This is a genomic window from Pseudoclavibacter chungangensis, from assembly GCF_013410545.1.
Taxonomy (GTDB): Bacteria; Actinomycetota; Actinomycetes; order Actinomycetales; family Microbacteriaceae; genus Pseudoclavibacter; species Pseudoclavibacter chungangensis.
In genome coordinates, this window is record NZ_JACCFV010000001.1 from 2,122,038 (window position 1) to 2,178,695 (window position 56,658).

The window sequence follows — 56,658 nt, forward strand, 5'->3', positions numbered from 1 at the left end:
GCGTGCCGACGCCGAGTTCGCTCGCGATCGTCGGGAGCGCGGTCGTCACGATCGTCACATCGAGGTTCTCCATGAAGAAGCACGCGGCGACGAGGAACGCGAGTCGGCGGGGCACGGGTTTCACGAAGAGGATCCTGGCACCTCGGGACCGGCTCGCGCTCGTCGGCACGCCATCCGACGTCCCGTGCGCTTTCGGCGTGGGGCATGAGCTGTCGTCGGTGGAGCCCAGGACCGTGCTGTCCGTCCCGATCCGGAGTCCGGCCGAGCTCCGGCACGATCCCGCTGACGGGCCGAGGGCTCAGCCGCGAGGGTCCGGGCACCTGGCACCATGAATCCCCGCGGTGGCACAGTGCTCCAGATCGAGGGTGTGGTGCCCGCGCCCCGGTTCGTGTCGGGGCGGTCCGGCGCCGCGTCGGAGACGACGAACGGTCTTCCGGGCAACGACTTCGAGGCCGGACGCTCCCCCGCGGGGGATTCCGTGTCCGTCGTGGCTAGCTCGCCCCCGCCACCTCCCGACGGCGGCGTGCCGCCAGGCGCTTCCCGAGGAGTCCGTGCCGCGGAGCGAACAGGTACACGAGCGCGAATACGGCCCCCTGGACCATGACGACGAGCCCGCCGGGTGAGGCGTCGAGCCAGTAGCTCAGGTAGATGCCCGCGACCGACGCGAGCGCCGAGATCGTGGGGGCGATGACGAGCATCCGGCCGAAGCGGTCCGTGAGCAGGTACGCCGTGGCGCCCGGGATGATGAGCATCGCGACCACGAGGATGACGCCGACGACCTGGAGCGCGACGACCGAGGTGAGCGCGAGCAGACCGAGCAGCAGGGCCCCGAGGAACCGGGGCGACAGCCCGATCGCGAACGCGTGCGTCGGGTCGAACGCGTAGAGCGTGAGGTCGCGTCGCTTGACGACGAGCGCGGTGAACGCGATCGCCGCGAGCACCGCGATCTGCACGAGATCCGCGACCGAGACGCCGAGGATGTTGCCGAAGATGATGTGGTTCAGATCGGTCTGGCTGGGCGTGACCGAGATGAGCACGAGACCGAGCGCGAAGAGGGTCGTGAAGACGATGCCGATCGCCGCGTCCTCTTTCACCCGACTCGTGCCACGGATCGCACCGATCAGCGCGACGGCGAGGAAGCCGAACACGAGGGCACCGATCGCGAAGGGTGCACCGAGGACGTAGGCGATGACGACGCCGGGGAGGACGGCGTGCGACACCGCGTCACCCATGAGCGACCACCCGACGAGGACGAGCCAGCACGACAGCAGTGCGCACACGATCGCGGCGACGACCGTCGTGATGATGGCGCGCACCATGAAGTCGTATTGCAGTGGCTCGAGGAGCAGTTCGAGGAGGCTCATGCGTCGTCTCCCCCGCCGAGGACGTCGAGGCCGAACGCGAGCGCGAGCCGCTCGGGGGTGAGCGCCTCCGCCACGCTGCCGTGGAACAGGACACGGTGGAGCAGGAGCACCGCCTCGTCGGCGAGCTGCGGAAGCGCGTGCAGGTCGTGCGTCGAGACGAGGATCGTCCGGCCGTCGTCCGCGAGTTCGCGCAGCAATCGGACGATCGTCGCCTCACTTCGCTTGTCGACGCCCGCGAACGGTTCGTCGAGGAGCATGATCCCGGCGCCCTGCGCGATGCCGCGCGCGACGAACGCGCGCTTGCGCTGACCGCCGGAGAGCTGACCGATCTGACGGTCCGCGAATCCGGTGAGTTCGACGCGTTCGAGTGCCTCGGCCACGGCCTCCCGGTCCGCGGCCCTCGGGCGACGTGTGATGCCCTGGTGGGCGTATCGCCCCATCATGACGACGTCGTGGACCGAGACGGGGAACGACCAGTCCACGTCCTCGCTCTGCGGGACGTAGCCGATGAGGCCGTGCTTCCGGGCGAGCGCGGGGCTCCCGCCGTCGAGCAGGACGCGGCCGTGATCGGGCCGCACCATCCCCATGATCGACTTGAAGAGCGTCGACTTGCCGGAGCCGTTCATGCCGATGAGTCCCGTCACGCGGCCCGAGGGGACCTGCAGGTCGACACCGTCGAGGGCGACGACCTCGCCGTATCGGACGGCGAGGTCGTCGACGCTGATCGCGACGGTCATCGGGCCCGACCGGTCAGTCCGGCGATGATCGTGTCGGCGTCGTAGCGGATGAGGTCGAGATACGTGGGGACCGGGCCGTCGGCCTCGGAGAGGGAGTCGACGTACAGCACACCGCCGAACGTCGCGCCCGCCGCATCGACGACCTGCTGCATGGGCTTGTCGGTGACGGTCGACTCGCAGAAGACCGCGGGCACGTCGTTCGACTCGACGAACTCGATCGCGGACGTGATCTGCTGTGGCGTCGCCTGCTGCTCCGCGTTGACGGGCCAGATGTACTGCTCCGTGAGTCCCGCGTCGCGGGCGAGGTAGGAGAACGCGCCCTCGCACGTGACGAGTGCGCGCTGGTTCTCAGGAAGTGTCGCGAGCTCGGTGACGAGGTCGTCCTGCACGGTCTGCAGCTCGGACGTGTAGCTCGTCCCGTTCCGTTCGTAGTCCGCCGCGTGCGCGGGGTCGAGCTCGCTGAACGCGTGCACCATGTTCTCGACGTAGATCTGCACGTTGAGCGGGCTCATCCAGGCGTGCGGATTGGGCTTGCCGGCGTAGGCGTCCTCGGTGATGTCGATGACTTCGACGCCCTCGGACACGACGACGTGGGGCACGTCGATCTTGTCGACGAACTGCTGGAACCACACCTCGAGGTTCAGACCGTTGTCGAGGACGAGAGCGGCCTTCGATGCCCTCGCGATGTCCTGTGGCGTGGGCTCGTAGCCGTGGATCTCCGCGCCGGGCTTGGTGATCGATTCGACGGTGAGGTGGTCGCCGGCGACGTTGCGCGCGATGTCGGCGAGCACGGTGAACGTCGTCAGGACGACGGGCTTCTCACCGTCGCCCGCCCCCTCACCGGCCGCCGTTCCACCGGCGCACCCCGTGAACGCCATGGCGGCCGCGAGCAGCACCGCCGTTCCCGTCAGCACGCGAGTAGGCAACCGCATGTCCCCGCCTTCCGTTCGATCACGTCGCTACGATGACGTGCTGCTCAAAACAATAATGTTCGGTATGCCGAACTTCAAGTTTCATACGTTCACATCGTCACGCGGAGACCCTGACGGGTCACCGGTCGCCATCGAACACGACGACAATTTATTGAGAACGCCTCTCAGTTTATGGGTCCGGCGGCTGAGGCCGCGAACCGGCCGCCGTCACCGAACACGGCGCCGGCGCCCGGGTCCACACCGAACCCACGGACGAGAGCATCCGTCATGCCGGTCGCCCGGCCACGAACGCGCATCGCGGTGCTCGCCGCCGTGCCCGGCCACGTGATCCCGCCGTCGCGAGCCCCGGAGGCGATCGAGGCCGGGGACGTGGACGCCGTCGTGCATCTCGGTGATCACCCGTCGGGTGCCGTGACCCCCGCGCGCACCGCGACGTCGCGGCCGGGTCGGACGCACGACCGAGCCACGACGAGGACGGTCGTCGGCCTCCGCGGAACGACGTCCACGCCACGACAGCCGCGCGTCGACGGGGCCGACCGGCGCCCGTGGCCGCTCGAGCGCAGGGGCGGAACCACCGGGGGCGAGCGGGCACGACCGCGGCGCAAGCTGCGAGGCGTTCCGGTCGCCAGACGTCACACGCCAGCCGCAAGAGGCCGCCCCGTCGTTTGGACTCGCTAGCATCGCACCGGACGCCACAGTCGTGGCAGCCATCGGACCCACCTTGGGGGAAGCAACATGGGAATCTTCGACGACATCAAGCAGGGCATCGACCAGATCTCGAAGGACACGGCCGCGAAGCGCGAGGCCGGCGAGGCGCAGAAGGCGGCGAAGGAGGCCGAGGAGCTCAAGAAGAAGGCCGCCGAGGCCGAAGCGAAGGCCGCGGAGCAGGCGAAGAAGTCGGAGGCCGCCTCGGAGGCCGCCCTCTCGGCCGAGGAGCGTGCGAAGCGCGACGCCGACGCGAAGGCGACGGCCGACGCCGCAGCGAAGGTCCAGGAGGACGCCGCGAAGGCCAAGGCCGAGGCCGAGGAGCGGATCGCCGCGGCGAAGAAGGAGAAGGAGGACGCGGAGGCGCAGGCCGGGCGCGACGCAGCGGCGAAGGCCGAGGCCGAGCGGGCCGCCGCGGCCGAGCAGACCTACACGGTCGTCGAGGGCGACAACCTCAGCTCCATCGGTGAGCGCTACGGCGTCAGCTACCAGGCGATCGCCGACCACAACGGTATCGCGAACCCGGACCTGATCTTCCCCGGCCAGGTCCTCCGCATCCCCAAGGCGTAGTGCGTGAGGGCGCGACGGCGCACGATCCACGGATCGACCCGTCGCGCCCTGAACCGCCCCAGGCTTCTTGCCGCATCTTTCTGAGTTGGAAGGATGCACGTCATGCCGAAGAAGATCGATTCGAAGGTCAAGGAGCGCTGTGTGCGCATGGTGCTTGAGCACCTGCCGGAGTACCCGAGCCTGACCGCGGCCGCCGAGGCGGTAGCCAGGCGCGAGGGTGTTGGGAAGGAGTCGGTGCGCCGCTGGGTGATCCAGGCCCAGATCGACGGCGGGCAACGCCCGGGCGCCACTAGCGAGGAGCTTGCCGAGATCAAGGAGCTGAAGGCCAAGGTCCGCCGGTTGGAGGAGGACAACGAGATCCTCCGACGGGCTTCGATTTTCTTCGCGGGGGAACTCGACCCCCGCAGCCGATGATCGTCGCGTTCGTGGACGAGATGCGGGCTGAGGGCCATGCGGTCGAGTCGACCTGCCGGGTCCTGCGCGAGCAGGGCTGCCAGGTCGCCGCGCGGACCTACCGACTCTGGGCGCAGCCAGATCGGCCGATCGCCACTCGGGTCCGGCGCGACGCCGTCGTCGAGGGCACGGTCCGCGAGCTGGCCTGGACCGTCGATGAGCACGGTTGTCGCAGGCTCACCCCGGAGGGTCTGTATGGACGACGGAAGATGACCGCGCTGGTGCGGCGCCGGCTGCCCGATGCGTCTGCGGGGTCGGTGGATCGGGCGATGAGATCCCTTGGCCTGCAAGGGATTCGTCGGTCCAAGGGAGTCCGGACCACGATCCCGGCCAAGGACGGCACGCGGGCCGGTGATCTGCTCAACCGGGACTTCACCGCGACCGCCCCGAACCGGACCTGGGTCATGGACTTCACGTACTGCCGGACCTGGGCCGGCTGGGTCTACGTTGCGTTCGTCGTCGACGTGTTCGCCCAAAAGATCGTTGCCTGGCACGCCGCGAGGGTGCGCGATGCCGATCTGGTGCTGGTCCCTTTGAAGATGGCGATCTGGCAGCGTGGTCGAGAAGGTCACCCGATCGAGCCGGGCGAGTTGATCGGCCACTCCGATGCCGGTCGGCAATACACCGCCATCCGGTTCACCGAGCACCTCGAGCTCGAGGGCGGCCGCCCCTCGATCGGATCGGTCGGCGATGCCTTCGATAATGCGTTGATGGAATGCGTCATCGGCCTGTTCAAGACCGAGTGCATCCGCACCACCGTCTTCCACCCCGGCCCCTACCGGACCATCGCCGACATCGAATTCGCCACCGCCGGCTGGGTCGACTGGTACAACCAGCGACGACTACACAGTAGCCTCGACTACATGACCCCGGCCGAGTTCGAGGCCGCCCACTACGCGACCCTCACCCGAGAGCCGCAACCCGTATAGAAGCGGCAGAGAACCTGGGGCGCTTCAACCTGAAGCCGAGCGATCCCAGCGACCGCCCCGGTCAGATCAAGCGAACCCCGACTCCAGAGCCAATGGTTATGTTGACAGGCTCAACCGTTCACCCCTGCCCCGCCTGGGCGCTCACCGAGCCGGTCAACATAACCCCGAGGTCGACATACCATCGCCCGATCCCTGCTCGAGGCCGGCGGATTCAGACCCCAACTACACTCCAGATTGTGAAGAGCCGGTTCTTCTCCCGGAGCTCCGGCGCATCCACGCCGAGAACTACAGCGTCTACGGGGTGCGGAAGATGCACCATGCGATGCGGCGCGCTGGCTGGGATGTGGGCCAGGTCGCCCGGCTCATGCGAGGAGCTGGCCTTCACGGGGTACGGCGTGGCCGGAAGCCGGTCACCACATACCCCACTCACGTGCCCGATGCCCTCCCGGATCTGGCCGAGCGGCGCTTTACTGCAGAGCAGCCGAACCGCCTGTGGGTCGCTGACATCACCTACGTGCGGATCCTCACCGGATTCTGCTACGTCGCCTTCATCACCGACGTATGCACCCGCAAGATCGTCGGATGGGCCGTCTCTGCGACCCTCCACACCGACGGCCTGCCCCTGCTGGCGCTGGAGCACGCACTGCTGACCAGTGGCGCCGTGCGCAGCCAGAGCGGACTGATCCATCACAGCGACCGAGGAGCCCAATACGTTTCCCTGGCGTACTCTGACGCGCTGATCACTGCCAGGGTCACCGCATCGGTCGGCTCCGCCGGAGACTCCTACGACAACGCCCTGGCCGAGACCGTCAACGGCTTGTTCAAGGCCGAGCTGATCCACTCCCAGCGAATCTGGGAGTCCACCCAGGCGGTCGAGATCGCCACCATGGGCTGGGTCCACTGGTGGAACACCGAGCGTCTGCACGAAGCGCTCGGCTACCGCACCCCGGTGGAAGTCGAAGCGTCCTACACTCACCCCACGACGACCGCGCCCGCGCCCGTCCAACCACGGAACGAAACCCAGGGCGCTTCACCCGGTTGGTGGTGACAGGCACGCCGACGTCCCTGCTTCCCGGCGAGATCCGCTCCTGAATCCGTTCCAGCGGTGAGTGTCGGGGGAGCGCAGAGGGCCACGGCCCTCAGCACTTACTCGGGCGTGGGCCAGCACCCGGTCCGGGCCCGGGCCTTTGGCGGTCAAGTCGTGGGACGGCTGGCGTCGAGCTTGGCCGTGGCCGCCTCGAAGTACTCGGCCTCCACAAGAATCTCGTAGGAGGACGCCTCCAGGCCCTGGACGCTACTGAAGTCCCGGCGCCCGCCGGTGGCCGCGTGGCCCAGCAACCCGAAGATCAGCCCCCACACCGCGCCCAGGAGTACCGCCCACAGGATTACCGACAGCCACCCCACGACCGTGAAAAGACCCAACAGCAAGCCAATGAGCAATCCCAGCCAGGCCCCGGAGGCGGCCCCGTACAGGGCGGCCTTGCCGTAGGTCATCCGCCCGGTGACCTGCTCAACCAGGCGCAGATCGGTGCCGACCAAGCGCACGTGCTCAACCGGGAACCCGGCGTCGGAGAGTCGGTCGACAAGGCGCTGAGCCTCGTCATAGGAGGGCACTGTGCGCAGGACCTGGTAATGAGCCGAAGCAGTGGGTGAAAGAGGGGAGGGATGGGACATGCTTATCGTTTCCTGTTCGTGGTGACGATCCGACCCGGACGGTGACCTGCACCCGGGGTTGCCGGGCACCTGGGTCGGGAGTGGACGGAAAGTTAGGAAGAGAAATTGCGGAACAGTCCGGGCGCATCAGCAGCCCTGGCCTCCCTTCCTCCCCCTCGGTATCGGCCGTTCAGCCGCGGTGCCTGCGATCTTCGTGGACTTCTGCCACTGGCTCCGACTCGGCATCGGAGCCCGAAATCACCAGCACCCCGTCGGTGCAGGTGGCGGTAGAAAGACCCGAACGCATCAAGGTCCTTGCGCATCAGCTCGGCCACGGCCGTGGCTCCTCTCCGGGTCCTCAGCCCCGTCCCCGAGCCCGTCGGTCCGTGGTGGACCAGCGACGGGCCCGCTCTCAGGGCCTTACAAAATGTCGCGGACCTTTCCAGGATAAGCATATTTATCTCTGCAGTAAACGCCCGGCCCGTCTTCGGCGCCTCGTGCCACACATGCCTTCCCGCTCGGGTTGCGGCGGGCTATAATTCGCCTTTCACGTGCCCGGCTTGCCGTCTTCGGAGCTGGGCCTTGACACCCCTGCACCGGGTATCCCCGCATCAGTACCGCACCTGCCGCTGGGCAGTCGATGCATCACCTGTCCGAACGGAATCGACCGGCCCCACGCTGATCGCTGCTCCCACACCGCCGAAGCACTTCAACCGATCCGTCACTGCAGCATCATCGAGAAGGCGTCCTCGACACCGGCAGGTCCCGGGCCCGCTGGCTGTGATGTCTTCGCGCTGGCGGCGTCGGCGGGGAGAGGATTTCGCAGTGAGCAGCACCGCTCTTTCCGGGATCGAGGCGACCACCGAATCCGGCCCGTGGTTACCTTACCATGGAGCGGTGACTGCTGAGCGTTGCGGATCCACCGCCGATCCTGCCGAACCCCTTTCCGATGCCGAGCTGCTCATCGGCCTGGTGGTCTCACCATCCCTGAGTGCGGTGCTCGGCCCCGAGGTCACCACCTCGGTGCGCAAGATTTTGGTGCAGCGGTATCCGGGAGTGCGCTGGCAACTGAAGATGGCCGAAGACCGGCTGGTCGATCCACCCACCGAGACCTTGGACCTGCTGGAGGCGGCCCGAAACCGCGTGCTGGAGGAGAACTGGGATTTGGCCGTGGTGCTCACCGAGATCCCCCTGAAGACCGGCCGACGTCCGGTGCTCGCCCAGCTCAGCCCCGTGCACGGGGTAGGACTGGTCTCCGTCCCAACCCTGGGACCCGTGCACGTGCGGCAGAAGGTGCAAGAGACCACCGTGCACGTGGTCGGGCAGCTCCTGGGCTACGACGCCGAAGACCTCAACGCCCAGCGGGATCTTGCTCGAAGAGCCCACCAGCTGTCCACCGATCTCGACGAACGCCCGGACGACAACGTCGTGCAGTTCACGGCCCGAGTGCTGAGCGGCAACGTGCGGCTGCTGCTGGGCATGATCCGCGCCAACCAGCCTTGGGCCTTCGTGGCCCGGCTCTCCCGGGCGATGGTCGTGGCAGCGGCCACCGGCATGCTGACATTGGTGGCCTCGGACCTATGGGTATTGGCCATGGCCTACGGGCCGGTGCGCCTGGTCCTGCTGGCGGTGATGGCGATCGGGGCGGTGAGTGCCACCCTGATCCTGGGAGCCGACTTGTGGGAGCGCCCACGGCGGCGAGCCCAACGTGAGCAGGTGATCCTGTTCAATTTGGCCACCACCGCGACCGTGGCCATCGGGGTTGTGGTGTTCTACCTCGGCTTATTCATCCTGTCCTGGGTCGGCGCGCTGCTGCTCATCGACGAGCAGGTACTGGCCGGTATCGCCGGTCACCCAGTGAACGCTTTGGACTACGCGAAGATCAGCTGGCTCACCGCCAGCCTGGCCACCGTGGGCGGAGCACTAGGAGCTGGACTGGAGGACGACGATGTGGTGCGCGCCGCTGCCTACACCCGGTCCAGCACCTGACACAGCCCCAGACAGAAGAAACTGAAACATCTACGCGTTGATGCCACGTCTATGCAGGTGTCATTGCCGGTCGCGATGACTTGGCGGGCTCAGCGCAGTGCGCTGCCTCGTACTCGGCGGGTGGGGCGTTGCCGAGGCGGGTGTGCGGGCGGGCGCTGTTGTACCTGTCGATCCGGGATCCGCACCGCCCTGCCGGACGCGCGGATCGCAGTCGACAAGTGGCATCTCGTCGCCCTCGCCAACCTCATGGTCACCCAGGTCCGTCAACGGATCACCCGGCAACTGCACGGCCGCCGCGGCACCGCCACCGACAAAGTCTGGGCCAGCCGGCAACTGCTGCTCACCGGCTACGAGCACCTCACCGTCAAGCAAAAGGCCCGGTTCAACGCCGCCCTCGCCGCCGAGGATCCGGGTGAAGCGCCCTGGGTTTCGTTCCGTGGTTGGACGGGCGCGGGCGCGGTCGTCGTGGGGTGAGTGTAGGACGCTTCGACTTCCACCGGGGTGCGGTAGCCGAGCGCTTCGTGCAGACGCTCGGTGTTCCACCAGTGGACCCAGCCCATGGTGGCGATCTCGACCGCCTGGGTGGACTCCCAGATTCGCTGGGAGTGGATCAGCTCGGCCTTGAACAAGCCGTTGACGGTCTCGGCCAGGGCGTTGTCGTAGGAGTCTCCGGCGGAGCCGACCGATGCGGTGACCCTGGCAGTGATCAGCGCGTCAGAGTACGCCAGGGAAACGTATTGGGCTCCTCGGTCGCTGTGATGGATCAGTCCGCTCTGGCTGCGCACGGCGCCACTGGTCAGCAGTGCGTGCTCCAGCGCCAGCAGGGGCAGGCCGTCGGTGTGGAGGGTCGCAGAGACGGCCCATCCGACGATCTTGCGGGTGCATACGTCGGTGATGAAGGCGACGTAGCAGAATCCGGTGAGGATCCGCACGTAGGTGATGTCAGCGACCCACAGGCGGTTCGGCTGCTCTGCAGTAAAGCGCCGCTCGGCCAGATCCGGGAGGGCATCGGGCACGTGAGTGGGGTATGTGGTGACCGGCTTCCGGCCACGCCGTACCCCGTGAAGGCCAGCTCCTCGCATGAGCCGGGCGACCTGGCCCACATCCCAGCCAGCGCGCCGCATCGCATGGTGCATCTTCCGCACCCCGTAGACGCTGTAGTTCTCGGCGTGGATGCGCCGGAGCTCCGGGAGAAGAACCGGCTCTTCACAATTGACTCGCCCCGGTGTGTCCGGAGACAGGATTCCTTGGAAGGATCTGTCTTATGGGACGTCCCAGTAAGTATCCGCGCGAGCTTCGTGAGCGCGCTGTCCGTATGGTCGTCGAGGTGCGGGCCGATTATCCGAGCGAGTATCAGGCGATGACCGCGGTCGCGCAGATGCTCGGCATCGGGTCGCCGGAAACGATTCGCACCTGGATCCGTCGGGAGCAGGTCGACGCGGGAGACCGGCCCGGTGTGACGACTGACGCGGCGGTGGAGATCAAGCGCCTGAAGCGGGAGAACGCCGAGCTGCGGCGGGCGAACGAGATCTTGAAGGCGGCTTCAGCTTTCTTCGCGGCCGAACTCGACCGGCCACACAAGCGATAGTCGCCTTCATCGACGAACACAAGGACCGCACCGAGGGCGGGCTCCGATGGGGTGTCGAGTCGATCTGCGCTGTGCTCACCCAGCACGGCGTGAAGATCGCCCCATCGACCTACTACGACGCCCGCGGGCGCGGACCGTCATCCCAGGCCGTTTCGGATGAGCGGTGGAAGCCGATCATCCTGGCGGCGTGGCAGGCGCACCGCAAGGTGCTCGGGGCCCGAAAGCTCTGGTTGCGGCTCCGCCGTGACGGTCACGACATCGCGCGCTGCACGCTCGAGCGCCTCATGCGTGAGCTTGGGATCGCCGGCGTGCTCCGCGGGAAGCGGAAGCGTCCCGTCGACACGGATCCGCGCGAGACCCGCCCCGCGGACCTCGTCGACCGACACTTCGCCCGGTTCCGCACGAACCAGCTCTGGGTCGCGGACTTCACATACGTGTGGACGTGGTCTGGATGGGTCTACGTCGCGTTCGTCTTCGACGCGCACTCCCGCCGCATCATCGGCTGGCGCGCCGCGACGAGCATGACCACACCGCTCGTGCTCGACTGCCTCGACATGGCTCTCTTCACCCGCCGCCGCGAAGGCATCACCGGGTTCGAGGGGCTCACGCATCACACCGACGCGGGCAGCGTCTACACGTCAATCGCCTTCACCGATCGGCTCGTCGACGAAGGCATCGACCCGTCCGTCGGATCCGTCGGCGACGCCTACGACAACTCTCTCGCGGAATCGCAGATCGGGCTCTACAAGTCCGAACTCATCCACCACGAAGGTCCCTGGCGTGACGTCGATCAGGTCGAGGCGGCGACCGCATCCTGGGTGCTCTGGTTCAACACCGAACGCACCCACGGCTCCATCGACGACCTCACACCCCTCGAGGTCGAGCAACTCGACTACGCTCGCAACGAACCGGTTGAAAGAGCCGGCTGACACCAGCAAACAGCTCTCCGGACATGCCGGGGCGAGTCAGTGACCCGCTCGCTTGACCCGACCGGCCGGGGCAGGGCACGCTGGGCGACGAGGTGGAAGCCGGCGCTGAACGCGTTCGCCATCGCCTTCGAAGGCCGAATCAACTAATGACCGCCGGCCCAGAAACACCGTTCATCGGACAGACCCTCTGGTGGTCGGCGGGGGTTTCCTCGGGATGGAGGTGGCCTCCACCGCGAGCGGCCTCGGCCTCGACGTGACCGTCGTGGACCCCGTGCCGCCGCTGGACCGCCGGCTCGGGCCGGTCGTCGCGGGCACCGTGCGCAAGGCGGCCCACGCGCGGGACGTGCGGATGGTCGTCGCCGCGGGCGGTCTCCGCCTTGAGGGGGACGCGGGCGGGCCGGTGACCGGCGCGGTGACGAGCGCCGGGGAGGTGCTCCGCGCCGACGTCGTCGTCACGGCCGCCGGCGACGAGCCGAACACCGCCCGGCTGGCCGGATCCGGCCTCGACGTGCGCGACGGCGCGGTCGTGGTGGACTCCCGCGGGCGCTCAGCTCCCGGCGTCGTCGCGGCGGGTGATGTCGCCGCAGTCCTCCGCGAGAACGGTTCGCACGCGCGCACCCCGACCTGGACGAATGCCGTGGAGCAGGCGCGGGCCGCCGCCGTCGTGCTGCTGCACGGCGAGGATGCCCGGCCGTGCCGGACAGCCGACTACTTCTGGACCCGTCAGTCGGGCGGCACGTCGCGCTCGTGGGCGCTCCGCAGCTGGGTCGGGCTGTTAGGACACCGCCGACACGCGCGAAGCCTGCCACGGCGGCACCGTTCCACTCGGGCCACGCACGACGTTACGCTGCGCACCGAGGCCCGTGATACTCGCCTCCATCACATCGCCGTCGCGCAGGAACCTCTTCCAGTGCGAGCCATTCCCGGGCGGCGATCCGGTGATGAGCAGGTCTCCCGGTCGGAGGATCGCGATGGAGGACGCGTACGCGATCAGGCTCGGGATGTCGAACAGCAGGTCGTCCGTCGTGGCATCCTGCTTGATCTCCCCGTTGAGCCGCAGCTGGATCCGCAGCGCCGTCGGGTCGGGCACGAACCGCGCCGGCACCAGGTACGGCCCGGTGGGGAAGAAGGTGGGCTGGTTCTTGGCCCGGAACCAGTCCGTTCCGATCAGCGCCATGTCCGTGCGCGGCACGAGCGTGCGCGACGTGATGTCGTTCACGATCGTGTAGCCGGCGACGACGTCGTATGCGTCTTCGGCTGCGACGCGATGCGCCGTCCGGCCGATCACCACGCCGAGCTCCACCTCCCAGTCGATGTCGTCCCCGACATCGGGAAGCTGCACGTCGTCGAACGCGCCGCTCACGGCCGAGGGGATGCCTGTCCAGATGTACGGGTCGCCGGATCGTCGGCGCTCATCATTCTCGGCTGCCGCCTCCGCCCACAGCTCCTCGTCCGTCGCATCCGATCGCCCGAGCTTGTGGACGACGCTCATCTGAAGGATGTGCTCGCGATAGTTCGCTCCCGCCGCCAGGATCGGCCCGATCGGCTGCACGGGAGGCAGCACTCCGACACCCTCCACGGGGACGCCGCCCAGGCGCGCACGCTCGTCCGGATCGGCGACAACGGCCTGCAGCGCATCCAGGTTCGACTCCCATTCCGCGAAGAGGTCACCGGTGGTGCGTATCTCCGGGAGCACCTCCCGGATGTCACGCACCTGCCCGTCGACCACGAAACCGGGGAACGCGCCGGCTTCAGAGGTGAAGGTGCCGATCGCGAAAGCGGTGGTGTCGGGCGCGGCACCGTCCTCGTGGCTCATCGGGTCAGGTCCGCGGGCTCGTGCGAGTGTCGAGCGGCGGCGATGATCGCGTCCTCGCTGCCGGGGACGAGCCCCTGTTCCGTCGCCGTCGGCTTGGCGGCGAACGGGAAGGCCTCGAGCATGCTCGGCGGCAGCGAGACGTTGCGGTAGAAGTCGTCGGCCCCCAACTCGGGCGTCCACCGGTTCGGCTCCCAATCGGGAACGTAGTTGCGGTATCCGCCGGTGTTGACCTCGATGCGCAGACCGCTCGGCTCGCGGAAGTAGAGGTAGACCTGCTCACCGATGCCGTGCACACCGGGACCGTACTCGATGGGCGTGCCGTTCTCGATGAGCAGATCGGCGGCCCGCACCAGGTCCTCGCGTGTCTCGACCCACCAGGCGTAGTGATGGATGCGCCCGGGGGTGTCGGAGCTGTCCAGAAGGACTCCGAGGTCGTGGGACTTCTCGTTGGTGGTGAGCACGCCGAAGAAGGTCACAGGCGCTCCCGCGACGTCGAATCCGGCGAAAGCCATGCGGCGGAAGCCGAGGGTGTCGCTGTACCAGTTGGCGAACCCTTCGACGTCGGCCGCCGCGATCGTCACGTGATCAAGGTGGCGTGGGGCCAGTCCATGGCCGATGCGGCGTTCCGGGCGATCGGGGTACTGGGATGCGAACTCTGCCGGCGCCGCATACTTCTCGGCCTCCCAGAACAGCTGCATCGTGTGGCCGTAGGGTCCGGTGAAGACATAGGAACGCCCGATGTTCGCCGCGGGCTCGTGCCACTGTCCGGCGTGACCGGCCGCCTCGACGCGCGAGACGGCCTCTTCGAGGGCCTCTGCGCTGACGGTGCGCCATGCCATCGAGACCATGCCCGGAGCATCCCCGCGAGAGAGCACGAGGCTGTAGGTGTAGTAGTCGCCCCATGCCCGCAGGTAGATCTTCTCGTCCGTGCGGTTCACGACGCGGAGCCCGATCTGCTCCTCGTAGTAGCGGGCGGTCCCCTCGAGATCGATCGCGTGGATCTCGATGTGGGTGAGCTGTGACAGCAGGGTGACCATCGTTGGTCCTTCCGTTCGGCGGCAGGGACGTCCCTGTCCGTCCCACCACGATCCCTTAGGGGTGGACTATCACGGAAGACGAATCTCACTATGGTCATCATCGGCATTCGCAATGAACTCCTCACGGATCCGAGCCAGCACTCGACGCAGCCAGACGTGAGCCGTGCCGTGCTCGCGCTCCGGATGCCACCAGAATGCGTCGCGGACCGGGTCCAGCGCGAAGGGCGCCGGCACGACACGCACCTCGCGGTAGCCCTCGGCGACCCGGCGCGCGAGCGTGGCCGGCAAGAGCGCCACCCGCTCGGTCCCGCGCACGAGCGCGGGCACGGCGTGGAAATAGGGTGTGACGGCTGCGACGCTGACCTCGATGCCCTGGATCTGCAGTTGGCGGCGCGCCGGCGTCATCCCGTCCCGCGCCGCGAGGGTGTGCACCCACGGCCGTGAGAGCAGTTCGGCCGCAGAGGGCGTCTCCCCCAGATCGGAGTCGACATCGACGACGCATGCCCAGTCGTCGGTGATGAGATCGATGTGCGGCTGACCGGCGAGGTAGCCGTGCGGGAGGATGAGCCCGTCGATGGTGCGCAATGACTCGGGTGCCCCGTTCACGAGTCGCGAGTCGGCTGTCATGAACTCGAGCTGGACGCGAGGAGCCTCCGCCAGCAGCTTCTGCGTCAGGGCAGGGCCGAGCCGGGTGACGGCGTGATCGACCGCGGCGATCACATACGATCGGGTGCTCGTCGACGGGTCGAACTGCGCCTGCGACTGGAACACCCGTTCGGTCTCGGCCAGAGCCGCGGGCAGCATCGCGACCAAGCGCGTCGCGAGCGGCGTGAGCTCGTGCGATGCGCCTTTGCGCACCAGCAACGGATCGTCGAAGTGCGCGCGCAACCGTGACAGCGCCGTCGACATGGTCGGCTGCGACACCTGCAGCCGCTCGGCCGCCCGCGTGACGCTGCGTTCCTCGAGCAGCGCGCGCAAGGGTCGCAGGAGGTTGTAGTCGATCGTCCGCCCGAGCATGGGCTTCAGCGCGCGGCGATTCCCTCGAGGGCGAGCCCGAAGCCGTCGCGCATCGTGTCGGCGTCGAGCGCCCCCTCCTGAAAGAGCAGTCGGAAGTAGATCGGTGCGTAGATCCGCTCGGCGATCTCGTCCGCACGCCGGTCGGTGCGGATCGACCCCTCCTCGATGGCGCGCTCGATCAGCTCGCTTACGACTTTTCGACGTGGGCGCCAGAAGTGCTTCTTGAACTCCTCGAGCGTGGCCGGGTCGTACTGGCATTCGGCGAGGAGCTGCGCCATGAGACGCCCTTCGAACCCGGCGTAGACCGTGGCGAGCGAGAGGAAGTGCTCGCGGAGGGCATCGATCGCCGGAAGGTCCTCCCGGACCGGCGTCGCCAGGATATGATTCTCCAGGAAGGTGTCGATGATCACCGCAGCCTTGTTCGGCCACCACCGGTAGATCGTGGTCTTGCTCACGCCCGCTTCGCGTGCGATCCGTTCGATCGAGAGCTGCTGGATGGACACCGACTCCGGCTGGCGCTCGTCCAGCAGTTTCATCGTCGACTGCAGGATCGCCCGCCGGCTCTGCTCACTTCGGATCGCCATGGGGCGCCCCCTCTGCACATGTTCTATCCGATACGATACGTCCACTTGCGAGGGGATGCGGTCAACGGCGTGCGGGCTCGCCCCCTCGCAACTGCACCGCCGCCGCGTACTCCTCCAGCAGAGCAGGGTCATCGACAGCACCGGGATCCACGACATCCGCCAGCGACGCGCCCTGGATGAGCCGCTTCACCGGCACCTCCAGCTTCTTGCCGGTGCGCGTGTGCGGGATGGCCCGCATCACGATGAGATCGTCCGGGAGATACCGTGCCGAGAGGTTCTTGCGGATCGCCGCGGCGACGGCAGAGCGGGCCGCTTCCTCCGCGGTCCCCTCGGTGAGCTTCACGAAGAGGGGCATGTAGTAGCCCTCGGCGCCGATCTCGGCGCCGACGACGAGAGCCTCCGCGATCTCGGGAAGGGCCTCCACGACCGAGTAGATGTCGGCGGAGCCCAGGCGGATGCCGTTTCGGTTCAGCGTCGAGTCGGATCTCCCCAGCACCTGGATGCCCTTGTCGGAGATCTCGATGAAGTCGCCGTGGCGCCATACGCCGGGATACGTCTCGAAGTAGCTCGAGCGGTAGCGCGCCCCGTCATCGTCGCCCCAGAAGTACAACGGCATCGACGGCATCGGCTCCGTGACGACCAGCTCGCCCTTCCCCGCGGCCGGCCGGCCGTTCTCATCCCATGCCTCCACCTTCACGCCGAGCGCCGGCGCCTGGATGTAGCCGACGCGCACCGGGTCGGTGGGCGCACCGCCGACGAAGCAGCCGACGATGTCCGTGCCGCCGCTCATCGACACGAGCCAGACGTCGCCGACGTTGCGGTAGACCCAGCGGAACCCGTCGGCGGACAGCGGCGATCCGGTGACTTGGATCTCCCGCAACGCAGACAGATCGTGGTCGCGCCCGGGCACCGAGTCGGTCTTCGCGCACGCGTGGATGAATCCTGCTCCGACGCCGATCACCGCAGCATGGGTCTGGGCGGTCACCTCCCAGACGCGGTCGACGGAGGGGAACGTGGGGTTGCCGTCGACGAGCACCGCGACGGCTCCGACGCCGATCGCACTCGCGAGCGTGTTCCAGACCACCCAGCTCGTGGAGGCGACTCCGAGGTACCGATCCCCCTCGCGCACATCGCCTCCGAACAGCAGGAGCTGCAGCTCCTCCAGCAACGCGCCACCGTGGCCATGCACGATGCCCTTGGGTATGCCCGTGGTCCCCGACGAGAACAACACCCACAGCGGGTGGCTGAAGTCGACGTCGAGATACACCGGATCCTTCGGGCGATGCACCACCTCGTCCCATGCGATCGCCGGCACGTGCGTCCCGGGTGCGGGGACCCCCGGTGCATGACCGGTCACCCAGATGACCTGCTCGATCGTGGGCAGCTCGTCGATCACCTCCGATATCTCGGATCGCCGATCACGGTCGGACCCGGCCAGGCGGTAGCCCGGTGCAGCGATCAGCACCTTCGGCTCGAGCTGCTGGAACCGCGACACCATCGCGCCGGGCCCGAACTCCGGCGAGCACACCGACCACACCGCGCCGATCGCCGCGGTGGCCAGCAGCGCGACCACTGCCGCGGGGACGTTCGGGAGCACCGCCACCACACGGTCGCCGGGGGCGACGCCGAGCGCTCGCAGCTGCGCGGCAAGGGCTCCCACCTGCCCGCGCAGCTCGTCGAACGTGACCTCTGCGGTGACACCGTCCTCGGCGACGGCGATCAACGCGGTGCCCGAACGACCGTCCAGCAGGTGCCGTGCGAAGTTGAGCGTGCGCCCGGGGAACCAGCGGGTCTCCGGCATGGGCTCGCCGTTGCGCACGGGGCCGGGCTCGCCTCCGAGCTGCACGCCGGCGAACTCGACGAGCGCCGCCCAGAATGCGTCGGGGGTCTCGACGCTCCATTCCCACAGTGCCTGGTAGCCCTCCGCGAGCGCCACGCCGCTCTCCCGGACGAACGCGGCGAAGCGCTCGGTCTGTGTCTGGGAGGCCGAATCCGGGTCCGGACGCCAGATCACCTCGCCCTCGGCAGCGGAGACGTCGACGATCACGCCGACTCCACCGCCTTCGCCCCGGTGCGGCGCTCGGCGATCTCCGCCGGACTGATCGGATCCGTGCCGACGAGCACGAACAGCACTCGTGCCACCTTGTCCGTCCGGTTCGACCAGGCGTGCGCCGTCGCACGTTGCACCGCGATGTCCCCCGCCCTCAGAGTGGCCTCCCCCTCGTCGACCAGGAGCGTGATCTCGCCCTCGAGCACGACCGCGTAGTCGATCGACTCCGTCCGATGGAACCAGAAGTGCTTGGCGGCGCTGTGCCCGCCCCCGGCCTGACGCTCCTCGTGCGCTCCGATCTCGTCGAACACCGCGTCGCCGGCATTCTGCGGATACACGTCGTCCGGAGGAAAATCGGCGATGCGCACGACGGTCTCGCCGACGGCCGGGAAGTCGATCTCGGCGCCGGCGGGCGCCGGGTCCTCATCCGTCACGTGGTCGACCGCACCGGCCGGCGCGAACCACGCGACCGTCGCGCCGAACCCGGGGATGGTGGGGGAACTGAACGTGTTCGGGGCATCGGCGTCATCGAACAGGATGACGGCGCGCCCGTGGTCATCGTGACCGGTGACGACGCGCCGGACGGGCTTGCGCGTGATCACCGTCAGTTCTCCTCGAACGGGAATGGCTGCGGGGTCGGCCACCAGGCGGGCGACTCCTTCTCGGTGGCGATACGGTTTCGCAGTGTCCCGACGCCCTCGAGCTGGAGCTCGAGCACGTCTCCCGGCTGCAGGAACCTCCCGAGCTCGACGCCGGCGCCGAACGCCATCGTGCCCGAGCCGATCAGGTCGCCCGGCTGAATGCCGTTGAGCTCCGACACGTATGCGATGGTCTCCTCGGGCGTCCAGATGAAGTCCTCGACCTTGGTGTCGGACCACACCTCGCCGTTCACGCGAACCTGACCCGTGAGGCCGAGGACCGTCGGGATCTCGTCGACGGTCGTGATCCACGGTCCGATGCCGTACGCGAAGTCCTTCGAGTGCTGCGCCCCCATCCCGATCGGCGATTCGAGCTTCTGCACGTCGCGCAGGCTCCAGTCGTTGAAGATCGTGATGCCGAACACATGGCTCCATGCGTTCTCCGGCGTCAGGTTGCGACCCGGCTTGCCCACGATGTAGCCGATCTCGAGCTCGTAGTCGAGCTGCTCCGTGATGCTCGGGTACGGGATGATCTCGTCGTGACCGTAGATCGTCGAGGTGGTGCCCTTGAAGTAGCCGGGACGCTCGTAGACGGCCCGCGTGGGCGTGGTCTTCATGACGTTGCCGAAGAAGTTCTTGATGTGACCGTTGAAAGTGAGGGAGTCGCGGATCACGGGCGGCTTGATCGCCGCCGTCCAGGTGACCTCGCCGATCGGCAGCGCGGCGTCGTCGGCCGACTCCAGCGCCTTGTGAGCGGCCTCGAGGAAGAAGTCGCCGGCCGATATGCCTTGCGTGAGATCTCGGAAAGTCGCGTGCGCCAGGTGGCGTGCACCCTCGACGCTCGCCCCGCCCTTCTGCAGCGCGAGCGCGTAGGCCTTCTTCAGATCGATGACCCGCTCGTTTCCAGGCTCGGCGGCGACGACGCGGGTCTCGCGTCCATCGGGGCCGTCTACGACGATGCGTCCGAGTTTCATGGTGGATCTCCTTTGGTTCCCAAGCTCGCTCAAGCGTACGGTACGGACAGTATCGAATGTCAACCCCATGACAGGAAACGCCGCGCACGCACGACGACGATCCGGCGGGGTCGAACCCCGCCGGGTGTCGCGAAGCAGGCTCGGTCCCTACATCGTGTTGCTCGCGCCTCCGTCGACCGAGATGTTGATCCCGGTCACCCAGGCCGCCTCGTCGGAGGCGAGGTACAGGCCCGCATAGGCGACGCCGAGCGGATCTCCCGGCTTGCCGTCGATCGTGCGCGCGACGATCGGCGCGACGGGGGCCTTGTCGCCGAGCTGCTCGTACATCGCCTGGATGGGCGGCGTGCCGATCACTCCCGGACTGACCGAGTTGACGCGGATGCCGACCGCGATGCCCTCCGCAGCAAGCTGCCGAGTGAGCGCGACCACTGCCCCCTTGGCCGCAGCGTGGGCCGCCTGCGGGAGATCACGCGCCCCCTGCAAGGCCGCGCCGGAGCCGATGTTGACGATGTTGCCGCCCGCGCGCACCAGGTGGGGCCAGGCGAGCTGGCTGGCATGCCAGACGACGTCCAGCTCATTGCGGATCGTGAACCGGTAGTCCTCGACGGGCTGCCCCTCGAACGGTCCGAACCTCGGGGCACTCGCGTTGTTGTACAGCACGTCGATGCGTCCGTGACGCTCGGCCGCGCCGTCGATCCAGCCCTTCACGGCCTCGCGGTCGCTCAGGTCCAGTGGGGCCGTCGAGTCGATGGTGCCGCCCTCGGCCCCGATCAAGCCCATGGTCTCCGCCGCGCTCTCCGGCGTGAGCGTGCAACCCACGACCGTCGCCCCCTCACGCACGAAGAGCTGGGCGGTGACCCTGCCCATCCCACTGCCGATGCCGGTGATCAGCACCACCTTGCCTGCCAGGCGACCAGTCGTCATCGCCGTTCCCTTCTCCGTCGTTGTCGATCGTCCCGCCTCCTCGCGGAACCCCTCGGAGCGAAGCACACTCCCGCGCCACACGGCACTGATGGTGCAGGCACTGCACGTCTCTGTGCGGCACGTGCACTGTGCGCCCACCGCGGCCCTCTCCGGCGATAAGGGTTAACCGTCGACATCCGATCGACCCCATGTCCGCTCAAAGGAGAGATGAGAGCCATGACCGACGAGCTCACCACAGCCCGCCCACTTCCGCCGGGGGTGACGGAGACCGAGCTGAACGAGGCGCTCGCCGCGTTCGCCCAGGCCATCGGCGCCGACAAGGTCGCGACCGACGAGGATGCCCTCGCCCCGTTCCAGGACCCCTACCAGGTGCCCGGCGAGTCCGCCCTCCGACCGTCCGCCGTCATCGCCCCCACCTCGGTCGAGGACGTGCAGGCCGTCGTCAGGCTTGCGAACCGGTACAAGGTGCCGCTCTGGCCGATCAGCCGCGGCAAGAACAACGGCTACGGGGGCGCCGCACCCTGGGTGCGCGGTGCGGTGATGATCGACTTCCGCGGCATGCAGAAGATCGAGATCAACGAGGAGCTGGGCTACGCCGTCGTCGAGCCCGGCGTGAGCTGGATGGACCTGCACGACGCCATCGAGGCCGGCGGCCACGACCTCGTCGCCTCGATCGTCGACATCGGCTGGGGTGGCGTCGTCTCGAACACCCTCGAGCACGGCCTGACATACATGCCGTACTCGATCGACCAAGCATCGCACTGCGGCTTCGAGGTCGTCCTGCCCGACGGCGAACTGTACCGCACAGGCAACGGCGGCATGGACGACAACCCGACCTGGCCGCTCTACAAGCGCGGTTTCGGGCCAACGGCGACAGAGCTGTTCATGCAGTCCAACTACGGCATCGTCACCAAGATGAGCTACTGGCTGATGCCGAAGCCCGAGATCTACCTGCCGCTGTGGCTGCAGGTGTGGGACGACGAGCAGATGCCCGCGGTGGTCGATGCCCTGCGCGAGCTCATGCTCGCCGGCACCATCGACATGCGTCCGCAGCTCTCCAACACCCTGTGCATGGCCTCGATGCTGTCCGCCCGCTCCGACTGGTACGACGGTGACGGCCCCATCCCCGAGGAGGTCATCGACCGGATCGCCAAGGAGCTGGGCCTGGGCCGCTGGATGATGCGCTTCGCCCTGTACGGTGATGAGGCCGTCGTCGATCACAACTTCGCGAAGCTCAAGACGCGCTTCGAATCGATCCCCTCCGTCACGATCCTCCCGTCCGAGAAGCACACCGCCGACAAGTGGGAGACCCTGCCGAACCCGCACGAGCGCGTGCAGATCGGCGTTCCCAGTCTCGACCTGTACAAGATGGTCGGCTGGTCAGGCGGTGACGAGGGCGGGCACGTCGACTTCTCGCCCGTCATCCCGTTGACGGCGAAGGCTGCGGCCGAGGCCCAGGAGCTGTTCACACGACTGACCGCCGAGGCGGGGATGGACTACCTCGGCGGCATGCTTCCCATCAACGCCCGCTCGACGACCTTCATCCTGGTCATTCCCTTCGACACCAAGAATCCCGAGCAGGTGCACCGCGCCTACGAGCTCGCCAAGAAGATGGTGTCCGAGGCCGGCCGCCTCGGATACGGCGAGTACCGGGCCCACTGGTCGCTGAGCGAGACCGTGGTCGAGCAGTACGGATTCAACGACCACATCCAGAACCGCTTCAACGAGAAGATCAAGGACACGCTCGACCCGAACGGCATCATCGCGCCGGGCAAGTCGGGGATCTGGGGAACGCGACTGCGCGAGGCGGGGTACCCGCTGGCGTGAGCGGGCTCGACGGGATGGCCTCGCCGTTGCGGCGGGGCCGCCCCGCGTCCCGGGCCGGTGCTCAGTCCGCCAGGAGCGATCGCGAGCGCTCCCTCGTCTCCGACGGCCTCTCGCCGAACTGCTCCCGGTAGCTGCCCGCGAACCGGCCCAGGTGGTGGAATCCCCACCGGGCTGCGACCTCCGACACGGCCAACGCATCATCGAGCAGGTCTCGGTGCGCTCCCTCCAGCCGCAGCCGCTGCAGGTGCGCCATCGGCGAGATGCCCAGCTGCTCGTGGAATGCCTGCTGGATGCGTCGCACCCCGGCCCCGGCCGCGTCGGCGATGTCCCCGATCGTCCAGGCGTACTCCGGCGATCGCTCGAACGCCTCCACGACGCGCTGCACGCTCGCCCAGCGCGGCGGGGCGCGATCCGCCCGCATCGCGCTCGTGTAGTCGTTCTCCGATGCACGCAGCAGCGACGCCACGACGAGCCGCTCGAGCTCCTGCCGATGGCGGGCAGAGGTGCGCCCGAGGCTGCCGGGCTCGCTCAGCTCCGCGACCAGCAGCCCCACCGTCCTCAGCCAGCTCTGCGCGCGCGGGCTGCCGAGGTCGAACGCGCTGTCGAACCGCGGGGGCCCTTCGACGGAGTGGCCCGCGAGATTCGCGACCTCGCGGGCGATCGCGCCCGGCCGGATCCGGATCATAAGCAGCGTGGTCTCGGCCTTCCAATGGGGAAGCACAGCGCCCTCGCCTGCGCCGTTGATCGACGCCGTGACCGGCCCCACGTCCACGATGCGCGACGGGAAGTGGCCGACGATCCCGCCCTCGAGCGCGACGACCACCTGATACCCGGGCATCGGGCCGATCCTCGCTTGCACGTCGACTCCCATCCTCACCACGCCGACGGTGAGGTCGGTCAGCCGGGCCGAATGGAGGGTCGAGACCAGGGCGGGCGCTTGCGGTCTCTCCCGCATCAGGGAGGTCGCCGGAGTGGGAAACGCTGACTGGAGGCCGTCGACCATCGAGCCGAAGTCGCGCGTACGGCGCGTTTCGAACGCAGACAGGTAGTGCTCGATCGGCCGGTCGAGCCCCAGCGCGTTGTCGCCCATGGGGATCTCCTAGAAGCGCGTCCCGCCGTCAGACGGCCTGCAACGAGACCTCGATACTGCGCGGGGCACGGAACACCCATCCGGTGACAGGGATGTCCGCACCGTCCTTGAGTGTGATGTCCTTCGTCGCGGCGAGCAGCTCCTCGAACATGATCCGCTCGACCTGACGGCCGAAGAAGTGTCCCGCGCAGAAGTGCTGGCCACCGCCGAACGCCTGATGCGCCTTCTCGTTGCGCTCGATGTCGAAGACGTCGGGGCGCTCGAAATGCGACTCGTCGCGGTTGGCCGATGCGAGCACGGTCTCCACGAGGTGATCCTTCGGGATGCTCACGCCGCGGAACTCGATGTCGCGGGCGGGCTGACGACCCGTGGTGCCGATCGGGGCGATCCAGCGCAGGCCCTCGAGAACCGCCTGGGGGATCCACTTGGACTGGTCCTCGCGCAGGAGTCCCCACTGATCGGATTCGAAAAGGCCCAGAGCACTCGAGGATGCCGCGTGCCCGGGTTCCTGCATGCCCCCGAGCAGGAGGATCTTCACGGTCGACAGGATGTGGTTCCTGTCGCGGGGCTCGCCGCCTTCGCGATTGGCCCAGAGCATGTGGGACAGCATCGAGTCGTCGGGCTTCTTGGCGAGCTCGTCGAGCACCGGGAGGAGAACCTCCTCGATCTCGCGCGCGGCCTGATCCGAGATCTCGTAGATCGCGGGGTCGTTCATGACGTTGGCACCGCCCTGCGCGAGCATCTTGAACCAGCGCACCAGGGTCGCGGAGTCCACGTACGGGTCCAGGCCCATCACATGGCGAAGCGCCTCGACGCTGACCGGCTCGAAGTACTCGCCGACGAGGTCGGCCTCGCCGCGCGCTGCGAGCTCGATGGCGTGCCCCCGGGCGATCGGGCGCACGGACGCCTCGATGAGCTTCGAGATCGGGCGCGGCTGCAGCTTCTTGTCGACCCCGGCACGCAGGTCGTCGTGCATCTCGCCGCCCACCAGGGTGATGACGGGGTCGCCGAGGGTGCGCCGCAGCGGCTTCTGCGACGAGGCGGACGCCCAGGGGTCCTTGCCTGCCGCGACCTCGGCCACGTCGTCGAAGCGAGTGACCCAGTAGATGTGCAGCTGGGGCAGGTAGGCGACGGGAGCGTCCTTGCGGAGTCACTCGTAGATCGGATACGGATCGTCGAACAACTGCTGAGGACTGATCGACTCGAGGAAGGTGTCGGTGGCGGACATGTCATTTCTCCTTTGAATGTGACGGGATTCGGGTTGTGGGCGATCAGCGGCCCGCGTACGCGGGTCGCGCGGAGCGCAGCAGTTCGCGCAGCGGGAGGGTGGGGTCCGCCAGCTCGGCGGCCTCGACCGGGATGCGCTGGTCGATGAGCCGCCGTGCGGCGCGCACGGCGTGGGGGTCGTTCACGGACACCGCGCCCACGAGCAGCCGGCCTTCCAGATGGAAAGCGACGTCCTCTCCGCGGAACACGGCGGTGCCGTCGCCGGTCATGCGTCCGACGCCTTCGACGTGCACGTCGTAGCGATCCGACCACCACCAGCCTGCGCCGCGCGGCGCGGGCGCCTGCCCCACCAGCACGGCGGCGAGCTCGAGCGCGTCGAGTCGTGCTGCCTCCCAGTGCTCCTCGCGGCGGTGCAAGGTGCCGTCGGTAGAACGCGTGCGTGCGACGTCGCCGATCGCGTGCACCCGGGGGTGGGAGGTGCGGTGGTCCCGGTCGACGAGGATTCCGTTGTCGACGTCGAGGCCGGCGGCTTCGGCCAGCTCGACGTTCGGGACGATCCCCGTCCCGACGACGACCGCGTCGATACGCAGTGCCGTCCCGTCGCTCAGCTCCGCCGACCATCCATGGCGTGCGGCCTCGAGCGACGAGATCGTGGCGACGCGCACATCGACCCCGTGTGCCGCGTGCATGGCGTGCAGCCGTTCGGCGAGCGGTTGCCCGACGGCCGGAACGAGCGGCACTTCCACATTGTCGATCAGGGTGACCTCGACACCGCGAGAGCGCAATGACGCCGTCAGCTCCGCACCGATGAGGCCGGCCCCCGCCACGAGGATGCGGGCGCCGGGCACCGCGGCGGCACGGATCGCGAGCGCGTCCGCGAACGTGCGCAGGACGTGGACCACCGGCAGGTCCGAGCCGGGGAGCGCCAGCCGCCGCGCGCTGCCGCCCGTGGCGAGCACCACGGCATCGCCCTCGACGACGGTGCCGTCGTCGAGGGTCACGGCCCCGGCATCCGGGTCGATGCCCACGACCGTCCGCCCGCTGAGCAGCCGCAATCCGAGTGCGTCCAGCTTCCCGCCGCTGGCGAAGGCGAGACCGTCCAGCGCGATGTCGCCGGCGAACGCGGCTTTGGACAGCGGCGGCCTGTCGTACATCGCAGGCTCCTTCTCGATGACGACCACCTCACCGCGGTGTCCGAGCGAGCGCAGCGCGTCTCCCAAGGTGTATGCGGCCAATCCGCCGCCGACGACGACGATCCGCTCCGGCGTGTCCATGCTCAGGCCAGCCGCTCGGGATTCGGGACGATGAGGATGTCATCGCCATCGACCTCGACCGTGTGCGCCGCGACATCCGTATCGGCCGGTGCCGAGAGCACCTTCCCGTCGCGCAGGCAGAACCTCCCGGTGTGCAGCGGGCACTCCACGACACCGTCCTCGATCCACCCTTCGGACAGCGAGGCCAGCTCGTGGCTGCACGTGTTGTCGAGGGCGAAGTACTCGCCGCCGTCTTGGAACAGCGCGATGTCGTCGATGGTTCCGGTGAGAGACCGCGGAACGAGGATCGCCTCGCCGTCCGGGATGTCGCCGAGCTTCGCTGCGGGAATGCGTTCGACCATGGTGGTGTGGCCCCCTTCGTCGTCGAATGGGTAAAACGTGGTTCGAAACGTATCGTATGACTTTTTGAGGGATCGGCATACCGGGATTCATCCGTCCACGCGCCGGGATCGTCCAGATTGCGAAACCGATCGCTCCCGGCGGCGAGCTCGGCATCAGCCGGCGATGCGCAGCTCCCGTGGCGATCGGCCGTGCGCCCTGCGGAACGCCCGAGCGAAACTGGCGGCGTTGCCATAGCCCCACGAGAAGGCGACCTGAGACACGGAATGATCGGTCTCGCGCAGTTCGCGCGCGGCCTCCTCGAGCCGTTGGTCGCGGATCCACGCCGACACCCCGCCGGACGCCGCGAACAGCTTGTGGACGTACCGCGTGGAGACGTGGTGGGCTCGGGCGATCCGCTCCGGTCCGAGGTCGGGATCTCGCAGGTGGGCGAGCGCGTACTGCCGCATGCGGGCCTGCAGCGGGCTCGATCGGTCGGCGACCCGTTCGACGTACAGCCCCCGCATGATCGACGACAGCAGCTCTGCTGCGATCTCACCGTCGCCGCCCGACACCCCGCCGCCGTCGGCGGCTCGCGCGATGCTCGCGAACAGCGGCGCGACCATACGGACCAGCGGCGTCTCCGCCCCCACGACGCGGGTCGCCGCGCGCGCGCCGATCGCGGCGGCATGGCCGCCGAGGAACCACTTCGGGAACGTCACGACCTGCACGTCGATGCCGAGGGTCGCCTCGAACGAGGACGGCCGGGAGGTGTCCTGGATGGCGACGTCCCCGGCACGCAGCTCACACCCGCGGTCGTCCTGCTCGACGCGGCACGCGCCGCGTCGCACCAGATAGAGCAGGAAGCACTCGGGATCGGCGCTCGCGACCATCCGCTGGGTGCGCTCGACGCGATGCGGCGGCCCGGTGATCGACCGGATCAGCAGCGGGCCGACTCCGCCGCCGCCGAGCTGCGCGTCGAACGACGGCGCTCCGAACGATTTCACTCGCATGGGGAAGAAGTGCTCGGCGATCCCCGCCGACCAATACTCCGGACGGTCCGCGACCGACACCATCCGGGTGTCGAGCATCATCGACATCGATCATGCTCCTTCCATCACGGTGATGCGCTCCAGCGACGCATCAGCGCAGGCCGACGACGATGGCCGGCCTGCGCTGATGCTACGCTCACTTCGCCGACTGCGGACCCAACTCGGGATTCGCGAAGAACTCGGCGACCTGCTCGTCGCTGAAGTACGCACCCTTGGGCGCCAGGTCGGTGCCGTCCTCGGGCACCCATGACGGATCCACGATCTCCGACAGGTTCGACTGGTCGATGACGAACGGTCGATTCACGATGTGGTTGAGCTTGATTCCCGCACCGGAGAGCACCTTGATGCCGATCTGGGCAGCGGCCTTCGCCATGTCGATGGGCGGGGTGGCCGTACCGACGTACGGGTAGTCGGGGTTCGCGGCCGCGAAGGCCGCCATTCCCTGGGAGGCGCCGACATCCTGGATCGGGGGCACGGGCTGTCCGGCCTGGGTGAAGGCGTCGCGGATCGCCGAGCCCATGGTACCGGCCTGGATCACGGCGTCGACTCCCGCGGGGTTGGTCGCGAGGTACTGTACGACGGCCTGTTGCGCGAGCGGCGGCTGGAAGAGCCCCTGGACGCTGCCGACCACCTTGATATCGGGGCACTGCTCGAGCGCCTTGTCACGGCCGGCGTCCCAGAACAGCTGATTCGGGATGCCGGGAACCCCGGTCACCTCGAGTACATCGCCCGAGCCGCCGATCGACCCGAAGACGGTCGACGCGGTCTCCATCGACTGGAGCACTCCGTTGTAGGTGATCGAGATGGCGTAGGGGCTGTCGATCGGCACGACCACGGAGACCACGGGGATCCCGGCCGCGTGCGCCTCTTTCACGAGGTCGAGAGCCGGTTCCGGCGCCACGGGGTTGAAGAAGATGATGTCGGGCTTGAGCGAGATCGCCTGGCTGAACTGCTGCAGCTGGCCGGGCACATCGCTCGGGTCGTTCGGCGCGACGTTGAGCACCACATCCACGCCCGCGTCCGTGAGAGCGCTGGCGAGCGTGTCCTGGTACACCGAGATGAACGGTGCAGCCGGAGATGTGCCGACGATGGCAGCGGTGTAGCCCCCGGTCTTCTCCGACTTCCAGTCGGCCCAGGCCGACTCCTGCAGCTCGTACGGATAGCCGTTGTAGCCGGCCTGGATCTCCGGCGAGAGGCCTGCGAGCAGACCGGCGGGGTCGTTCGCACCGACCTCGGGCACGGATCCGCATTGCCCGGCGGCGACACTCGCGCCGGGGGTCGGGGCCGCCTGCGACCCTCCGTCAGGGGCGGCGCCGGCGCAGCCGGCGAGGGCGAGGGCACCGAGCGCGGTCAAGGCCGCGGCGGTCCCCAGGCGACGGAAACGATAGTGCTTCACCATGGTTGCTTTCTCCTCATCGAGACGAGCGCATAGTTGCGCAACGCCAGAGTAGACACATTCGATACGGTTCGTCTAGTTTTGGATTGGGCGACGCAACGAGGCGTGTCCGCGACGAGGAGGCGATATGTCCGACCCGGACGACGGTCTGCGACTGACCGACGTGAGCAAGCGATTCGGCGCGACCCGCGCACTCGTCGCGGCCGACCTGCATCTGGCGCCCGGCGAGATCCACACACTGCTCGGGGAGAACGGCTCGGGGAAATCGACGCTGGTGAAGATCATCGGCGGCGTGCACCGCCCCGATGGGGGCACGTTCACTCTCGGCGCGCAGCGACTGGACTTGCGCACCCCCCGCGCCGCGAGCGGCAACCGCATCGCGGTGGTGTTTCAGGAGGTGCTCACCGCGGCGAGCCAGAGTGTGCTCGAGAACATCTGGCTCGGCTCCGACGGCGTCTTCGCGCGCAGGACGTCGCGCCGCGACCAGCGTCGTATCGCTGCGGAGACGCTCGGACGACTCGTCGATGGGATCGACCTGGACGAGCCCGCCGGGCAGCTCTCCCTGTCCGATCGACAGGCGGTGTGCATCGTTCGCGCGCTCGTGCGAGCTCCCCGGGTGCTGGTCCTGGACGAGTCGACCGCGGCGCTGGACGTACTCACCCGAGATCGCCTGTTCACCGAGATGCGCCGACTCGCGGCCGAGGGCGTGAGCGTCCTGTTCATCTCCCACCGGATGGACGAGGTGCAGGAGATCTCCGACCGCGTCACCGTGCTGCGCTCGGGGCGCAGCGTGTCGACCCTCGTCCGCCCCGAGCTCACGATCGAACGCCTCGTCGCCGACATGACCGGCACCTCCGGCCAGTTCGAGCGCGGCGAGCGCTCGCGGGCGCTGGGCAACGTCATGCTGCGCGCAACGGGTGTGCGCCTCGCTGATTCGGGCGCCCCCATCGATTTCGAAGTGCGGGCGGGCGAGCTGGTGGGCGTCGCCGGTCTCGAGGGCCACGGGCAGGACGCGTTCCTGCGACGGCTGTCGGGCCTGACCTCGGGCGTCGGCACGGTCACCCGGGTCCTCAGCCCCGACATCGACGTCCGCTCCGGCAACGGCGCCAAGCTCGGAGTCGCCTACCTGCCCCGTGAACGCCGCGGCGAGTCGCTGTTCGAGCCGATGTCGATCCGTGAGAACTTCGCGCTGCCCACGCTGCGGCAAGACCTTCGGGGCCCGCTGCTGAGCAGGAAGCGGATGTCGCAGCGGTTCGACGAGGTCGTCAAGGCGATGAGCATCCGGCTCGGCACCGCGGACGACCCGATCTCGAGCCTGTCCGGGGGCAGCCAGCAGAAGGTCATGCTCGCCCGGTGGCTCGCGACCGATCCGAAGGTGCTGCTGCTCAACGACCCCACGCGCGGCGTCGACATCATGACCAAGCGCGAGATCTACGCGACGCTCGAGAAGCTGTGCGCCGACGGGATGAGCGTCGTGATGCTCTCGAGCGAGGTCGACGAACTGGTCGAGCTCGTCGACCGCGTGCTCGTGTTCCGCGATCAAGCGGTCTTCGCCGAGATCCCGCGTAAGAGCCTCACGACCGAGGCCGTGGTCGCAGCCTACTTCGGCCAGGAGACGGGGGCCGCCGCGTGAACGCCATCGCCATCCTTCGCAGGCACGCGTGGGCATTCGCCTGCGGGCTCGCCATCCTCCTTCTGATCATCAACATCGCCATCAGCCCCTCGTTTCTCGCGCCGGATAGGCTGCCCGCCACCCTTGCGACACTCGCCCCCTTCGTGCTGGTGGGGTTCGCCTCGACTCCCGCGATCCTGTCGGGGGGCATCGACGTGTCCGTCGGTCCCCTCGCGACGTTCATCAACTGCTTCTTCGTCGCCGTGCTGCTGCCGAGCGGCCTCGGTGACTGGTACACGGCGATCCCGCTGTTGCTGCTCGTGTCGGCCGCCATCGGCACGGCCACCGGGCTGCTCGTGACGGTGCTGCGACTGCACCCCGTCGTCGCCTCGACCGGCGTGCTGTTCGTGCTGATCGGACTGTCGATCACGATCTCCAAGAGCCCGGTGTCCGCACCGCCGAACTGGTCCGACGGCCTCGCGAAGTCCTACGGCTGGCTGCCCGGCGCAGTCATCACGATCGGCATCGTCGCCCTCGCATGGTTCCTGCTGCGGCGCACTGCCTTCGTGAGCAATCTGCTCGCGACGGGCGAGAGCGACGTGTCGGCATACGGGTCCGGTGTGAACGTCACCGTCGTGCGCACGCTCGCCTACACCCTCGGCGGCCTGTTCGCCGGGGTCGGCGGTGTGGCCCTGTCGGCGCTTCTCCAGTCGTCGCAGGCGTCGCTCGCCACCACCTACGCCCTGCTCGGCCTCGCGGCGGCCGTGCTCGGCGGCACAGCCCTCGGCGGCGGCAAGGGCGGGCTGCTGGGCACGTTCTTCGGCGCCCTCGTGCTGTACCTGCTGCAACAGCTGTTCACCGCCGTCGGCGTGCAGTCGAGCCTTGTGCAGTTCAGCTACGGGCTCGTGCTCGTCCTCAGCGTGCTGATCGGCGCCACCCTCCTCAGCCCGCGCACGAGAAAGATCCGCGCATGACCGAGACACTCACCGATGTCACCCGCTCCCTGACGACACCACCGCCGCCGCCTTCCCTGTGGGCACGCACGCGCCGCTGGGCCGTCGAGACGCCGCTCATCCAGGTCGCCATCCTCATCGTGCTGTCGGTGGCGCTCGTCCTGCTGGTACCCGCCTTCGTCCAACGGCCGCTGGCGGCCGTGTCGTTGATCACGCTGGCGGCGCTGCTGGCCATGGCCGCGATGGGTCAGACCCTGGTCGTCATCCTCGGCGGGCTGGACCTGGCGATCGCCGGCTACATCACCTTCGGGGCGATGATCGCAGGCAACGCGACGAGCCGCCTCGGCTGGCCGGTCCCCCTGGCGTTCGCCGTGGTCTTCGTCGTGTGCGGCGGCATCGGCGCCCTCGTCGGCTGGCTCTGCCACCGGTTCCGCGTCGAGCCGCTCGTGATGACCCTCGGTGTCGGTGCCGTGCTCACCGGCGGATCGATGTTCATCGCGAACGGCGACTACAACGGTCAACCGCCCCAGGAGCTGAAGTCGCTCGCGCAGCTGACGGGCACCACCTTCGGCCTGCCGATCCCCCCGATCATCGTGATCGTCGTCCTGCTGGGCGTGCTCCTCTGGCTCTTCCTCGCGAAGACGCCGGCCGGACGACGGCTGTACGCGACCGGCGTGAATCCCAGAGCCGCCGGCTTGACGCGCATCCGCACATCGGTGGTCTGGACGCTGGTGTTCGCGGCCTCGGGCGTCTTCGCAGGAGTCGCGGGCATGTTCCTGGCCGCGTTCGGATCGGGATGGTCGATGTCGATCGGAGATCCTTATCTGTTCTCCGGCCTCGCCGCCGTGCTCGTCGGCGGCACGACCTTCGGCTCCGTCCGCGGCGGTTTCACACGCACCGCGCTCGGCGCCCTCATCCTGACCGTGCTCTCGACCATCATCGTGAGCCAGGGGCTCACGGAGGGGCAGACGCGCATCGTGTACGGCGTGATCATCCTCGTGATGGTCGCCCTCTACGGTCGCGAGCGCCGGGTGCGCGACCGCTTCTGACTCGCAAGGTCTGACACGCAAAGGAGGACGGGAGGCGATCGCCTCCCGTCCTCCCCCGCGTTCCGCGTCAGGTCAGATCGATGGGGCTCCCGACGAACGCACACGAGACAGCGGCGTCGGTGAAGCGGATCTCATCCGGAGCGACGTCGTCGCGGTAGTGGTCACTGCCGAACTCGGCGGCCAACGCCTCGTACGACGCGAAGGTGATGGCCCCCACCCCGTCGTACCGCGTCCGCAGGAAACGCGACGGCGGGGGCGTCGGCGCGGGCGTGTCCTCGAGGCGCACGAGACGATCCTCGGTCTCGGGGCCTCCCAGCGCGAGCTGCGCGTGCGCGCCGGTCCAGTGATCGACGAATTCGTCGAAGCGCAGGCTGCGGCGCGCGACCGGCAGCACGATCACCGTCACGGGTGACATGTCCTCCGTGACCTCGCGCTCCCAGACCAGGGTCGGCGCTCCGGCGACCGCAGCGGGGCGCTCGGCGAGCAGCTCACTCCGAGGCGCCAGCCACCCGTCCTCGAATGCGTGCGACACGACCCAGTCGGCCGCATCGCTCTTGCGAGTCCACCATGTCTCGATCACCGCGTCGTACGGAGCCGCGGCGGCGCCGGCGATCGGCGACACGCCCGGAAGCGCACGATCGAACACATAGCGCACAAGCCCGGTGGTGATCAGCGGATGCCGCCGGTCCAGGTCCAGCCAGGCATCCGCGAACGCATCGGGAGAAGAGTCCGGACGCCGCTTCAGCAGCAGGGTGAGCTTGTAGGCGATGTCCTGCGTCATCTCAGTGCGCCTTCTTCGGAAGCGCCCGTGCCGCCTTGTCCGCGATCTTCATGAGCAATGCGTTGCCTGCCGCCCAGATGAAGGCGTCCTGCGCGAGATTCGAGCGTCTGCTCGTCGCATCCTCACGACCCATCTCAGGGTTCTTGTGGCATTGCACCGGCACTTGGAGGATGAGCCGCCGCATGCACGAGTTCGCGTGATCGCACCAGACGATCTCCGACTCGCGTCCTTCGATGGCCTTGTTCGGGTAGTCCGGGTCGGCCAGCAGCTGGCGGGCCAGCATCGTCGCGTCGACGGTGCCCGCCGCGATCGCGGCGGCGGCCTGTGCGGGATCGGGTGTGCTGCTGACGAGGAGGGCGACACCGGGTCCGAGTGCCTTCCGGAACCCCTGCGGCTCGCCCTCGCGCAGCATCTTGCCGGACTCGCTGGTCACGTTGTCCTTCATCGACTCGTAGTTGCCGTCGGTGAGAGCCACGAAGTCGAGCCCCGCCTTGGCGATCTCGGCGGTGACGGCGGCGAACCCCTCCGGGCCCTGGCCGCCGGGGAGGTGGTCGTTCACGCTGAGACGCAGCCCGAGCGCGACATCCGGACCGATCTCCCGTCGCACCGCGGCGACGACGTCCGTGAGCGCGCGGGCCCGGTTCCGCACCGACCCCCCGTACTCATCGGTGCGGAAGTTCGACAACGGGGAGAGGAAGGACGAGTAGAAGTAGCACATGTGCGCGGCGATCTCGATCCCGTCGAACCCCGCCTCCTTCGCGCGGCGCGCCGCGTCGACGACGGCCTGCTCGAGCTCCTTGATCTCCTCGACGGTGGCCTCTCCCGGCACCGGTGTGACCCTCCCACCGGGGATGTACACGTGGTCGGGCAGACCGTACCCGCCCATGTCGACAGGCTTCGGCGATGCCGAAGTGATCCCGTGGCCGTCGCGCGGCACGCCCATGCGGCCGAAGGCCGGGAACAACTGGGCGAAGACCGCCACACCCGTGCCCGTGCCGTGCAGCTCGTCGACGAGCCGGGTGAGGTCGGGGACGAAGGCGTCGTCGTCGTAGCGGATGTTCGGCGAGAACGGCGACTCACGGAATGCGCGTGCGGTGGCGACCGAGCCGCCCACGAACACCGCGCCGGCGCCGCCCTGCGCCCGGCGCTTGAGGAATGCGATCGACTGGTTGCTCGGGCGCCCGTCCTGCGTGGGCTGGAGCACCGCCATGGGGCCGAGGATGATCCGGTTCTTGAGTGTGAGCTTGTTGATCGTCAGCGGGGTGCCGAGGATCTCGGCGGTGGTATTCGACATGGGACTCCTCGTCGAGTTCTGGGGTGAAGGTTGTCAGGGGTGAAGGGCCAGAGAGCGCAGCTCGGCCCCCGGAGGGAGGAGACCCAGATCCGCACGGATGCGAGTGAGCAGGTCGAGTCCCGCCGGATCGACGGGCAGGAGACCGCTCGCACCGAGTGCGGCGAGGAAGCGGTCGAGCTCGGACGAGCCGATCAGTGACGACCGTACGACGAGCCCTTGCCCGGGGAATGCAGGGAACTCCTGCTGCACTCGGGCGAGCTCGCCGCATCCTGCAGACGATGCCTGCGCGTCGAACGGCGGACCCAGCAGCGTGGCCGCCACCTCTCCGGCGAGCAGCGCGTCCAGGCGCTCCGTGACCCCGCCGACTTCGACCCACTCGACATCCACGTCCGCCCGCTGGAGCAGGTGCCGGGCGACCAGGGCGAAGCCGTTCGCGTAGGCGTCGACCGCGAAACGACGCCCGGCCAGCTCGCCGATCGTCGAGATGCCCGGAGCGCCGAGGATCGTCAGCGGCGTGGTCTTCTCCACCTGAGCGACCAGCCGGACATCGGCACCGGCGCGGACCCACTCGAAGAGGTTGTCGATGGCGGTGACCACGATGTCGAGCTCACCGGCGAGCAGTCCCTCGAGCTGGGCGGGGCTCCCGGTCGTCCGGGTCTCCTCGAGCTCGATCCCGCCGAGAAGTCCGCGCTCGCGCGCCTCGACGAGCGGCGCAGGAGGCACGAAGTACGAAACGCGCAACATCACGCCGCGCTCACACCGGGGGCGCGACGAAGAGGTGATCGTTGTCGGAGTCGTTGAACATCTCCTTGGTGATGAACTCGTCCATGTCGCCACCCGTGCCCCACTGGTCCGAGGTCTCCGGCTCCTGCACGTCGTAGATGTGCGGGTGCCAGGAGTCCTCGTCGATCATCTCGAGCTCGGTCGTCATCTCCATCGTGTTGCCGTTCGGGTCGATGAAGTAGGTGAACGTGTTGTCGCCCGCGGCGTGGCGGCCCGGTCCCCAGATCTTTCGGTATCCGGCGCGGATGATGCGACCGCTGCCGCGCATGTACTCATCGAGGCCGCGCAGCTCGAACGACGCGTGCTGGAGCGATGCGTGCGGGCCGCGCGCGATCGCCATCGAGTGGTGCTGGGTGCTGCACCGCATGAAGTAGAACAGGTCACCCGCGTGCGGATGGTTCAGGGTGTCGGACAGCCGGAATCCGAGGTGCTTCTCGTACCACGAGCGCATCGCCTCGGGCTGATTCGAGTTGAGCACGACGTGCGACAGCCGCACGGGGATCGCCTCGCGCTCCTCGATCTTGCGGTGCTTGCGCACCTCGACCTCGGTCGACACCTCGATGGTGCGCCCCTCGAGGTCGAAGAATCGGAAGCCGTAGCCGCCGCCCAGCGTCTGCAGCGCGTCGGGTTCGCTCACGATCTTGACCCCTGCCGCGCCGAGGTCTTGCGCGAGCGTGTCGACGGACTCTCGGTCGGCGGCGCCGAACGCCACGAGATCGAGACGCTTGTCCGTCGACCGCCGCACGCGCGTGACGTACTGCTCCGGCGAGCCCTCGGCCGCGAAGTAGACGACGTCGCCGTCGTCGTGCTGCACGGTCAGGCCCCAGTGGTTCCGGTAGAACTCGACCTGCTTGTCGAAGTCGGGCACCGCGATGTCGAAGTGTCGGATGTGGGTGATCGGGCTGAATGCCATGGCGTGCTCCTAATGCGTGTCGACGGTGAGGGTCGCGGCGTGCGCGATGGAGGGGATCTGACGAACGAGACGCTCGAGATCGGCCGCGGTGTCGCCGGCCCCGAGGATGTAGTGATCGGGTCGCACGACGACGGCCTTGGCCTTCGTCGCGTCCAGGATCTGATCGATCTTGAGCGGATCGAGGAGCGTGACCGTGTCGCCGTCCTCGACCAGCGCGGCCTTGATGCCTGCCGGCAGCTCGGAGTAGATCGACCGGTCGGCGACGACGAGGAAGTGGTGTCCGACCATGTCGTCCAGTCGCGTGCCGTCCGCGAGGATCGGCTGGATGCTGAGCCTGCCCGCTCGCTCGTCGCCCTCGTGGAATCCGGGGCCGAGCGGCGGCGAGGTGGGCACGGCCGATGCCTCGGGGTGGGCGCGCATGAACGCGTCGCGACCTTCGGCGACTCGTGGATCGAGGGTCTGGATGCCGACGGCCTGGTTCGCGGCGGTCTCGACCCAGAACGTGGCGTGCGGTTTGCGCTCGCTCTCGTAGGTGTCCAGCAGCGAGTCGTCGGCGATGCCGCGGGCCACGAGATCCATCTTCCAGGCGAGGTTCTCGACGTCGCGGATGCCTGCGCACAGGCCTTGACCGAACAGCGGCGGCGCCTGGTGGGCCGCGTCGCCGGCGAGGAAGACGTTGCCCTTGCGCCACTGGCGAGCGATGCGGCCGCGGAACGTGTACATCGCCTGACGGTCGGGCGTGAACTTGTCAGCGGGCAGGATGCCGCGGCTGATCCGCTCGACGGCAGCAGGGGTGACGATCTCGTCGGGGTCGTCGCCGGGCACGAGCATGAACTCCATCCGGACGCGAGAGCCCGGGAGGCGCAGCCACAGCGCCGGCCGGCTGTAGCGTGCGAACTGGATCATGTCGGTCTCGTAGCCGGGGGCGTCGACGAGCTGGCCATCGACGACGAGCCACTGCGCATCCTCGCCGTACTTGTCGGTCTCGATGCCGAGGGCGCGTCGCACCTCGGATCGCGCACCGTCGGCCGCGATCGCCCAGCGTGCACGGAGCGTGCGCTCGGTTCCGTCCTCGTCGAGCGTCGTGACCTCGACCCCGGTGTCCGTGGACTCGACGCGCGTGGCGGTCACACCGCAGCGCAGTTCCACGCCAGGGGACGTCTCGACGATCTCGCGCACCAGCCCTTCGATGTCGGGCTGGTGAAAACTGATGTGATCGTTCCAGGCCTGGTCGCCGAGCCGGTCCGTCGGTGCATGCACCAGCACCTCGTCCGCCTCGTTGACGATATCGACGTGCTTCATCGGGATGGTCACGCCGATGAACCTGTCGGCGACGGCAAGGCCCTGCAGGGTGCGCATGGTCTCGCCGTCGAAGTGCACCGCCCGAGCGGTCGGCCACATCTCCCTGTCCTTCTCCAGCCCGATCGCCGTGTGGCCGGCGCGGCCGAGAAGGGCGAGCGCGGTGGTGCCGACCGGCCCTCCGCCGATGACGATGACGTCCACATCAGTGCTCACAAACACTCCTTCGTGTTCAGTACGTTGCGTATCGAAAGACGCATAGCCCTATGCCCTCACGAGTCTGACGGCCCCGTGCCGATCAGGGAAGGCGGTCCGGCGTATCCCCGTCATTCGGGTTTCGGATGACGGTGCGGCCCACCCGCTCGATCACGCTGCGCAGCCAGACGTGCTCGGCATCCTGCTCGCGGTCCAGATGCCACCAGAAGGCATCCTTCACGGGATCCAGGTCGAGAGGTGGCACGACCAGGCGGAGGCGCGGCTCGCGATCGACCGCCATGCGCGCGAAGGCCTCGGGGACCATCGCGACGCGATCGGTGCCGAGCAGGAGCGAGGGCACCACGAAGAAGTGCGGTGTCGCTGCGACCACCGTCGGCTCGATGCCTCGGAAACGCAGCTGCTGCCTCGCGGGGCTCGCGCCTTCGCGTGCGGGCAGCGTCTGCACCCAGGGTCGCGTGAGCAGTTCATCGGCGGACGGCCGCTCCGGCACGCCCGACGCGGCATCGACCAGGCACACCCACTCCTCCGGCGCGAAGTCGATATGCGGATGGTTCGACACGTATCCATGCGGCAGGATCGCGCCGTCGATCGTACGCAGCACATCAGGCATCCCCTCGACCAGCCGACCGTCCGCCGCGGGGAACTCGAAGCGGACGTTCGGCGCTTCCCGGAGCACTATCTGCGTGAGGGCGGGCGCGATCCGGGCGGTCATGTAGTCGACGGCGGCGATCGTGAAGGTCCTCGTGCTGATCGCCGGATCGAAGCGCGATTGGATCCGGAACACCTGCTCGGTCTCCGCGATCGCGTGCGGCACAGCGGTCAGCAGACGTTCCGCCAGCGGCGTGAGCACGTGCTGGTTGCCGCGACGCACCAGCAGCACGTCGTCGTAGTGCGCGCGGAGCCTGCCGAGGGCGGTCGACATCGCCGGCTGCGACATGTGCAGCCGCTCGGCGGCGCGGGTCACGCTGCGTTCCTCGAGGAGGGCGCGCAGCGGCCGCAGCAGGTTGTAGTCGATCGCCACCCTGAGCCCCCTCGCCCGACGCCGGTCTGCGCCCATGCGCAGACCGGCGCGCGACTAAGCCTTCCAGACCGTCTTGAGGTTGCAGAACTCCCGCTGGCCCACGGCCGCGAGCTCCCGGCCGAACCCGGAACGCTTGACGCCGCCGAAGGGCAGCTCCTGGTACGAGACGGTCATGCCGTTCACGAACACGGCGCCGGCATCGAGGCCGGCGACGAAGAACGCCTCCTCTTCGGGATCGCTCGTCCAGACCGCGCTCGACAGACCGAAGGTCGTCTGGTTCGCGATCCGCAGCGCATCCTCGTGGTCCTTCGCCAGATACAGGGACGCCACCGGGCCGAACGCCTCCTCCTGGATCAATCGGGCGTCCTCCGGGAGGTCTGCGATCACGGTCGGGGCATAGAACCAGCCGGGCAGGTCCGGGACGGTGCCGCCGGTGAGGATGCTCGCCCCCTTCTCGCGGGCATCCTCGACGAGATCGATGAGATCCTGCCGCCCCGACTCTGTGGCGAGCGGGCCCACCTGGGTCTCGGGAAGGAGCGGGTTGCCGATCACAAGCCCTGACATCTGCGTCGCGAACTCCGCGGCGAACTCGTCGTACACGTCGGCATGGACGATGAAGCGCTTGCCTGCGATGCACGACTGGCCGTTGTTGTTGATGCGCGCCCGCACCGCGGTCGCCGCCGCCGCCTTCACGTCGGCGGAGGGCAGGACGATGAAGGGGTCCGAACCACCGAGCTCCAGCACGGCCTTCTTGACGTGGTCGCCCGCGATCTGCGCGACCGAGCGCCCGGCCGGCTCGGAGCCCGTGAGCGTCACGGCCTTCACGCGAGGATCGGCGATGACCGCACCGACCTCCCGGCCGCCGATGAGCAGGGTGCGGAACGACCCTTCCGGGAATCCTGCGCGCTCGAACAGCGTGTCGAGGAACAGCGCCGCCTGCGGCACGTTCGAGGCGTGCTTGAGCAGGCCCGCGTTGCCGGCCATCAGCGCGGGGGCAGCGAAACGGATCACCTGCCACAGGGGGTAGTTCCACGGCATCACCGCCAGGACGACCCCCAACGGCTCGTAGCGGGTCCACGCCGCCGACGCGTTCACGGTCGATGGATCCTCGAGCGCGACATCGGCGAGGAACTCCTCGGAGTGCTCTGCGTAGAAGCGCATCGCCTTGGCCGACTTCTCGACCTCGGCGACCGACTGCGCGATGGGCTTGCCCATCTCGATCGTGATGAGCTCCCCGAGGCCTGCCGCCTGATCGTCCAGGATCGCTGCGGCCGCACGCATCCACTCGGCACGCTGGGCGAACGTGGTCGCCTTGAGCGCCTCGACCGCTGCCGCCGCCTGCGCGATGCGCTCGTCGACCTCAGCGGCACTGTGCGGCTCGATGAGGATCTCGGTCTTGCCGCTGGTCGGGTTCATGGTGGCGATGGGCATCGGGGCTCTCTTCCTCGAGGGAACGTCTTGCAGGAGTATAAGCGAAACAGATACGGTACGTATCGTGTTCGAAGAGTACTCTCGGACGCACGACCACTAAGGAGTGACGTGTGAGCAACGAAGCAACGGCGCCCGCCCGCCCGATCCTCTTCCTCACCGACGCGGACGTCCGGGCCCTGTCCGACCTCCCGGCCGCGATCCAGGCCGTCCGTGCCGCCTACTCCACGGCGGTCGACGAGAAGCGCAACCCGGGTCGCATCTTCGCAGACAGCGGCCGGGAATGGATGCGGGTGATGCCGTCGGTGCCCTCCAGCGGCCGACTGTTCGGAGCCAAGTCGATCAACGGCTCCTTCGCCGACGGACTGCGAGTGAGCTATCTGATCTCCCTGTTCGACAAGGAGACCGCGGACCTGGTGGCCCTGGTCGACGGCAACAGCGTCACCGGACTGCGCACCGCGGCCACCAGCGCCGTGGGCGCCGCCACGATCGCTCCTGATCGACCGTTGATGGTCGGCGTCATCGGCTCAGGGTTCGAGGCGCAGTCCCACACCACGGCGCTCTCCCTCGTCACGCGATTCGCCTCGGTGCGCGTGTTCAGCCCCACGCCGGGGAATCGCGAGGCCTTCGCCGAGCGTTTCACGGCTGAGCTCGGTGTGCCAGTGACCGCCGTCGACTCTGCGCAGGCCGCCACCGAGGGCGCCGACCTCATCCTGTGCGCAGCCCGCTCGCGCGACGAGTCGCCCACGGTGAAATCCGAGTGGGTCTCCGCCCACGCGACGATCGTGTCCATCGGATCGACCACGCCTGCTCAGCGGGAGCTGCCCGCCGACCTCATCGCCCGCGCGTCGCTGATCGTCGCCGACGGGTTCGACGAGGTCGTGCACGGCAGTGGCGACATGCTCGCCGCCCGGGCCGCTGGCGTGGACGTCGAGGCGAACACCGCCTCCCTCAATGACGTGCTGCGCGGCACCCGCGCGGTGCAGCGCGATCGCGGCATCCGCATCTACAAGTCCACGGGCTCGGGCCTGCAGGACATCGTCGTCGCCGAGGCGCTCGTCGATCTCGCGCGTGAGCGCGGAATCGGCATCGAGCTGCCCGTCGGAATCGTCACCACCAGGAAGTAGAGGAAGAACATGGTCGACTACACCAAGGACCAGGCACGTGCGTGGGCGAAGGCCCACTGGAAGGGCGCCATCGCCGTGACGATGCCGTCCTACACCCCGGACTTCTCGAAGGTCAACGAGAACGCGATCCGCCACGACATCCTCAAGCTCAAAGAGCTCGGGTTCGCGGGCACGCTGCTGGTAACGGAGCTCAACGTCACTCCCGAGGAGAACGCCCGCATCACCGCGGTCGCGCGCGAGGTCGCCGGGGCGGACTTCCACCTCTTCTTCCATGCGGCCTTCAACACGCTCGAGGAGAACATCCACGCCCTGAAGCTGGCCGAGAAGGAGGGGGTCGACAGCGTCCTCGTCTCGTACCCGACCGCGTTCTGGCCCACCTCTCACCAGGAGGTCTACGACTACACGAAGGCCCTGACCGACTCGACCAAGCTCAGCGCGATGCTGTTCGCCCTGCCGGCGTGGGGATTCGAGCGGATCGACCCGGCCGGGATGCCTGTGTCGTTCGTCCGCCACGTGCTGGACACGATCCCGAACATCGTCGCCGTCAAGTCCGAGCAGGGGTACCCGACCATCGGCGGCATCATGGAGATGTATCACCACTTCCGGGACGAGGTGATCATCTCCTGCCCGATCGAGAGCGAGACGATCCCGCTCATGTCGGTGCTGGACTTCCAGTTCTCCGGCACCTCGAACACCAACTGGATGAGCGACTACTTCCCCCGGGCCTTCGCTCTCGCGCAGAGCGGCGAGTGGGAGGAGGCCATGCAGCTGTGGTGGCAGGTCTCCCCCGCGCGCGCGGCGAACGTCGCGATCCTCACCGGCTCGTCGACCGGCACCACGGTCATCAACCGCACGGGATGGAAGTACCAGGAGTGGCTCGCCGGGTTCAACGGCGGCGCCCTGCGCGCCCCGGCACCGCGCATTCCGGACCGGCTGATGAAGCAGGCGCGTGCCGCGCTCGTCGCCTCGGGCCTCCCGGTCACCGACCTGCCCGACAGCGAGTTCGTCAAGGGCCGCACCAAGGCCTGACGAACGCCGAGATCCCCGACCCCGGCAAGAGGGCCGGGGCCGGGGATCTCGTCTTCCACCTGCAGTCATCGAACAAGGAGGTTCGACCCGCATGTCCTCACCGCAGCCCACCCCCACCCAGTCCGTACAGACCGTGCTCGACGACGCCGGCCTGACGTGGCGTCACTGGCTCTACTTCGCTCTCATCGCCCTGATCCTGCTCACGGATGGCATGGACGTGACGATCGTGAGCCACGTCTTCCCGCCGCTCATCGCCGAGTGGGGCGTGAGCGTCGGCGGCGGCATCGCGTTCGTCGTGACCGCGAGCGCCGTCGCCATGGGAATCGGCGCACTCATCGCCGGGCGCCTCGCCGACCGGTTCGGCCGCCGCACCATGCTGACGGTCGGCGCGCTTCTGTTCTCCTCGGCGACCGCGCTAGGTGCGACCTCGGCAGACTTCACGGCGTTCACCGGCTGGCGACTGGTCGCGTCGCTCGGCATGGGGGCGGTCATGCCGATCGGCATGACTCTGCTGGCTGATCTCGTCCCCGCCCGCCGTCGAGCAGCCATGGTCGCGGCCGCATACGCGGCCGTCGGTCTCGGCACCACGGTGGGGGCGACGCTCGCAGGGGCGCTCATCCCGACCGGCGGCTGGCGCTCGCTGATGGTCGTGGCAGGCCTGCTGCCGTTCGCCGTCGCGATCATCCTCGCGATCGTTGTTCCCGAGTCCCCCGCCTACTACATCGCCCGCGGCGCCGTCGACAAGGCGCGGCGCGTGCTCGCGCACGTCGCCCCCGGCGCCGATCTCGACACCGTCGACACCACCCGGATGGCCGCCCGCGAGTTCAAGAAAGAAGCGATCGCGGTCATCCTTTCCAAGCCCTTCACGGCCACGACATTGCTGCTGTGGGTCTTCGGCTTCCTGTCCCTCGGCACGCAGCTGATGATCGTGCAATACCTGCCGACTCTGCTCCAGCAGCCGGTTCCCGGGCTCAGCACGGTGCAGTCGAGCACGATCGTCGCGATGTACGGCCTCGCGAGTGTCGCGAGCGGTCTCGTTCTCAGCGCACTCCTCGTGCGCCTTCCCCGGTTCGCGACCATCGGTGCCGTGCTCGCAGCGTCCGCCGTGGTTGCGCTGGTCCTGGGCCTACAGGCGGATCTCGAGTTCGGTGCGCTGCTCGGCCTGCTGATCCTGGCGGGGTTCTTCCTCCCCATGGCCTTCGGACCGACACGCAACGTGCTCGCGACATCGGCATATCCCGCTCGGGTCCGCGGCACGGGTGTCGGCAGCACCGAGTTCGCCGCGCGCATCGGCACCGCGGTCCAAGGGGCCGCTGGCGGCGCCCTGATCGGCGCGGGAGTCGGGCTGTCCGGCATCTTCCTGATCGCGCTCATCCCGATCGGTGTATTGGGAGCCGCGCTCGCCGGTCTGAAGCTCGCGGCCAGGCGAAACGGCGCCGACGGTCGCAGCGGATATCCGGAGGAACGCTCGACAAGCACGTCCGCGACCGCATCCCCGTAGCACCCCACACGCGCAGAGGGCCGGATCTCATTCGATCCGGCCCTCTGCGCGTGTCCGTTCAGGGTCGTCGGGTGGCCCGGGCCATCCCTCGGTATGTGGCGACCACCGCTCCGTCCGCGGTCACCGTCACGTCGACGATGGCGCGACGATCATCGGCCCAGCTGACCCGCCCCGTGGCCTCCAGCCGCTGGCCGAGACGGCTGGGGGCGATGTAGTGGATCTGCGCGTCCCCTGTGGCGGCATGGGGGATCAGCGTGTTGGCTGCCATCGCGAATGCCTGGTCTGCGACGGCGAAGATGATCGCGCCGTGCGCCATCTCATTGGCGTTGACGTGCCCCGGCCCGACGATGAGCGACACGACGGCGCGCCCTTCCGTGGCTTCCTCGATCGTGAAGCCGAACCACGCGAACGACGGCTCGTTCTCGAGCACTCCCAGGATGAACGGATCGACGGTGCCCATCAGCTGAGCCTCTCCAGCACGAGGGCCATGCCCTGTCCTCCGCCAACGCACAGCGTGACGAGTCCGAGGGTGCCGTCCCGCTCCTGCAGCGCACGGATGAGGGTCCCCGTGAGACGGACGCCTGTGGCGCCGAAGGGATGCCCGATCGCGATCGCGCCTCCGTGCACGTTCACCTTCTCGGGGTCCAGCCCGAGCTGCCGCACGCTCGGCACCACCTGCGCCGCAAAGGCCTCGTTGAGTTCCACGAGGTCGATGTCGTCGACCTCGAGGCCGAGCCTGGCGAGCAGCTTCTGCGTGGCGCCAACGGGCCCGAGGCCCATGATCTCCGGCGAGAGCGCACTGGCTCCGGCACCGAGGATTCGTGCGAGCGGGGGCAGGCCGAGCTGCTGCGCTTTCGCGGCGCTCATCACCACAGCGGCGGAGGCTCCGTCATTCAGAGGGCTGGCATTCCCGGCCGTGACGGTGCCGTCCTCCGCGAATGCCGGGTTCAGTGCGGCGAGACCCTCCAGCGTCGTGCCCGAGCGCGGCCCGTCGTCCGCCGAGACGACGGTGCCATCCGCGCGTGTGTAAGGTGTGATCTCGTCGGCGAACCACCCGGCGTGGATGGCGGCCGCGGCGCGACGCTGCGACTGCAGCGCCCATTCATCTTGGTCTCGCCGGGTGGTTCCCGTGTTCCGGGCGACGAACTCCGCGGTCTTCCCCATCGGGATGTAGACATCGGGCGTGAGGCCCTCTGCGCGCGGGTCGGTCCAGCTCGCTCCGGACGCGAAGATCGCGTCCGCGCGGGCGGCGGGCGGCTCCGAGCCCGGGTAGATGTTCGTCGGGTTGGGCGGCGTGCTCGACGTCGACTCCATGCCGCCGACGAGGAACGCCTCCCCATCGCCCGCGCGGATGGCGCGCGCGGCTGCAGCGGTCGCCTGCAGCGAGGACGCGCAGAATCGATTGATCGACGCACCCGGCAGGGTGTCGTAACCCGCGTACACGGCGACGCGACGAGCAGCGTTGTCGCCCTGCGCGCCCTCCGGCACCGCGGTGCCGAGATAGAAGTCATCGAGCGTAGTCGGGTCGAGCGCGGGCACCGCGCTCAGCGCTCCCCGCACCGCGGCGAGCGCGAGATCCTCGGGACGCTCGGCGGCGAGTGCCCCCTTGCGGGCGCGCCCGAATGGCGTGCGCTTGTAAGCCACGACGACGGCGTCGTTCGGGGCGAGATCCTTGGTCACGGCATTGTGCCCTCTCTGCGAATACTCGATCGGAGATATGTCCGAACCGTATCGTATCGCTTTTCGAGAGAGCGAAGCACGCCTACCTCAGCGCCTGCTCGACGCGACGCGCCGCCTCTTCGAGAGCACCGGCGATCTCAGCGACGTCGACGCCATGGTTCAGGTAGATGACGGCGAGAGATGCAGGCGACCCCGTCCCCGCCGCGAGCGGCACCGCCACCGACGACAGGCCGACGAACACCTCATCTTGGCTCGTCTCGTATCGCACCGGCGGTTGCCAGACATCTTCGGTCGCGCCTTCAGATGGCGCAGGTAAGCGAGTGACGACCTGATTGACGTGGGAGCGTCCCCGTGGGCAGCTCTACTCGCTGCCATCGCCAATCCCACCCGCGCCGCTTGACTCGAGTGTCGCTACCGCGGCATGCCAAATTCGCGTGCTGTAAGGAGTCCCGGGCAAGCTCCTCTTGTCTCATCTTGGTTGAGAAAGCGACAAGTCCACGAATCAGACGATCGGCTATTCGGTCGGTCTCAACTAGGGCGCCCTCCGCCTGAGCCTTACGTCGCTCTTCACGCGACGCCCTATCGATAGCCAACAGTGTGTTTCCTTTCGTAAGGAGACCCGGCCCCTTACACACACCATTTGACACGCTCTCGCAGGATCGTGGAGGAGCAGTACGCCCAGCACATCAACGACGTCCTGGGCGAGGTGCCGCGGCCCATCAACTGGCGGAACCTGCCACCCGAGGACCTGGAACACGAGTTGCTCGAGCTCAACGCCTGGGTCGACTGGCTCCGACACGAGTACGGGCTCCCGGCCCAGATCATCCCGCCGATGTGGCACCGCCACCCCGAACTGCTCTGGGAGCTGTCCGCGCTCCGCCAGCACTGGCTGTTCAGCTACGACCCACAAGCCAAGGGAAACCAGGCCCTCGCCTGGCACCATGACTTCGGCCTCGCCCGCGAACGGCTCCACGACTGGGTCACCATCTCCGGCACCCGGCTCGACCGGGACCGGCCCACCCGCGTCACCCCGTGGCCCGGTGGTGAAGCCGAGGGCTGGGCGGAGCCCGACACCACCGACCGGCCCGTGACCGAGCGCACCGAGGACTTCCTCGCATTCGTGGAGGAACAGATCCGCGCCCGGCAGCAGGAGCAGGACGCGACGATCCAGGAGATCGTGAACACGGACTGGAGTGACCGACCATGAGCGAGACGATCACCGAGACGCCACTGGTGTCACCGCTGCTGGACAGCCGGGAAGTCGCCGCCTACCTCAAGGTCTCAGAGGCGACGTTGTCGCGCTGGCGCACCGACAAGAAGGGGCCACCGTTCCTGCGGATGGGCGGCATCACCCGGTACCGCCTCGACGCTGTCGAGGCGTGGCTCACGTCCCTCTCCGCCGATGAACACAGCTGAGAGCACCCCAGCCGTCCCGCCCTTCGGGGTGAAGGTCACCACCGACCTCGAATACCGCACTTCCGGCATCCGGGCACGGGCGCGCTGGATCGACCCGCAGACCCGACGGCGCATCGTGCGCGCGCTCGTCGTACCCGACGAGGAAGCCGCCGAGGCGTTCTTCACCGATCTGCTGAAGTCCTCGGAGATCGGCATCGACCGGCGCATCACCTTCGCGGACGACCTGACCACCATCGGAGACCCGTGGACGCGCGGCCTGGACCCGACCTCGACCGCCGACGGCTACAAGGTCGGCCTGCGTCTACGCGTGCTCCCCGCACTCGGGCACCTGCCGCTCTCGCAGATCACGGCCGGGATGATCGACCGCACCATCGACGACTGGGAGAAAGTGCACTCCGCCTCAACGATCAAGAACACCATCGCACCGCTCGTGCGCGTGCTCGACGAGGCCGTTCGCGACGACGTACTCGCCAGCAACCCAGCCCGCAACAGGTCCCGGCGCAGCCTCGGCAATTCCGCCCTCATCATCCCCGCCGAACACACCTCGCCACGCGCCAACGCCCTGCCGGATCTAGCGATGACTCGCCCCGGTGTGTCCGGAGACAGGATTCCTTGGAAGGATCTGTCTTATGGGACGTCCCAGTAAGTATCCGCGCGAGCTTCGTGAGCGCGCTGTCCGTATGGTCGTCGAGGTGCGGGCCGATTATCCGAGCGAGTATCAGGCGATGACCGCGGTCGCGCAGATGCTCGGCATCGGGTCGCCGGAAACGATTCGCACCTGGATCCGTCGGGAGCAGGTCGACGCGGGAGACCGGCCCGGTGTGACGACTGACGCGGCGGTGGAGATCAAGCGCCTGAAGCGGGAGAACGCCGAGCTGCGGCGGGCGAACGAGATCTTGAAGGCGGCTTCAGCTTTCTTCGCGGCCGAACTCGACCGGCCACACAAGCGATAGTCGCCTTCATCGACGAACACAAGGACCGCACCGAGGGCGGGCTCCGATGGGGTGTCGAGTCGATCTGCGCTGTGCTCACCCAGCACGGCGTGAAGATCGCCCCATCGACCTACTACGACGCCCGCGGGCGCGGACCGTCATCCCAGGCCGTGTCGGATGAGCGGTGGAAGCCGATCATCCTGGCGGCGTGGCAGGCGCACCGCAAGGTGCTCGGGGCCCGAAAGCTCTGGTTGCGGCTCCGCCGTGACGGTCACGACATCGCGCGCTGCACGCTCGAGCGCCTCATGCGTGAGCTTGGGATCGCCGGCGTGCTCCGCGGGAAGCGGAAGCGTCCCGTCGACACGGATCCGCGCGAGACCCGCCCCGCGGACCTCGTCGACCGACACTTCGCCCGGTTCCGCACGAACCAGCTCTGGGTCGCGGACTTCACATACGTGTGGACGTGGTCTGGATGGGTCTACGTCGCGTTCGTCTTCGACGCGCACTCCCGCCGCATCATCGGCTGGCGCGCCGCGACGAGCATGACCACACCGCTCGTGCTCGACTGCCTCGACATGGCTCTCTTCACCCGCCGCCGCGAAGGCATCACCGGGTTCGAGGGGCTCACGCATCACACCGACGCGGGCAGCGTCTACACGTCAATCGCCTTCACCGATCGGCTCGTCGACGAAGGCATCGACCCGTCCGTCGGATCCGTCGGCGACGCCTACGACAACTCTCTCGCGGAATCGCAGATCGGGCTCTACAAGTCCGAACTCATCCACCACGAAGGTCCCTGGCGTGACGTCGATCAGGTCGAGGCGGCGACCGCATCCTGGGTGCTCTGGTTCAACACCGAACGCACCCACGGCTCCATCGACGACCTCACACCCCTCGAGGTCGAGCAACTCGACTACGCTCGCAACGAACCGGTTGAAAGAGCCGGCTGACACCAGCAAACAGCTCTCCGGACATGCCGGGGCGAGTCAGGGATCGGCTCGGCAGGTGTCGGGATGAGCCCACCGACTCGCCGCGGGCGGGTACGTCCGCCAGCCAGGCTGGTCGTGGCGTGGTCGACCCGCTTGGCGAGCACGGCGGCCGGGTCCGCCTGATCCTCGCCGGGCGCGATCATCGGGGCCAGGGCGGCGAGCGTCGTGGTGACGTCGTGCCCAGCTGCTTCGTGTCGTGCGAGTGCGCCTTCGAGGTGCTCGTAGTAGGGGCTGGTAAACACGTCGTCGGCCACGTTCTCGGAGAAGGGTGCGACATCGAGCAGCGCGGCCCAGCGGTCGGTCTGTGCTTCGTGGGCGAGCAGGTCGTACTCGGCCAGCAGCACCGGCAGCGAGGCGTGCCGGTCGACCTCGAGCTTGAGCGTCTCGGTGGCGGCCAGGTCGGCGTCGCTGCGCGCGAGCACTCGTGCCAGTTGCTCGATCCGGGTCATCTCGTCGGGCTGATCGAGGTGAGGCTCGACCTCGTGCGGGTCGGGCTGGATGACATAGGCATGGTTGCTCAACCGCCCACGGGTGAGCGCGACGTAGAGCAGTTCGCGTGCGGCCTTCAACGGGTCGATCAGCGCGTGCACGGTGTCCACGGTCATCCCCTGCGCTCGGTGGACAGTGGAGGCGTAGCCAAGCTCCACCTCCTCGCTCACATACGAGGCGGTCAGCACGAGGGCCTTGCCGTGTGGACGGTCGCCCTTCCCGAGCCGCCGTACCGCCAGCGAGCCGTCCTCAAAGCGTCGCGTGACCTGCCAGCGATCACCGTTCTTGACCCACGACCACCCGGTCGAGAGGCGACGCTCGTTGCGGCGGGTCACAACGAGATCGCGGACCCCTGCGGCGGTGCCGTCGTGCAGGGGCACGCCGTCGGCCTCGACGCGGCCGGCTTCGATCAGGTCGGTGCGGGCGCGTTGGTTCAGCTCGCTGACCGCTTCGCCGTTCGCGGCGATCATCAGTGTGGAGCGTCCTGCGGCGCGGTCGGTCTGCCAGGCGTCGTAGAGCGCGTCGAGCATCGTGTCGAGTCCGCCGTCATGCAGACGCCCGTGGTTCTCGTAGGCCGTGTTGCTAAAGGCGCTGGTGAGCCAGTGGAGTGTCGCGGCGAGGCAGAGGCCGGCGTGGTAGTTCCGTGCGGTCTTGTCTGAACGCATCGCGATCCCGCGCCACTGCTTGAGCTTGTTGAAGCACCGCTCGACGACGTTGCGGCCGCGGTAACGAGTCCGCTGCTGGTCGCCGAAGTCGATCGGTCGTCCGCGGCGCTTGCGTCGGTGGGCGATCTGATCGTCGCGCTCCGGGATCGTCGCGGCGATCCCGCGTTCGCGCAGCCAGGCCCGGTTCGCCTTGGACGGGTAGCCCTTGTCCGCGAGCACCCGGTCCGGCCTCGACCGTGGCCTGCCCCTCGCGCCCGGCACGCGGATCTCGCTCAGCGTCGCGGTCAGCATGCTGGTGTCCGCCGCCTGCCCGGGCGTGAGAATGAACGCGAGGGCTCTGCCCTTCCCGTCGCAGACCAGGTGATTCTTCGTCGTCAACCCGCCGCGGGAGCGACCGATCGCATGATCGGGCGGCTCGTCACCGAACTTCTTGTAGTTCGATAGGCCCCCCTGTGGTGCGGGGAAGTGTCGCGCCGTGCTGGTGCACACGCACGATCGTGGAGTCGATCGACGCGACCCAATCCAAGTCCCCGGACTGCTGCGCGAGCGACTGCGTCTTCTCCAGCACCCGCGCCCACACGCCCTGCTCGGACCACCGGTTGAAGTTCTTGTAGATCGTGTTCCAGTTCCCGAACCGCTCCGGCACGTCCCGCCACGGCGCCCCCGTCCGGAACCGCCACGCCGTCGCCTCAACGACCGTGCGCCGATCCACAGGAGGCCGACCCGTCGATTTCGCGTTCGGGAACAACGGGCCGATCACCGCCCACGCTTCATCCGAGATCACATCACGCGACACGCGTCCAAGACTCGCCCACGAGGAGCCCGAAGACGTTTAGCAACACGGCCTAGGTCTTCAGCACGCTCGTCTTCCCGTGGCGCAGCGCGAGGCTGGCGGTCTTCTCCCACTCGTGGGCGAACCGGCGCACGTCGGTCAGCTCCGGGACACCGCGCCGGTGACGGGTGAGCATCCCGAACGCCCCGCCCGTCTCGACTGCGGACAGTTGAGCCCAATCTCCGATGAGCACGACCTTGGCCCCGACCTCGGCGGCATGAGCGGTGATGCGATCCAACGCCAGCGTCCCGGCCAGCGAGGCTTCGTCGACGAGCACGAGCTGACCGGGCTGGAGGTTCCAACGCCCCTTGCGGTGCTCGTAGAGGAACTTCGCCGTGTTCTCGGCCCGCACATCCAAGCTCTCACCGAGGACTTCGGCGGCCACCGCGGACGGGGCCAGACCGATCACCGACTCCTTGCCGTGCGCGGCGGTCCACGCCCTGTGCAAGGCACGCAGCGCGGTCGTCTTGCCCGCCCCGGCCGGGCCGACCAACAGATCGAGCGTCAGCCCGGAACGCGCGATCGCCGTAATCGCAATGGCCTGATCCGGCTCCAGCCGGACTCCCCTGATCTTGCGCGAGGCATGTCGGGCCACGAGTCGCGCAGACAGCGACGGCGCGCCCTCGGCGGCAGCGTGGCCCAGGAGCCGGGTCTCGGCGTCCAGGATGTCCTGACTCGAATACGAGATCTGGTCGGCAGGCTGGAAACGGTTGGAGCCGTCCAAGCTCGCGTAGTGATCGGGAACAGCGCGGTCATACTCCGGCGTGAGCCGCAGCGATGCTCCCTCGGCCCTTTGCACGATCTGATCCAGCACCGCTGTCCGGTCGCCGGTGGTGACGAACCGTACGCCCATGAGCTGCCGCATCGCCTCGGCATGCAGGTTCAACCGGCCCCAGGTCGCCCGGCGGTTGCCGACCTCCATCAGCACGACCGTCGCGATGTCCTCGACCTGCTCCAGACCCACGTCGTCCGCGCGCAACCGCGCCTGCGTGGAGCCCTGCGCCAACAGTTGCTCCGCCCAGGTCGGCGCGTCCTCACCGAGCACCGCAGTCGCACGTTCGCGCCACTCGGTGGTCAGCTCGGCCAGAGAGTGCAACTCCTTGTCCGGTCGGGTCTCCAAGGTGGCCTGCTGACGCAACCTCGCAATCGTCCGCGCCGATGGCGCATGTCCGTGCTCGGCGGTGTACTCGGCGATCAGCCGATCCTTGACCTGCTCGATCCCCTCCACGCCCATGCCGCCGGTGGTGCGGCGGGAGAACTCCGCGACCAGCGCGGCCGGCACGCCGTCGATCTCCCAGCCGGTGTTGCGGTCCTTCCCGCGATCCACCGGCACCCACGAGACGCCGAGCAGCCGGGTCGTGTGGTCGGTGAGGAAGGCGTTGTACGACGCCGACAACGCCACCACAGCACGATGCAGGGTCCGGGAGTCCAGGGTCCGCCAACGCCCATCGACGCCTTGGACCTTGTTCGACACGACAACGTGTGTATGGAGTTGCGGGTCGGCGGCGCGGGAGTCGTAGTGATCGAACGCCGTTGCGATGATGCCGACGACGGGCATCCTCGCGATTCCGCCGTGCCCGACTCTGGTTGCCGCGACCCGATCTTCCAGCATGGCGAGCGTGTCGCGCATGGCCGCGTGGTGCGCCTGGGCGATCAGAGACTGCGTGCCCGCGTCGGCGACGCCCCACACGGCGCTGAGCGACTTCGGTGGCGAGAATGTTAGGTCGAAGCCCGCAACCGCGGTGCGGGGCTTCTTCGCAACCTCCTCCTCGCGGATGCGCTCGATCGCTGCGTCGCGTTGCGTCCCAGTCAGCGCGGCGTCAAGGCGTGCAACCCTCGCCGCAATCCGTTCGCGTGGGGGTTGCAGCCGCGGATACGCCGACCCGAGCTTCGCACCCGTCACCGGATGGACGCCCTCGCCCAGCAGCCGGGCGAGGTGTTCCTCGGTCACCGTGTCCCCAGCGGCGAGCGCCGGACCCTGCCCGGTGTCCAGGCTCGCAAGGCCGGTGCCGAGCCAGGTCCCCGGCGGGCAGCCGGACTCGGTGTAGTAGCGAGTCAGCGGAGTGCCCATGCTCCGATCGCCGTCGCCCGCGGCCACCGACTTCAACAGGTATTCGTAGCCGCGGCCAGACGACATCACCCGGATCGTCATCACCACGGCCGGCCCCTCCCGAGACAGCCGCGGGACGGGCCGTCTCAGGGACCAGGTGCGCTCCCCGCGCCGGCCAGCACCCTTGGTGCCAACCGTGTGGGGGAAACGACAGGCTTACCGGGGCGGCTGGTAGCGATGATCTAAACGGACGACCGCGCGCGCAAGCTTGCAGGCCATTTGATAAGTGCGCATACTACATGGATGGTGGTTCTCGATTCGTATGCTGCTCGGACGGCTCATGGGGCGGAGGCGGTGTTCTCACGGTGGGCTGATCCCGAGGGCTGGCCGGAGTGGGATGCGGAGGTTCGGGAAGTCACGTTCGCCGGGCCAGCGATGATCGGCGCGCGGGGGCGGATGCGTCCGGCCTCCGGCCCTGCTGCGTCGTTCTCGGTGACGGCGTTCGAGCCCGGCCGGGTGTTCACGAACGTCTCATCGCTGCCGGGAGCGAAGCTCGTCTTCGAGCACCTCGTCACCCCGGCACCGGACGGGGCAGCGGTCGAGGTCGTCGTGCGTGTCGAGGGCCTTCTCGCGCCCTTGTGGAAGCGCGTTCTCGGCCGGAGCCTGGGGAGTGCGGCACGGTCGAGCGTCACGGGCCTGCTCGCATACTTGGACGCGGCATGAGTCGCGGCTGGCTGGGTGTGGTCTCTGCCGCGCATGTGCGTCGCGGTGTCGAACTCGGCATCGCGCAGATCAACCACGGCCAACGCGCACCCCTGACACGGATGCAGCCCGGCGACACCCTCGTCTACTACTCCCCGACACGACAGCGCGGCGACCGCACCCCGTACCGGTTCTTCACCGCGATCGGCACCGTCGCCGACGATGACATCTGGCAGGCCGACGAGGGCGACTTCGCTCCGTACCGGAGACGCATCGACTATCTCGCGGCGACCCCGGTACCGCTCGCCGACCTCCGACCGCGCCTGCACCTGACCGGGGAACCGAACTGGGGCTACCAGCTTCGCACCGGACTCGTGCTCCTCGACGCCCACGACGTGCAGATCATCAGAGAGGCGATGCACGCATGACCGGCGCACTCGACACCGTCTACCCCGACCCCGAGGCCAGCACCGGGCTGATGCTGTGGCGAGTCACGAACTCCTGGCAGCGCACCATCCGAGCCGCACTCGCCCCGTTCGACCTGACCCATGTGCAGTTCGTGCTCCTGGCCGTGCTCACCTCGATGGATCGCTCGGCCCCGGTCACGCAGCGCGACCTCGCGGCACGCGCCGCGACCGATCCCATGATGACCTCACAAGTGCTCCGCGCCCTGGAGAGCAAGGGCCTGATCGAACGCCTCGCGCATCCGACCGACGGAAGAGCGCGAACCCTCACCCCGACAGTCGCCGGAGTCAGCCTGGTGAACCGTGCGAACGCCGCCGTCGAGCACGCAGACCGCGCCTACTTCGCCGCCCTCGGCGACGATGCCCGGGGCTTCACCCGTTCCCTGGCAACCCTCGACGCAGAAAACGTCGAGCCAATGTAGGCGCAGCCGCATGACCGGGAGAAGCGTTGCCACCTCATGGCACCCTGCGAGCTGGGGGTTGATGCCCCTGCTGAGCTCGCACGCCGCGTGTCACGCGAAGGTTGCCAAAGTTTCATATCAATCACTAGTGATGTATCATCTGTGATGAATGTGGTGCAGGGTGCATCCGTTCGGAACGGAGTGCGTCATGGATCTGACGGAGTGGATCATCTCGGTTGCGCTGATCCTGGTGGTCGTCCGCCAGATTCGCGGCCGGAAGCTCACCCTCATCGGCCTGCTGTGGCCCGTCCCCTTGGTCGCGTGGGGGGCGATCAACTACCTGGGCGGCGTCCCCGCCTATGCCGCCGACTGGACGTTCGTCGCGGTGGACTGCGCGGCGGGCCTCGCGCTGGGTGTCGGATGCGGCCTGCTGACCGATGTCTATATCGAAGACGGCGTGGTCAAAGCCCGTGCGCGGTGGCTGGCCGCGGTGCTCTGGATCGTCGGCATGAGCAGCCGCCTGGCGTTCGGGCTGTTCGCCACCAACGGCGGGGCCGAGAAGATCGGCGAGCTCAGCGAGAAGCTGGGCATCCACTCCGCGAACACCTGGGCATCGGGTCTGATCGCGATGGCACTGGTCGAGGTCGTCGCCCGCAGCGCCGTGCTGTTCGTCCGCTGGAACCGCCTCCAGCAAACCGTCACGGCCTCCCCGGTGCCCGAGAGCCAGGAGACACCATGACTGCCGTAAGTTCAGACACTAGTGATGGAATAGAGACATGCGCGCCGCCGACCTTCACCGCCTCGCACGAGAACTCCGCGAGATTGCGCTCCGCGCGACCGAGAACACGGGCGACGACCGCATCAACGCGGGAGAGCTGGCCGTGCTGGAAGACATCGCCAGGCACCCCCACTCCGCGATCAACGAGGTCACTCGCCGAACCGGGCTCGCCCAGAGCCTCGTCTCCCGGATCACACGGGCGATGGCCGACGCCGGAGCGGTCATCATCGAGCCCGACCCCTCCGACCGCCGGAAGGTGCGAGTCAGCCTGGACGAAGCGACACGGGCGGCAGCCCTCGACCGGGCCGACAACCCCGCCACCGAAGCTATCGCCGCAGCCGTACCAACACTCACTGACGAGCAGCGGGCCAGTCTCGAACACCATCTCGCGGAAGCCGCCAACCTGCTCTACCTCGCGGCGGAAGAAGAACAATCAGACGACTGAACGCCTCGCGTCCAACCTGGGTTCTTGATGGAGCTGGGCCGTGCACCAGTACCAGCCGGTTCTCGCCCGAACCAGCACGGTGCATCGCCCGGTGGGGCCGGTGGCGTATGACTGCGTGAAGGTCATTGTGGTGCGCGACGGCTCCGCGATTCTGTTCAGCGAGTTCGGGCAGAAGGCGGTCAAGGTCGGCGACGTGATCTTGCTCGGCGCGAACGTGCTGTGCGGGTCGGAGCCGGAGGGCCACATCACCGTCACGACGGTCTACCTCGACACTGACTATGTGCTCGATCAGGTGCGCTGGCAGTACGCGGGCTTCCTCGAAGACCGCCTCAAGGCTCAAGGATTCGCCGAGACCATCTACACCGAACCAGCCCAGATCCTCCGGCTGGGCGAAGACCGCGCCGGGATGCTGTTGCCCTGGCTGGACGAACTCGTCGCCTTCAGCCTCGACGGAGACTTCGTGCGCCACTACTACCGGATACAAGCACTGTGGTTCCAGATCATGTATGTGGTCGCCCCGTTCATCAAGGTCTCCCCGGTGCGCATCTCGCCCTCGCAGCGTGCGCATATCCGGCCCACGCTCCCGAGAGATCGTCGCTTCGCACCCCTGCGCGTTGAGGCTCGCAAAGCCGCTGGCCTACTGCGTGAAGCTCCGTCCCAACGTTGGACGCTGGAGGAGCTTGCGGCCGAGGTGCATCTGTCGCCCTCACGGTTGTCCAGTGTGTTCGTGGAGGCG

Annotated in this window: 53 protein-coding genes and 4 pseudogenes (2 of these 57 running past the window's edge); 24 read left to right on the forward strand and 33 right to left on the reverse strand. The window is 68.2% G+C overall.

Annotation, left to right across the window (positions count from 1 at the left end; translation table 11 throughout):
* The 4 genes from HNR16_RS09495 to HNR16_RS09510 form a co-directional block, all read right to left on the reverse strand.
* Positions 1–124, reverse strand: partial view of an MFS transporter gene (locus HNR16_RS09495; protein ID WP_158040881.1) — the 5' portion only. 1,253 nt of this gene lie to the left of the window's left edge; only the first 124 of its 1,377 coding nucleotides appear in the window; the start codon lies at positions 122–124; its stop codon lies off the left edge, out of view.
* Between the two features lie 367 nt (positions 125–491).
* Complete coding sequence (locus tag HNR16_RS09500; protein ID WP_158040882.1) at positions 492–1,364, reverse strand: metal ABC transporter permease; 873 nt, start codon at positions 1,362–1,364, stop codon at positions 492–494.
* Positions 1,361–2,101, reverse strand: coding sequence for a metal ABC transporter ATP-binding protein (locus tag HNR16_RS09505; RefSeq protein WP_158040883.1), 741 nt, complete (start codon positions 2,099–2,101; stop codon positions 1,361–1,363). Before HNR16_RS09505 ends, HNR16_RS09500 begins: the two co-directional genes overlap by 4 nt.
* Positions 2,098–3,033 (reverse strand): metal ABC transporter substrate-binding protein, encoded by a 936-nt coding sequence (locus HNR16_RS09510; protein ID WP_158040884.1) that lies wholly within the window; start codon positions 3,031–3,033, stop codon positions 2,098–2,100. Before HNR16_RS09510 ends, HNR16_RS09505 begins: the two co-directional genes overlap by 4 nt.
* A 735-nt stretch (positions 3,034–3,768) precedes the next feature.
* Between HNR16_RS09510 and HNR16_RS09515 the strand changes: the two genes are divergently transcribed.
* The 3 genes and pseudogenes from HNR16_RS09515 to HNR16_RS09525 all read left to right on the forward strand — a co-directional run.
* Positions 3,769–4,308 (forward strand): LysM peptidoglycan-binding domain-containing protein, encoded by a 540-nt coding sequence (locus tag HNR16_RS09515; protein WP_158040885.1) that lies wholly within the window; start codon positions 3,769–3,771, stop codon positions 4,306–4,308.
* Between the two features lie 102 nt (positions 4,309–4,410).
* Positions 4,411–5,690, forward strand: a protein-coding gene (locus tag HNR16_RS09520) for an IS3 family transposase (RefSeq protein ID WP_158040886.1) whose coding sequence is annotated in 2 segments (ribosomal slippage) — positions 4,411–4,684 and positions 4,684–5,690 — 1,281 coding nt in all. Because the reading frame shifts where the segments join, the coding sequence is not laid out codon by codon here.
* Between the two features lie 241 nt (positions 5,691–5,931).
* Positions 5,932–6,738, forward strand: a pseudogene (locus HNR16_RS09525) (IS3 family transposase); the annotation flags it as partial.
* Between the two features lie 146 nt (positions 6,739–6,884).
* Here HNR16_RS09525 and HNR16_RS09530 read toward each other — a convergent pair.
* Positions 6,885–7,364 carry a YflT domain-containing protein gene (locus HNR16_RS09530; protein WP_158042213.1) on the reverse strand — a complete coding sequence of 160 codons (480 nt, stop codon included), beginning with the start codon at positions 7,362–7,364 and terminating at the stop codon, positions 6,885–6,887.
* 876 nt (positions 7,365–8,240) lie between these two features.
* Between HNR16_RS09530 and HNR16_RS09535 the strand changes: the two genes are divergently transcribed.
* Positions 8,241–9,332, forward strand: a complete 1,092-nt coding sequence (locus tag HNR16_RS09535) for a hypothetical protein (protein ID WP_158042210.1) — start codon at positions 8,241–8,243, stop codon at positions 9,330–9,332.
* Between the two features lie 75 nt (positions 9,333–9,407).
* Complete coding sequence (locus HNR16_RS18225) at positions 9,408–9,806, forward strand: transposase (RefSeq protein WP_225738016.1); 399 nt, start codon at positions 9,408–9,410, stop codon at positions 9,804–9,806.
* Here the strand turns inward: HNR16_RS18225 and HNR16_RS09540 are convergent.
* A pseudogene (locus tag HNR16_RS09540) lies at positions 9,785–10,537 on the reverse strand (IS3 family transposase); the annotation flags it as partial. The gene HNR16_RS18225 and the pseudogene HNR16_RS09540 overlap by 22 nt on opposite strands.
* Before the next feature lie 59 nt (positions 10,538–10,596).
* On the opposite strand from HNR16_RS09540, the gene HNR16_RS09545 reads away from it, so the two are divergent.
* Together HNR16_RS09545 and HNR16_RS19025 are read left to right on the forward strand one after the other, a co-directional pair.
* A protein-coding gene (locus HNR16_RS09545; protein ID WP_179558138.1) for an IS3 family transposase occupies positions 10,597–11,849 on the forward strand; the annotation gives its coding sequence in 2 pieces (ribosomal slippage) (positions 10,597–10,879 and positions 10,879–11,849; 1,254 coding nt in all).
* 184 nt (positions 11,850–12,033) lie between these two features.
* A pseudogene (locus HNR16_RS19025) lies at positions 12,034–12,486 on the forward strand (FAD-dependent oxidoreductase); the annotation flags it as partial.
* Between the two features lie 138 nt (positions 12,487–12,624).
* Here the strand turns inward: HNR16_RS19025 and HNR16_RS09555 are convergent.
* From HNR16_RS09555 to HNR16_RS09590, 8 genes are all read right to left on the reverse strand, one after another.
* Complete coding sequence (locus HNR16_RS09555) at positions 12,625–13,665, reverse strand: fumarylacetoacetate hydrolase family protein (RefSeq protein WP_158041947.1); 1,041 nt, start codon at positions 13,663–13,665, stop codon at positions 12,625–12,627.
* Positions 13,662–14,702, reverse strand: a complete 1,041-nt coding sequence (locus HNR16_RS09560; protein ID WP_158041946.1) for a VOC family protein — start codon at positions 14,700–14,702, stop codon at positions 13,662–13,664. Before HNR16_RS09560 ends, HNR16_RS09555 begins: the two co-directional genes overlap by 4 nt.
* A 69-nt stretch (positions 14,703–14,771) precedes the next feature.
* On the reverse strand, positions 14,772–15,719 hold the full coding sequence (locus tag HNR16_RS09565) for a LysR family transcriptional regulator (RefSeq protein ID WP_158041945.1): 948 nt from the start codon (positions 15,717–15,719) through the stop codon (positions 14,772–14,774).
* A gap of 5 nt (positions 15,720–15,724) precedes the next feature.
* Entirely contained in the window at positions 15,725–16,348 is a 624-nt protein-coding gene (locus HNR16_RS09570) for a TetR/AcrR family transcriptional regulator (RefSeq protein ID WP_179558181.1), read from the reverse strand.
* A gap of 16 nt (positions 16,349–16,364) precedes the next feature.
* The gene (locus HNR16_RS09575; protein WP_218868421.1) at positions 16,365–18,350 is read right to left on the reverse strand and encodes an acetoacetate--CoA ligase; all 1,986 of its coding nucleotides are present in this window, start codon (positions 18,348–18,350) and stop codon (positions 16,365–16,367) included.
* Entirely contained in the window at positions 18,347–18,955 is a 609-nt protein-coding gene (locus HNR16_RS09580; protein WP_158041943.1) for a cupin domain-containing protein, read from the reverse strand. Before HNR16_RS09580 ends, HNR16_RS09575 begins: the two co-directional genes overlap by 4 nt.
* Before the next feature lie 2 nt (positions 18,956–18,957).
* Positions 18,958–19,965, reverse strand: a complete 1,008-nt coding sequence (locus HNR16_RS09585) for a fumarylacetoacetate hydrolase family protein (RefSeq protein WP_158041942.1) — start codon at positions 19,963–19,965, stop codon at positions 18,958–18,960.
* A 147-nt stretch (positions 19,966–20,112) separates the two neighbouring features.
* Positions 20,113–20,889 carry an SDR family NAD(P)-dependent oxidoreductase gene (locus HNR16_RS09590; RefSeq protein WP_158041941.1) on the reverse strand — a complete coding sequence of 259 codons (777 nt, stop codon included), beginning with the start codon at positions 20,887–20,889 and terminating at the stop codon, positions 20,113–20,115.
* Between the two features lie 216 nt (positions 20,890–21,105).
* Here HNR16_RS09590 and HNR16_RS09595 point away from each other — a divergent pair, with 216 nt between their 5' ends.
* A complete protein-coding gene (locus tag HNR16_RS09595) occupies positions 21,106–22,716 on the forward strand; it encodes an FAD-binding oxidoreductase (RefSeq protein ID WP_179558182.1) in 1,611 nt (536 codons plus the stop codon).
* A 61-nt stretch (positions 22,717–22,777) separates the two neighbouring features.
* Here HNR16_RS09595 and HNR16_RS09600 read toward each other — a convergent pair whose 3' ends face one another.
* The 6 genes from HNR16_RS09600 to HNR16_RS09625 form a co-directional block, all read right to left on the reverse strand.
* Entirely contained in the window at positions 22,778–23,806 is a 1,029-nt protein-coding gene (locus HNR16_RS09600; protein ID WP_158041939.1) for an AraC family transcriptional regulator, read from the reverse strand.
* Between the two features lie 28 nt (positions 23,807–23,834).
* Positions 23,835–24,887, reverse strand: a complete 1,053-nt coding sequence (locus tag HNR16_RS18815) for a cytochrome P450 (protein WP_158041938.1) — start codon at positions 24,885–24,887, stop codon at positions 23,835–23,837.
* Positions 24,888–25,077: 190 nt separating this feature from the next.
* On the reverse strand, positions 25,078–26,307 hold the full coding sequence (locus HNR16_RS09610) for an NAD(P)/FAD-dependent oxidoreductase (protein ID WP_158041937.1): 1,230 nt from the start codon (positions 26,305–26,307) through the stop codon (positions 25,078–25,080).
* 2 nt (positions 26,308–26,309) lie between these two features.
* A complete protein-coding gene (locus HNR16_RS09615; protein ID WP_158041936.1) occupies positions 26,310–26,648 on the reverse strand; it encodes a non-heme iron oxygenase ferredoxin subunit in 339 nt (112 codons plus the stop codon).
* Between the two features lie 153 nt (positions 26,649–26,801).
* Positions 26,802–27,725 (reverse strand): AraC family transcriptional regulator, encoded by a 924-nt coding sequence (locus tag HNR16_RS09620; protein WP_158041935.1) that lies wholly within the window; start codon positions 27,723–27,725, stop codon positions 26,802–26,804.
* Positions 27,726–27,813: 88 nt separating this feature from the next.
* Positions 27,814–29,076 (reverse strand): substrate-binding domain-containing protein, encoded by a 1,263-nt coding sequence (locus HNR16_RS09625; protein ID WP_158041934.1) that lies wholly within the window; start codon positions 29,074–29,076, stop codon positions 27,814–27,816.
* A 124-nt stretch (positions 29,077–29,200) separates the two neighbouring features.
* Here HNR16_RS09625 and HNR16_RS09630 point away from each other — a divergent pair, with 124 nt between their 5' ends.
* The 3 genes from HNR16_RS09630 to HNR16_RS09640 are packed head-to-tail and all read left to right on the forward strand — an operon-like array spanning position 29,201 to position 32,687.
* Positions 29,201–30,706, forward strand: a complete 1,506-nt coding sequence (locus HNR16_RS09630) for a sugar ABC transporter ATP-binding protein (RefSeq protein WP_158041933.1) — start codon at positions 29,201–29,203, stop codon at positions 30,704–30,706.
* On the forward strand, positions 30,703–31,659 hold the full coding sequence (locus HNR16_RS09635; RefSeq protein ID WP_158041932.1) for an ABC transporter permease: 957 nt from the start codon (positions 30,703–30,705) through the stop codon (positions 31,657–31,659). Before HNR16_RS09630 ends, HNR16_RS09635 begins: the two co-directional genes overlap by 4 nt.
* Positions 31,656–32,687, forward strand: a complete 1,032-nt coding sequence (locus HNR16_RS09640) for an ABC transporter permease (RefSeq protein ID WP_158041931.1) — start codon at positions 31,656–31,658, stop codon at positions 32,685–32,687. The genes HNR16_RS09635 and HNR16_RS09640 overlap by 4 nt, the downstream gene beginning before the upstream one ends.
* A gap of 67 nt (positions 32,688–32,754) precedes the next feature.
* Here the strand turns inward: HNR16_RS09640 and HNR16_RS09645 are convergent, their stop codons facing one another.
* The 7 genes from HNR16_RS09645 to HNR16_RS09675 all read right to left on the reverse strand — a co-directional run bounded on the left by HNR16_RS09645 (position 32,755) and on the right by HNR16_RS09675 (position 40,425).
* Positions 32,755–33,468: an EthD domain-containing protein gene (locus HNR16_RS09645; protein WP_158041930.1), complete on the reverse strand. Its 714-nt coding sequence runs from the start codon at positions 33,466–33,468 to the stop codon at positions 32,755–32,757.
* A gap of 1 nt (position 33,469) precedes the next feature.
* Positions 33,470–34,762, reverse strand: coding sequence for an NADH:flavin oxidoreductase (locus tag HNR16_RS09650; protein WP_158041929.1), 1,293 nt, complete (start codon positions 34,760–34,762; stop codon positions 33,470–33,472).
* A 33-nt stretch (positions 34,763–34,795) separates the two neighbouring features.
* Positions 34,796–35,506: an ABC transporter substrate-binding protein gene (locus tag HNR16_RS09655; protein ID WP_179558183.1), complete on the reverse strand. Its 711-nt coding sequence runs from the start codon at positions 35,504–35,506 to the stop codon at positions 34,796–34,798.
* Positions 35,507–35,516: 10 nt separating this feature from the next.
* On the reverse strand, positions 35,517–36,458 hold the full coding sequence (locus HNR16_RS09660) for a VOC family protein (RefSeq protein ID WP_158041927.1): 942 nt from the start codon (positions 36,456–36,458) through the stop codon (positions 35,517–35,519).
* A 9-nt stretch (positions 36,459–36,467) separates the two neighbouring features.
* Positions 36,468–37,973, reverse strand: coding sequence for a bifunctional 3-(3-hydroxy-phenyl)propionate/3-hydroxycinnamic acid hydroxylase (locus HNR16_RS09665; protein ID WP_179558184.1), 1,506 nt, complete (start codon positions 37,971–37,973; stop codon positions 36,468–36,470).
* Positions 37,974–38,055: 82 nt separating this feature from the next.
* Positions 38,056–38,994 (reverse strand): LysR family transcriptional regulator, encoded by a 939-nt coding sequence (locus tag HNR16_RS09670; RefSeq protein WP_179558185.1) that lies wholly within the window; start codon positions 38,992–38,994, stop codon positions 38,056–38,058.
* 54 nt (positions 38,995–39,048) lie between these two features.
* Complete coding sequence (locus HNR16_RS09675; protein ID WP_158041924.1) at positions 39,049–40,425, reverse strand: aldehyde dehydrogenase family protein; 1,377 nt, start codon at positions 40,423–40,425, stop codon at positions 39,049–39,051.
* A gap of 110 nt (positions 40,426–40,535) precedes the next feature.
* Between HNR16_RS09675 and HNR16_RS09680 the strand changes: the two genes are divergently transcribed.
* The 3 genes from HNR16_RS09680 (at position 40,536) to HNR16_RS09690 (ending at position 44,079) form a co-directional block, all read left to right on the forward strand.
* Positions 40,536–41,549 carry an ornithine cyclodeaminase family protein gene (locus HNR16_RS09680; RefSeq protein ID WP_179558186.1) on the forward strand — a complete coding sequence of 338 codons (1,014 nt, stop codon included), beginning with the start codon at positions 40,536–40,538 and terminating at the stop codon, positions 41,547–41,549.
* 9 nt (positions 41,550–41,558) lie between these two features.
* A complete protein-coding gene (locus HNR16_RS09685) occupies positions 41,559–42,578 on the forward strand; it encodes a dihydrodipicolinate synthase family protein (RefSeq protein WP_158041923.1) in 1,020 nt (339 codons plus the stop codon).
* A gap of 91 nt (positions 42,579–42,669) precedes the next feature.
* Positions 42,670–44,079, forward strand: a complete 1,410-nt coding sequence (locus HNR16_RS09690; protein ID WP_158041922.1) for an MFS transporter — start codon at positions 42,670–42,672, stop codon at positions 44,077–44,079.
* Between the two features lie 58 nt (positions 44,080–44,137).
* Here HNR16_RS09690 and HNR16_RS09695 read toward each other — a convergent pair whose 3' ends face one another.
* The 3 genes from HNR16_RS09695 to HNR16_RS09705 form a co-directional block, all read right to left on the reverse strand.
* Positions 44,138–44,539, reverse strand: coding sequence for a PaaI family thioesterase (locus tag HNR16_RS09695; protein ID WP_158041921.1), 402 nt, complete (start codon positions 44,537–44,539; stop codon positions 44,138–44,140).
* Positions 44,539–45,759 (reverse strand): acetyl-CoA C-acyltransferase, encoded by a 1,221-nt coding sequence (locus HNR16_RS09700; protein ID WP_179558187.1) that lies wholly within the window; start codon positions 45,757–45,759, stop codon positions 44,539–44,541. Before HNR16_RS09700 ends, HNR16_RS09695 begins: the two co-directional genes overlap by 1 nt.
* Positions 45,760–45,841: 82 nt before the next feature.
* Positions 45,842–46,027, reverse strand: a complete 186-nt coding sequence (locus tag HNR16_RS09705) for an IclR family transcriptional regulator (protein WP_158041920.1) — start codon at positions 46,025–46,027, stop codon at positions 45,842–45,844.
* 393 nt (positions 46,028–46,420) lie between these two features.
* Between HNR16_RS09705 and HNR16_RS09710 the strand changes: the two genes are divergently transcribed.
* The 4 genes from HNR16_RS09710 (at position 46,421) to HNR16_RS09725 (ending at position 49,057) form a co-directional block, all read left to right on the forward strand.
* Positions 46,421–46,966: a hypothetical protein gene (locus HNR16_RS09710; protein ID WP_158041919.1), complete on the forward strand. Its 546-nt coding sequence runs from the start codon at positions 46,421–46,423 to the stop codon at positions 46,964–46,966.
* Complete coding sequence (locus HNR16_RS09715; RefSeq protein ID WP_158041918.1) at positions 46,963–47,175, forward strand: helix-turn-helix transcriptional regulator; 213 nt, start codon at positions 46,963–46,965, stop codon at positions 47,173–47,175. Before HNR16_RS09710 ends, HNR16_RS09715 begins: the two co-directional genes overlap by 4 nt.
* A gap of 28 nt (positions 47,176–47,203) precedes the next feature.
* On the forward strand, positions 47,204–47,821 hold the full coding sequence (locus HNR16_RS09720; RefSeq protein WP_225737979.1) for a hypothetical protein: 618 nt from the start codon (positions 47,204–47,206) through the stop codon (positions 47,819–47,821).
* Positions 47,805–49,057, forward strand: a protein-coding gene (locus HNR16_RS09725; RefSeq protein ID WP_179558138.1) for an IS3 family transposase whose coding sequence is annotated in 2 segments (ribosomal slippage) — positions 47,805–48,087 and positions 48,087–49,057 — 1,254 coding nt in all. Because the reading frame shifts where the segments join, the coding sequence is not laid out codon by codon here. Before HNR16_RS09720 ends, HNR16_RS09725 begins: the two co-directional genes overlap by 17 nt.
* Here HNR16_RS09725 and HNR16_RS09730 read toward each other — a convergent pair.
* The 3 genes and pseudogenes from HNR16_RS09730 to mobF form a co-directional block, all read right to left on the reverse strand.
* Entirely contained in the window at positions 49,021–50,115 is a 1,095-nt protein-coding gene (locus tag HNR16_RS09730) for an ATP-binding domain-containing protein (RefSeq protein ID WP_338109184.1), read from the reverse strand. The genes HNR16_RS09725 and HNR16_RS09730 overlap by 37 nt on opposite strands.
* Positions 50,116–50,178: 63 nt before the next feature.
* Positions 50,179–51,046, reverse strand: a pseudogene (locus HNR16_RS18235) (IS5 family transposase); the annotation flags it as partial.
* Between the two features lie 49 nt (positions 51,047–51,095).
* Positions 51,096–53,234, reverse strand: a complete 2,139-nt coding sequence (gene mobF / locus HNR16_RS09740; RefSeq protein WP_225737997.1) for a MobF family relaxase — start codon at positions 53,232–53,234, stop codon at positions 51,096–51,098.
* A gap of 201 nt (positions 53,235–53,435) precedes the next feature.
* Here mobF and HNR16_RS09745 point away from each other — a divergent pair, with 201 nt between their 5' ends.
* The 6 genes from HNR16_RS09745 to HNR16_RS09770 form a co-directional block, all read left to right on the forward strand.
* Positions 53,436–53,855, forward strand: coding sequence for an SRPBCC family protein (locus HNR16_RS09745; protein WP_158042073.1), 420 nt, complete (start codon positions 53,436–53,438; stop codon positions 53,853–53,855).
* Positions 53,852–54,262, forward strand: a complete 411-nt coding sequence (locus HNR16_RS09750; protein WP_158042072.1) for an EVE domain-containing protein — start codon at positions 53,852–53,854, stop codon at positions 54,260–54,262. Before HNR16_RS09745 ends, HNR16_RS09750 begins: the two co-directional genes overlap by 4 nt.
* Positions 54,259–54,720: a MarR family winged helix-turn-helix transcriptional regulator gene (locus HNR16_RS09755; RefSeq protein ID WP_158042071.1), complete on the forward strand. Its 462-nt coding sequence runs from the start codon at positions 54,259–54,261 to the stop codon at positions 54,718–54,720. The genes HNR16_RS09750 and HNR16_RS09755 overlap by 4 nt, the downstream gene beginning before the upstream one ends.
* A 187-nt stretch (positions 54,721–54,907) precedes the next feature.
* Complete coding sequence (locus tag HNR16_RS09760; RefSeq protein WP_158042070.1) at positions 54,908–55,438, forward strand: DUF1453 domain-containing protein; 531 nt, start codon at positions 54,908–54,910, stop codon at positions 55,436–55,438.
* A gap of 37 nt (positions 55,439–55,475) precedes the next feature.
* Complete coding sequence (locus tag HNR16_RS09765; RefSeq protein ID WP_158042069.1) at positions 55,476–55,922, forward strand: MarR family winged helix-turn-helix transcriptional regulator; 447 nt, start codon at positions 55,476–55,478, stop codon at positions 55,920–55,922.
* A gap of 40 nt (positions 55,923–55,962) precedes the next feature.
* Positions 55,963–56,658 carry the 5' portion of a helix-turn-helix transcriptional regulator gene (locus HNR16_RS09770; protein ID WP_225737996.1) on the forward strand. It continues 201 nt past the right edge of the window, so 696 of the gene's 897 nt are visible here — the first part of the coding sequence; its start codon is at positions 55,963–55,965; its stop codon lies off the right edge, out of view.

Excerpts from the sequence above, each read along its gene's own strand:
- HNR16_RS09555 (WP_158041947.1), bottom strand. The coding sequence starts at position 13,665 with ATGAGCCACGAGGACGGTGCCGCGCCCGACACCACCGCTTTCGCGATC.
- HNR16_RS09760 (WP_158042070.1), top strand. The coding sequence starts at position 54,908 with ATGGATCTGACGGAGTGGATCATCTCGGTTGCGCTGATCCTGGTGGTC.
- HNR16_RS09655 (WP_179558183.1), bottom strand. The coding sequence starts at position 35,506 with ATGTTGCGCGTTTCGTACTTCGTGCCTCCTGCGCCGCTCGTCGAGGCG.
- HNR16_RS18225 (WP_225738016.1), top strand. The coding sequence starts at position 9,408 with ATGACTTGGCGGGCTCAGCGCAGTGCGCTGCCTCGTACTCGGCGGGTG.
- HNR16_RS09515 (WP_158040885.1), top strand. The coding sequence starts at position 3,769 with ATGGGAATCTTCGACGACATCAAGCAGGGCATCGACCAGATCTCGAAG.
- HNR16_RS09585 (WP_158041942.1), bottom strand. The coding sequence starts at position 19,965 with ATGAAACTCGGACGCATCGTCGTAGACGGCCCCGATGGACGCGAGACC.
- HNR16_RS09715 (WP_158041918.1), top strand. The coding sequence starts at position 46,963 with ATGAGCGAGACGATCACCGAGACGCCACTGGTGTCACCGCTGCTGGAC.
- HNR16_RS09765 (WP_158042069.1), top strand. The coding sequence starts at position 55,476 with ATGCGCGCCGCCGACCTTCACCGCCTCGCACGAGAACTCCGCGAGATT.
- HNR16_RS09590 (WP_158041941.1), bottom strand. The coding sequence starts at position 20,889 with ATGACGACTGGTCGCCTGGCAGGCAAGGTGGTGCTGATCACCGGCATC.
- HNR16_RS09750 (WP_158042072.1), top strand. The coding sequence starts at position 53,852 with ATGAGTCGCGGCTGGCTGGGTGTGGTCTCTGCCGCGCATGTGCGTCGC.
- HNR16_RS09650 (WP_158041929.1), bottom strand. The coding sequence starts at position 34,762 with ATGTCGAATACCACCGCCGAGATCCTCGGCACCCCGCTGACGATCAAC.
- HNR16_RS09660 (WP_158041927.1), bottom strand. The coding sequence starts at position 36,458 with ATGGCATTCAGCCCGATCACCCACATCCGACACTTCGACATCGCGGTG.
- HNR16_RS09675 (WP_158041924.1), bottom strand. The coding sequence starts at position 40,425 with ATGCCCATCGCCACCATGAACCCGACCAGCGGCAAGACCGAGATCCTC.
- HNR16_RS09615 (WP_158041936.1), bottom strand. The coding sequence starts at position 26,648 with ATGGTCGAACGCATTCCCGCAGCGAAGCTCGGCGACATCCCGGACGGC.
- mobF (WP_225737997.1), bottom strand. The coding sequence starts at position 53,234 with ATGACGATCCGGGTGATGTCGTCTGGCCGCGGCTACGAATACCTGTTG.
- HNR16_RS09595 (WP_179558182.1), top strand. The coding sequence starts at position 21,106 with ATGACCGACGAGCTCACCACAGCCCGCCCACTTCCGCCGGGGGTGACG.
- HNR16_RS09500 (WP_158040882.1), bottom strand. The coding sequence starts at position 1,364 with ATGAGCCTCCTCGAACTGCTCCTCGAGCCACTGCAATACGACTTCATG.
- HNR16_RS09530 (WP_158042213.1), bottom strand. The coding sequence starts at position 7,364 with ATGTCCCATCCCTCCCCTCTTTCACCCACTGCTTCGGCTCATTACCAG.
- HNR16_RS09755 (WP_158042071.1), top strand. The coding sequence starts at position 54,259 with ATGACCGGCGCACTCGACACCGTCTACCCCGACCCCGAGGCCAGCACC.
- HNR16_RS09695 (WP_158041921.1), bottom strand. The coding sequence starts at position 44,539 with ATGGGCACCGTCGATCCGTTCATCCTGGGAGTGCTCGAGAACGAGCCG.
- HNR16_RS09730 (WP_338109184.1), bottom strand. The coding sequence starts at position 50,115 with ATGCTCGACGCGCTCTACGACGCCTGGCAGACCGACCGCGCCGCAGGA.
- HNR16_RS09505 (WP_158040883.1), bottom strand. The coding sequence starts at position 2,101 with ATGACCGTCGCGATCAGCGTCGACGACCTCGCCGTCCGATACGGCGAG.
- HNR16_RS09560 (WP_158041946.1), bottom strand. The coding sequence starts at position 14,702 with ATGGTCACCCTGCTGTCACAGCTCACCCACATCGAGATCCACGCGATC.
- HNR16_RS09685 (WP_158041923.1), top strand. The coding sequence starts at position 41,559 with ATGGTCGACTACACCAAGGACCAGGCACGTGCGTGGGCGAAGGCCCAC.
- HNR16_RS09510 (WP_158040884.1), bottom strand. The coding sequence starts at position 3,033 with ATGCGGTTGCCTACTCGCGTGCTGACGGGAACGGCGGTGCTGCTCGCG.
- HNR16_RS09745 (WP_158042073.1), top strand. The coding sequence starts at position 53,436 with ATGGTGGTTCTCGATTCGTATGCTGCTCGGACGGCTCATGGGGCGGAG.
- HNR16_RS09620 (WP_158041935.1), bottom strand. The coding sequence starts at position 27,725 with ATGTCGATGATGCTCGACACCCGGATGGTGTCGGTCGCGGACCGTCCG.
- HNR16_RS09600 (WP_158041939.1), bottom strand. The coding sequence starts at position 23,806 with ATGGGCGACAACGCGCTGGGGCTCGACCGGCCGATCGAGCACTACCTG.
- HNR16_RS09640 (WP_158041931.1), top strand. The coding sequence starts at position 31,656 with ATGACCGAGACACTCACCGATGTCACCCGCTCCCTGACGACACCACCG.
- HNR16_RS09565 (WP_158041945.1), bottom strand. The coding sequence starts at position 15,719 with ATGCTCGGGCGGACGATCGACTACAACCTCCTGCGACCCTTGCGCGCG.
- HNR16_RS09645 (WP_158041930.1), bottom strand. The coding sequence starts at position 33,468 with ATGACGCAGGACATCGCCTACAAGCTCACCCTGCTGCTGAAGCGGCGT.
- HNR16_RS09690 (WP_158041922.1), top strand. The coding sequence starts at position 42,670 with ATGTCCTCACCGCAGCCCACCCCCACCCAGTCCGTACAGACCGTGCTC.
- HNR16_RS09630 (WP_158041933.1), top strand. The coding sequence starts at position 29,201 with ATGTCCGACCCGGACGACGGTCTGCGACTGACCGACGTGAGCAAGCGA.
- HNR16_RS09610 (WP_158041937.1), bottom strand. The coding sequence starts at position 26,307 with ATGGACACGCCGGAGCGGATCGTCGTCGTCGGCGGCGGATTGGCCGCA.
- HNR16_RS09625 (WP_158041934.1), bottom strand. The coding sequence starts at position 29,076 with ATGGTGAAGCACTATCGTTTCCGTCGCCTGGGGACCGCCGCGGCCTTG.